At 33.6% G+C, this 57,671-nt stretch carries 52 protein-coding genes, 1 pseudogene and 1 other annotated feature; of the genes and pseudogenes, 41 read left to right on the top strand and 12 right to left on the bottom strand.

What is annotated here, in order from left to right:
• Positions 1–377: 377 nt before the first annotated feature.
• The gene (locus tag J5Y03_RS02610; protein ID WP_209402147.1) at positions 378–1,850 is read right to left on the bottom strand and encodes a DHA2 family efflux MFS transporter permease subunit; all 1,473 of its coding nucleotides are present in this window, start codon (positions 1,848–1,850) and stop codon (positions 378–380) included.
• Positions 1,846–2,130 (bottom strand): annotated as a pseudogene (locus J5Y03_RS19745) (amidase family protein); the annotation flags it as partial. The gene J5Y03_RS02610 and the pseudogene J5Y03_RS19745, both read right to left, overlap by 5 nt.
• A 1,283-nt stretch (positions 2,131–3,413) precedes the next feature.
• Here J5Y03_RS19745 and J5Y03_RS02600 point away from each other — a divergent pair.
• Positions 3,414–3,806: an Imm50 family immunity protein gene (locus J5Y03_RS02600; protein WP_209402146.1), complete on the top strand. Its 393-nt coding sequence runs from the start codon at positions 3,414–3,416 to the stop codon at positions 3,804–3,806.
• A gap of 556 nt (positions 3,807–4,362) precedes the next feature.
• On the top strand, positions 4,363–4,512 hold the full coding sequence (locus J5Y03_RS02595; protein WP_209402144.1) for a hypothetical protein: 150 nt from the start codon (positions 4,363–4,365) through the stop codon (positions 4,510–4,512).
• Between the two features lie 48 nt (positions 4,513–4,560).
• Here the strand turns inward: J5Y03_RS02595 and J5Y03_RS02590 are convergent, their stop codons facing one another.
• The 3 genes from J5Y03_RS02590 to proC form a co-directional block, all read right to left on the bottom strand.
• Positions 4,561–4,809 carry a hypothetical protein gene (locus tag J5Y03_RS02590; protein ID WP_209402142.1) on the bottom strand — a complete coding sequence of 83 codons (249 nt, stop codon included), beginning with the start codon at positions 4,807–4,809 and terminating at the stop codon, positions 4,561–4,563.
• Between the two features lie 920 nt (positions 4,810–5,729).
• Entirely contained in the window at positions 5,730–6,371 is a 642-nt protein-coding gene (locus tag J5Y03_RS02585; protein ID WP_209402140.1) for a DUF6944 family repetitive protein, read from the bottom strand.
• Positions 6,372–6,732: 361 nt separating this feature from the next.
• Complete coding sequence (gene proC / locus J5Y03_RS02580) at positions 6,733–7,536, bottom strand: pyrroline-5-carboxylate reductase (protein WP_209402138.1); 804 nt, start codon at positions 7,534–7,536, stop codon at positions 6,733–6,735.
• 291 nt (positions 7,537–7,827) lie between these two features.
• Here proC and J5Y03_RS02575 point away from each other — a divergent pair, with 291 nt between their 5' ends.
• From J5Y03_RS02575 to J5Y03_RS02565, 3 genes are all read left to right on the top strand, one after another.
• Positions 7,828–8,814, top strand: coding sequence for a class I SAM-dependent methyltransferase (locus J5Y03_RS02575; protein ID WP_209402136.1), 987 nt, complete (start codon positions 7,828–7,830; stop codon positions 8,812–8,814).
• A gap of 92 nt (positions 8,815–8,906) precedes the next feature.
• Positions 8,907–10,100 (top strand): acetate kinase, encoded by a 1,194-nt coding sequence (locus tag J5Y03_RS02570; protein ID WP_209402134.1) that lies wholly within the window; start codon positions 8,907–8,909, stop codon positions 10,098–10,100.
• A 110-nt stretch (positions 10,101–10,210) separates the two neighbouring features.
• A complete protein-coding gene (locus J5Y03_RS02565; RefSeq protein ID WP_209402132.1) occupies positions 10,211–11,050 on the top strand; it encodes an EcsC family protein in 840 nt (279 codons plus the stop codon).
• 135 nt (positions 11,051–11,185) lie between these two features.
• Here the strand turns inward: J5Y03_RS02565 and J5Y03_RS02560 are convergent, their stop codons facing one another.
• Together J5Y03_RS02560 and J5Y03_RS02555 are read right to left on the bottom strand one after the other, a co-directional pair.
• Positions 11,186–11,506: a hypothetical protein gene (locus tag J5Y03_RS02560; RefSeq protein ID WP_209402130.1), complete on the bottom strand. Its 321-nt coding sequence runs from the start codon at positions 11,504–11,506 to the stop codon at positions 11,186–11,188.
• Positions 11,507–11,580: 74 nt separating this feature from the next.
• Positions 11,581–12,033 (bottom strand): universal stress protein, encoded by a 453-nt coding sequence (locus J5Y03_RS02555; protein ID WP_209402127.1) that lies wholly within the window; start codon positions 12,031–12,033, stop codon positions 11,581–11,583.
• A gap of 182 nt (positions 12,034–12,215) precedes the next feature.
• Here J5Y03_RS02555 and J5Y03_RS02550 point away from each other — a divergent pair, with 182 nt between their 5' ends.
• The 3 genes from J5Y03_RS02550 (at position 12,216) to J5Y03_RS02540 (ending at position 14,935) form a co-directional block, all read left to right on the top strand.
• Positions 12,216–13,001: an SDR family oxidoreductase gene (locus tag J5Y03_RS02550; protein WP_209402125.1), complete on the top strand. Its 786-nt coding sequence runs from the start codon at positions 12,216–12,218 to the stop codon at positions 12,999–13,001.
• A 214-nt stretch (positions 13,002–13,215) separates the two neighbouring features.
• Complete coding sequence (gene ald, locus J5Y03_RS02545; RefSeq protein ID WP_209402123.1) at positions 13,216–14,346, top strand: alanine dehydrogenase; 1,131 nt, start codon at positions 13,216–13,218, stop codon at positions 14,344–14,346.
• 163 nt (positions 14,347–14,509) lie between these two features.
• Entirely contained in the window at positions 14,510–14,935 is a 426-nt protein-coding gene (locus tag J5Y03_RS02540; protein WP_322099536.1) for an NUDIX hydrolase, read from the top strand.
• Positions 14,936–15,325: 390 nt separating this feature from the next.
• On the opposite strand, the gene J5Y03_RS02535 is transcribed toward J5Y03_RS02540, so the two are convergent.
• The gene (locus tag J5Y03_RS02535) at positions 15,326–16,420 is read right to left on the bottom strand and encodes a M24 family metallopeptidase (protein WP_209402121.1); all 1,095 of its coding nucleotides are present in this window, start codon (positions 16,418–16,420) and stop codon (positions 15,326–15,328) included.
• 170 nt (positions 16,421–16,590) lie between these two features.
• Here J5Y03_RS02535 and J5Y03_RS02530 point away from each other — a divergent pair, with 170 nt between their 5' ends.
• The 3 genes from J5Y03_RS02530 to J5Y03_RS02520 all read left to right on the top strand — a co-directional run bounded on the left by J5Y03_RS02530 (position 16,591) and on the right by J5Y03_RS02520 (position 18,966).
• Positions 16,591–17,277, top strand: a complete 687-nt coding sequence (locus J5Y03_RS02530) for a metal-dependent hydrolase (RefSeq protein WP_209402119.1) — start codon at positions 16,591–16,593, stop codon at positions 17,275–17,277.
• Between the two features lie 67 nt (positions 17,278–17,344).
• Positions 17,345–17,584, top strand: a complete 240-nt coding sequence (locus J5Y03_RS02525; protein WP_209402117.1) for a hypothetical protein — start codon at positions 17,345–17,347, stop codon at positions 17,582–17,584.
• A gap of 56 nt (positions 17,585–17,640) precedes the next feature.
• On the top strand, positions 17,641–18,966 hold the full coding sequence (locus tag J5Y03_RS02520) for a DRTGG domain-containing protein (RefSeq protein ID WP_209402115.1): 1,326 nt from the start codon (positions 17,641–17,643) through the stop codon (positions 18,964–18,966).
• Positions 18,967–19,033: 67 nt separating this feature from the next.
• Here the strand turns inward: J5Y03_RS02520 and J5Y03_RS02515 are convergent, their stop codons facing one another.
• Positions 19,034–19,324 (bottom strand): YtpI family protein, encoded by a 291-nt coding sequence (locus tag J5Y03_RS02515; RefSeq protein WP_209402106.1) that lies wholly within the window; start codon positions 19,322–19,324, stop codon positions 19,034–19,036.
• Positions 19,325–19,419: 95 nt separating this feature from the next.
• On the opposite strand from J5Y03_RS02515, the gene J5Y03_RS02510 reads away from it, so the two are divergent.
• Positions 19,420–20,355, top strand: a complete 936-nt coding sequence (locus J5Y03_RS02510; protein WP_209402105.1) for a DHH family phosphoesterase — start codon at positions 19,420–19,422, stop codon at positions 20,353–20,355.
• 73 nt (positions 20,356–20,428) lie between these two features.
• Here J5Y03_RS02510 and ytrI read toward each other — a convergent pair whose 3' ends face one another.
• A complete protein-coding gene (gene ytrI, locus J5Y03_RS02505; protein ID WP_209402102.1) occupies positions 20,429–20,932 on the bottom strand; it encodes a sporulation membrane protein YtrI in 504 nt (167 codons plus the stop codon).
• Positions 20,933–20,934: 2 nt separating this feature from the next.
• On the bottom strand, positions 20,935–21,276 hold the full coding sequence (locus J5Y03_RS02500) for a YtrH family sporulation protein (RefSeq protein ID WP_209402100.1): 342 nt from the start codon (positions 21,274–21,276) through the stop codon (positions 20,935–20,937).
• A gap of 358 nt (positions 21,277–21,634) precedes the next feature.
• Between J5Y03_RS02500 and J5Y03_RS02495 the strand changes: the two genes are divergently transcribed.
• From J5Y03_RS02495 to J5Y03_RS02465, 7 genes are all read left to right on the top strand, one after another.
• Positions 21,635–24,988 carry a DNA polymerase III subunit alpha gene (locus tag J5Y03_RS02495; RefSeq protein ID WP_209402098.1) on the top strand — a complete coding sequence of 1,118 codons (3,354 nt, stop codon included), beginning with the start codon at positions 21,635–21,637 and terminating at the stop codon, positions 24,986–24,988.
• Between the two features lie 153 nt (positions 24,989–25,141).
• Complete coding sequence (locus tag J5Y03_RS02490; RefSeq protein ID WP_280849229.1) at positions 25,142–26,374, top strand: NAD(P)-dependent malic enzyme; 1,233 nt, start codon at positions 25,142–25,144, stop codon at positions 26,372–26,374.
• 184 nt (positions 26,375–26,558) lie between these two features.
• The gene (accD, locus tag J5Y03_RS02485) at positions 26,559–27,416 is read left to right on the top strand and encodes an acetyl-CoA carboxylase, carboxyltransferase subunit beta (RefSeq protein WP_209402096.1); all 858 of its coding nucleotides are present in this window, start codon (positions 26,559–26,561) and stop codon (positions 27,414–27,416) included.
• Positions 27,416–28,369 carry an acetyl-CoA carboxylase carboxyl transferase subunit alpha gene (gene accA, locus J5Y03_RS02480; RefSeq protein ID WP_245208690.1) on the top strand — a complete coding sequence of 318 codons (954 nt, stop codon included), beginning with the start codon at positions 27,416–27,418 and terminating at the stop codon, positions 28,367–28,369. The genes accD and accA overlap by 1 nt, the downstream gene beginning before the upstream one ends.
• Positions 28,370–29,020: 651 nt before the next feature.
• Entirely contained in the window at positions 29,021–29,980 is a 960-nt protein-coding gene (gene pfkA / locus J5Y03_RS02475; protein ID WP_209402094.1) for a 6-phosphofructokinase, read from the top strand.
• Positions 29,981–30,117: 137 nt separating this feature from the next.
• Positions 30,118–31,872: a pyruvate kinase gene (gene pyk / locus J5Y03_RS02470; protein WP_209402093.1), complete on the top strand. Its 1,755-nt coding sequence runs from the start codon at positions 30,118–30,120 to the stop codon at positions 31,870–31,872.
• 75 nt (positions 31,873–31,947) lie between these two features.
• Complete coding sequence (locus J5Y03_RS02465) at positions 31,948–32,337, top strand: FxsA family protein (protein ID WP_209402091.1); 390 nt, start codon at positions 31,948–31,950, stop codon at positions 32,335–32,337.
• Between the two features lie 331 nt (positions 32,338–32,668).
• Here J5Y03_RS02465 and ytvI read toward each other — a convergent pair whose 3' ends face one another.
• Positions 32,669–33,784 carry a sporulation integral membrane protein YtvI gene (gene ytvI, locus J5Y03_RS02460; protein WP_209402089.1) on the bottom strand — a complete coding sequence of 372 codons (1,116 nt, stop codon included), beginning with the start codon at positions 33,782–33,784 and terminating at the stop codon, positions 32,669–32,671.
• A gap of 141 nt (positions 33,785–33,925) precedes the next feature.
• Here ytvI and J5Y03_RS02455 point away from each other — a divergent pair, with 141 nt between their 5' ends.
• The 22 genes from J5Y03_RS02455 to J5Y03_RS02350 all read left to right on the top strand — a co-directional run bounded on the left by J5Y03_RS02455 (position 33,926) and on the right by J5Y03_RS02350 (position 57,570).
• Positions 33,926–34,372 carry a DUF441 domain-containing protein gene (locus J5Y03_RS02455; RefSeq protein ID WP_209402216.1) on the top strand — a complete coding sequence of 149 codons (447 nt, stop codon included), beginning with the start codon at positions 33,926–33,928 and terminating at the stop codon, positions 34,370–34,372.
• 178 nt (positions 34,373–34,550) lie between these two features.
• The gene (gene citZ / locus J5Y03_RS02450; RefSeq protein ID WP_209402087.1) at positions 34,551–35,669 is read left to right on the top strand and encodes a citrate synthase; all 1,119 of its coding nucleotides are present in this window, start codon (positions 34,551–34,553) and stop codon (positions 35,667–35,669) included.
• Positions 35,670–35,809: 140 nt separating this feature from the next.
• Entirely contained in the window at positions 35,810–37,090 is a 1,281-nt protein-coding gene (gene icd / locus J5Y03_RS02445; RefSeq protein ID WP_209402084.1) for an NADP-dependent isocitrate dehydrogenase, read from the top strand.
• Positions 37,091–37,151: 61 nt separating this feature from the next.
• Complete coding sequence (mdh, locus tag J5Y03_RS02440; protein WP_209402082.1) at positions 37,152–38,090, top strand: malate dehydrogenase; 939 nt, start codon at positions 37,152–37,154, stop codon at positions 38,088–38,090.
• 217 nt (positions 38,091–38,307) lie between these two features.
• A complete protein-coding gene (locus tag J5Y03_RS02435; RefSeq protein ID WP_209402080.1) occupies positions 38,308–38,778 on the top strand; it encodes a MaoC/PaaZ C-terminal domain-containing protein in 471 nt (156 codons plus the stop codon).
• Positions 38,779–38,939: 161 nt separating this feature from the next.
• Positions 38,940–39,656, top strand: a complete 717-nt coding sequence (locus J5Y03_RS02430; RefSeq protein ID WP_209402078.1) for a response regulator transcription factor — start codon at positions 38,940–38,942, stop codon at positions 39,654–39,656.
• On the top strand, positions 39,649–41,418 hold the full coding sequence (pnpS, locus tag J5Y03_RS02425) for a two-component system histidine kinase PnpS (RefSeq protein WP_209402076.1): 1,770 nt from the start codon (positions 39,649–39,651) through the stop codon (positions 41,416–41,418). Before J5Y03_RS02430 ends, pnpS begins: the two co-directional genes overlap by 8 nt.
• 242 nt (positions 41,419–41,660) lie before the next feature.
• A complete protein-coding gene (locus J5Y03_RS02420; protein WP_209402067.1) occupies positions 41,661–41,837 on the top strand; it encodes a DUF4177 domain-containing protein in 177 nt (58 codons plus the stop codon).
• Positions 41,838–42,565: 728 nt separating this feature from the next.
• Positions 42,566–42,706, top strand: coding sequence for a hypothetical protein (locus J5Y03_RS02415; protein ID WP_209402065.1), 141 nt, complete (start codon positions 42,566–42,568; stop codon positions 42,704–42,706).
• A 612-nt stretch (positions 42,707–43,318) separates the two neighbouring features.
• Positions 43,319–45,952, top strand: coding sequence for a DNA polymerase I (polA, locus tag J5Y03_RS02410; RefSeq protein ID WP_209402063.1), 2,634 nt, complete (start codon positions 43,319–43,321; stop codon positions 45,950–45,952).
• A gap of 22 nt (positions 45,953–45,974) precedes the next feature.
• The gene (gene mutM / locus J5Y03_RS02405) at positions 45,975–46,811 is read left to right on the top strand and encodes a DNA-formamidopyrimidine glycosylase (protein ID WP_209402061.1); all 837 of its coding nucleotides are present in this window, start codon (positions 45,975–45,977) and stop codon (positions 46,809–46,811) included.
• 110 nt (positions 46,812–46,921) lie between these two features.
• Entirely contained in the window at positions 46,922–47,524 is a 603-nt protein-coding gene (coaE, locus tag J5Y03_RS02400) for a dephospho-CoA kinase (protein ID WP_209402059.1), read from the top strand.
• An 87-nt stretch (positions 47,525–47,611) separates the two neighbouring features.
• Positions 47,612–48,634 (top strand): glyceraldehyde-3-phosphate dehydrogenase, encoded by a 1,023-nt coding sequence (locus J5Y03_RS02395; RefSeq protein ID WP_322099535.1) that lies wholly within the window; start codon positions 47,612–47,614, stop codon positions 48,632–48,634.
• Between the two features lie 820 nt (positions 48,635–49,454).
• Entirely contained in the window at positions 49,455–49,841 is a 387-nt protein-coding gene (gene speD / locus J5Y03_RS02390) for an adenosylmethionine decarboxylase (RefSeq protein WP_209402057.1), read from the top strand.
• 452 nt (positions 49,842–50,293) lie between these two features.
• Entirely contained in the window at positions 50,294–50,761 is a 468-nt protein-coding gene (gene nrdR / locus J5Y03_RS02385) for a transcriptional regulator NrdR (protein WP_209402049.1), read from the top strand.
• A gap of 215 nt (positions 50,762–50,976) precedes the next feature.
• Entirely contained in the window at positions 50,977–52,416 is a 1,440-nt protein-coding gene (locus tag J5Y03_RS02380; protein WP_209402046.1) for a replication initiation and membrane attachment family protein, read from the top strand.
• A 15-nt stretch (positions 52,417–52,431) separates the two neighbouring features.
• Positions 52,432–53,364, top strand: a complete 933-nt coding sequence (gene dnaI / locus J5Y03_RS02375; protein WP_209402044.1) for a primosomal protein DnaI — start codon at positions 52,432–52,434, stop codon at positions 53,362–53,364.
• 256 nt (positions 53,365–53,620) lie between these two features.
• On the top strand, positions 53,621–54,454 hold the full coding sequence (ytxC, locus tag J5Y03_RS02370; RefSeq protein WP_209402042.1) for a sporulation protein YtxC: 834 nt from the start codon (positions 53,621–53,623) through the stop codon (positions 54,452–54,454).
• Between the two features lie 168 nt (positions 54,455–54,622).
• Positions 54,623–54,748, top strand: a sequence feature (ribosomal protein L20 leader region).
• Positions 54,749–54,826: 78 nt separating this feature from the next.
• The gene (gene infC, locus J5Y03_RS02365) at positions 54,827–55,330 is read left to right on the top strand and encodes a translation initiation factor IF-3 (protein ID WP_209402040.1); all 504 of its coding nucleotides are present in this window, start codon (positions 54,827–54,829) and stop codon (positions 55,328–55,330) included.
• A gap of 25 nt (positions 55,331–55,355) precedes the next feature.
• Complete coding sequence (gene rpmI / locus J5Y03_RS02360; protein ID WP_209402038.1) at positions 55,356–55,556, top strand: 50S ribosomal protein L35; 201 nt, start codon at positions 55,356–55,358, stop codon at positions 55,554–55,556.
• Between the two features lie 40 nt (positions 55,557–55,596).
• A complete protein-coding gene (gene rplT / locus J5Y03_RS02355) occupies positions 55,597–55,953 on the top strand; it encodes a 50S ribosomal protein L20 (protein ID WP_088042980.1) in 357 nt (118 codons plus the stop codon).
• A gap of 402 nt (positions 55,954–56,355) precedes the next feature.
• On the top strand, positions 56,356–57,570 hold the full coding sequence (locus tag J5Y03_RS02350) for an argininosuccinate synthase (protein ID WP_209402036.1): 1,215 nt from the start codon (positions 56,356–56,358) through the stop codon (positions 57,568–57,570).
• Positions 57,571–57,671: the final 101 nt, after the last annotated feature.

The following is a 57,671-nucleotide window of genomic DNA, read 5'->3' as shown; positions in this document are numbered from 1 at the left end:
CTTTACTACTTGTTTAAAAAAATCTGCATCCCCAATATTTTTCTCCAAAAAATCACCCCTTATTTCTAACTTTTTCACTTATATTCTATCTTAATCCAAATATTCCCTTATTCAACTATCCTGCCAAATAGTTAAATAGGAGCTGCATGATCATCAGCCCCTATTTCTTGTTAAACTAAAGCAAATGTTAATTACATAAGTAAGTAATAATTCTTATCCTTTATATAATTTTTTTAAAATTAAAATCAAAATTAATATCATTTTATTAAAGATTGGCATTGGTATTTTTTCTTCTGATTCATTAGTCTTTAAAAACATTTTTTTACGAGTAAATTTAACCTTGCCTATTCCTGTAAAAAATTGATAAAGTAAAACAATTAATGACCAGCCATCATCGCTTCACTTGCCCGATTATTTTCATCATCAGCTGCCGATTGAATTTTAGGCCTCTTTAATGTCCATGCAATTAACCAACCTAGAACAGCAATTCCTGCAGCAAGTAGGAACGTATCTCCAAAGGAATTTACTGTAGCTTCTAATCTAGCTTGTATATCTGCTGGATTATTAATTGTACCCATGTAATGCTTTGCTCTAGAAGTTAAGAAACTCACCATCCCTGCCGTAGCAAATGAAACCATTACTTGTTGTGCGGCAGAAGTAAGTGGCGTCACACGATTCATTAATTCTCGCGGTGCAGACTGTAGTACATGAGTGTTTAATCCCATCATTGAAGTCCCCATACCAATCCCCATTGAAATTTGGCATAAGATGAAAAAGACTTTACTACTATCCACACTGATGTTTGATAGTGTGACGAGTGTACCAGTCACAATTGCAAGACCAACAATACTTAAAGGACGAGCCCCGAATTTGTCATAAAGTCTGCCACTAATCGGCATCATGATACCAGATGCTATTGCTTGCGGGAAGATCACGAGACCTGTTTCTAGTGGTGTATAGTGCTTAATTGTCTGCAAATACAACGGAATAATTAAAAACATACCGAAAAGAGCAATTTGCATTAGCCATGTTGTGATTGTACCGAGCGTAAAGCCTTTTGACTTAAATACTTTTAACTCCATGATTGGATGTGGATGACGTAACTCGACAATAATGAATAATATCAAGCTAACACCGCCTACAATAAGGCCAATTATCGTGTTGCTATTATCCCAACCATTTGAACTTTCACTGACCCCATAGGCTAGCATCGAGAAAGCAATAGGAGCTAAAATTATGCCTAAAATATCTAGTTTTGGAACAGGTTTTGTATCAAATTTTGGAAGGAATTTAAAGGCTAATAAAACACCAAGTATACCTACCGGAACATTAATTAAGAAAATCCAGTGCCAAGTTTGATATTCAACAAAGTATCCAGCAACTAAAGGTCCAAGCGCTGGTCCAAGTAGCATAGGAATACCAAGCATCCCCATTAACGCTCCCATTTTATTTGGTGGTGCAATGCGGAAAACCATTGCCATTCCAATTGGTGCAACCATTCCACCACCTAAACCCTGTATGACACGATATAAAATCAATTGATTAGGTGTGGCCGCAAAAGAACAAAGAAGAGACCCTAATGTAAATAAAACGATGGTTATGATGAAAACTTGCTTCGCCCCAAAATGATCCATCAGCCAACCTGCTAAAGGAATTACCGCAGCTACGGCAAGTGTGTAACCAGTAATAGTCCACGACATAGTTGTAATCGTACTATGCATGTCTTTTGTTAATGAATTCATCGCAACATTTACAACCGTACTGTCCAAAATAACCATAAACATACCCGCTATCACGGCTGTCAGTTGTAATAATGCTTTTTTCATTGAAAATTCTTGTACATTGTTCATAAACCCGTGCTCCTTCATTTTTAAGAGTTTGAATTACGTTTCTAAATAAATCTTCGCTATATTCTTCTGACACCTAAAAATCTTTAGTAGCATTATTAAAACCACCTAATTTAGCACCTTTCAAGCCATTCGAATCTAAAAAATTCAAATAATCTTGTTGTAATCTTCTTTTACTTTTGTGAGTTGCAGGATCTTCTTTATCTACACTGGCTAGAGCTTCTAATAATATCGCTGCGTCTGTAACTGTTCTGGCGATTGGACCAGCTGTATCCTGAGAGTGTACTAACGCATGCGTTAGTTAACTGATAAACTCTTGTGTTAATTTCTTTCCTTCCTCTAATCTTTCGGTAAAATGTCCACCTGTGTATTCTTCTATTACGTTTCTCCAAAATAATTATGATGGTTCATTTTTTTTATTTGGAATACCTCCCAATTTCCTCTATGTAACCGAAGTATATCTTTAGCTACTAATGTGCCTATACCTGCTCTGCGATACTTTTTCATAATAAAAAATTCTGCAATTGATAAGTATGATTTTATATCTGTTTTTATTCATCTAACTAAGACAAAGCCAACGTATTTTCCGTTGAGCCTAACTAAATAACGGAATTAATTATCTTCTGTTCAATAATTGTTTAAAGGGTAATCACTAAACCTCCCATTTTCTTCAACGTGTGCATCAATAAACTCTGAAAAGTCATAAATATAGAATTGAAATAAGTTTGTTAGTGTTTCTAAATCTTCCTTAGTCGCTTTAATTATTTGGTTATTCATTAATAGCAACTGCCTTATATTTATTAAACTATTTATTATTCTTTATCTATCTTTATAAATCCTTCAAAAAATTATAATTGAGCTAAACTGCCCTTATGTTGAATAAGAACTCACTCAAAACTGTAAAATTATGATACTGTTTATTATAAAAAATCAAAAAAGCCGACTTCCAAATTTGGAAACCGACCTTAAGATTTCTTATGTAACTAACGCATGCTTTAGTTAAAGATCATGATGGGCAACGGTTACACCAAACGGAAAAATTTCACACTTACAAATTTGGGTTCGGGGGGTACTATGTTCCAACTTAGCTTATTCGTAGAATGTAAAAAAGAAGAAGAGGCTTTAGCAATATTGAAGACTTAATCCCATCAATTGACAAATTTATTACTTCCTATGAAACACTCTCAAACGAACCTTATTGGAAAATTGATGGTTGGTTTAGAATTACATGTGATTTAGAAACCTCAAGTACTATTGATATTACGAAAGCGGAGAATATACTCTATAAGATTTCGAATAAATGATATTGGGATAAAGGAAGAATTTCTGCTCATTCGAATAGTAGTGATAGTACTACAATTTTTTTCGATGATAAAGTTCGATTTTTCACGTCTTGGTTTGAAGACTTTGAATAATTTTACATATAATTCAACTAACGCATGCTTTAGTTGAACATGAACACGAGTCGCAAATGCGACTTTTTTTATTGAACAACCTGCCAGTTTGGTTTTACAAGAAATGTTACTATAGAGTATAAATAGGTAATTAAAATGGGGGAATAAAAAATTGTGGTATTTAAATTTGGAAAATAATTTATTTCTTACTAATTTATATAATGAAGTTCCTGAATTAAAAAATATAAAAATAGAAAAAATCAATATTGCTGATGGAGGACGTAAGGTAACATTATGTTTCGATATGCCATCTTACGCTGAAAATCCTCCTCAAAAGTGGGTTGATTTGGGAAATAACACAGTTTGGGTTGAGATAGATTTTTATGAAATAATTGAATTAGAAATAAAATCTATGAAAACGATGGTGAATTGTGATCTTGATATAAAGTATGTTGAAAATAGTTTTATTATCAATATCACAGGAACGGTTAATGCAAGTATAAAAGCTGAATATGGCTATTTTCAAAAAGTTGAGGGTTACATAAATTCCTTAAATATCGACTAACTCTTATGAAACTAACGTATGTGATAGTTGAATAACAAATAGCGGTAATATTTGGATTAAGATAGATATAAGTAGAAAAGTTAATATCAAGGGGTGATTTTTTGGAGAAAAATATTGGGGATGTAGATTTTTTAAAACAAGTAGTAAAAAGACTATGCAAAATAAACAATATTTCCCCTCAGAAACCTAAATTTGAAATCATCGAGAACGTAATAGTTATTAGCATTAAGAACCATTTAAAAGATGGAGTAGACTTAGATTGTTTTAATATTTAAAACCTTATTTACCGAACAATTGGCCCTTTAGAAGAGAGCTGAACAAACAAGAAATAGAATTATTGAGGCTTATGCAGAGTGTCAAGGCATTTTATTTTGATTATAGCAATGAAATGAATACCATTTGGCGATGATTTATTTTACTAAGTTTTTAATGTTTTTACTGATATATGCAAGGTTAGCAGTACACTACTAAAGTAATAAGGTTTACTTTAGTAAATAAGGTATATTATATTTGTTGAATAGATTCTCTTTAAAGACAAGAAAAGTAGGTGAACAAAGTGGGAAAATATCAATTGGATACCAAAGGTCAGGTAGCTGTGACAAAGTTTCATGAAAAACAGACGCCTGCCAAATTTGATAAAAAGCAGCAACTTGAAAAAATGCGTGCGGAGTATTTGAAAAAGAAGCAAAAACAAACAGATAAATAATATGAATGAAAACATAGGAAGACTAAAATCTCCCTATGTTTTTCTTATTCAAAGTTCTTTTTTCAATTGATGATAGAGTTTATTATTCCCATAAATTTCAGATTCGGTGACAAAAAACTCGTCATCAGATATCCATTCCTCACTAAAAATTTCAGTAGCACAATCAATAGACCAGCCGTTATTTTGGATACAACAGTAATCTCTAGCAGATATTTTTAAAACATTTGGATACTTACTTGGCTTAGGTAGCTGAATAAAAAGATAAGTCTCGATCTTTTCAGCAAGATACTTTCTCAACACCCCACACTCAAAGAATGCCTTTTAGAATACAATGAGGAACATGAAGACCTTCCTGAATTTATTTCTGAATTTATATTTAATTAATCAAAATGAGCTAAGTTTCAATTAAACTAACGCATACGATAGCTTAACAACATGAACGACTATATAGTCGATTTTTTTTTATTGTGCTAAAGGGCAGATAGTTCTATTGTTATACTAAAGGTTAAGACTCTAATATTGGAAGGATTGGTGAATTAAATGAACTTATTATATTGGATTGTACTTATCATTTTCTTTATATATTTTCGTAAAAAACAATCTGAACTTGATAGAGAGACGATGCGTTTATATCTGGCAGTTAAATCGCTTGAAAATGAAATAAGCGGATTGAAAGAAAAAAATAAGTAAACATCTAATTCAACTAAACGCATGCTTTAGTTGAAAATCATGAGTCACAGTTGTGGCTCTATTTTTATTGAAGTAAATGGCAGTTTAGTTGAATTAGAAATAATATAATCTGATTAATACTAAGCTCATTTGCAATAGTTGAATATATTCAGAAGGTAGGTTTATTGTGAATGTTATTATTTGGCAAATTTTTATTATTTTTTAGCATTGTAATCAATATACTTGCTATTCCAATGGCTCTATTTATAGGAGGAATGGGAACAGATTCGGCTACAAATAGAGCCATTGGAAATGTGGCAAGGATTAGTATTTGGATTTTTATTTATATAAGGAATCCCTACAACATGAGGATGCACTACACGAAGAATTTTTTGGTTTTTTAATTGATAATGAAGTGGAGTAATCTAATTTCCTTGTACAACTATCTATTTATATTTTCAGGATAGTTGTAAATATTTTTTAAGTTCAAATGATACCTATGATCTTTAGATGATTTGGAGGTTTAGGTAAATTTAGAAGCGTAAGTACTACTTTCTTTCCACTTTATTGTCCTGGGTTAATTCTTTTATTGCTCCAATCACTGAAATGACAGAACCAATTGCTTGGATCCAACTACCTGTTGCTACCAATGATTCGGATTGTCCATTATTTTTTAAAAAATAGTCCTCATAATAATATCCAATCTTTTTTTGTTTATTTTTATTATCAATTTCATCTTTTCTAATATTTTCTAGTGCCTCTGACCATCCTATTGCCTGTAATGAGTTTCCTATAAATTGTGTTATGCTTCCTACAATGTTTTCGGATTGGCCTGGGAAGGGAGGGAGATCAATTGCATCTCCAGTATTAACCGCTAAACCTAAAGCTTGAATCAAGTTCCCTGCAATGAATAATTTATAGGATGCTTCTTTTCTGATGTCAAAAACCAGTCCGGTAATGACAGTAAGATTCCCACTTGCTGTAATTTCCTTTCCAACTGATCTAATGACAGTCCCTTTTGCCCCCGCATCAATAGCATTTCCTTCAGCCTGTAAAACGTTTCCCAACAGAGTTAAGTCATCACGGACGTTACTTTTTATATAGTTAGACGGCGTAGCACCAATTGCAGCTGTTATTGTTCCTACAGATACTATCACAGAACCTACTATTGCTTTAGATCCGCTTCCCATTTCAACCACCAACCTGCCACAAGCTTTAAGTATGTATAGGGAAAAACCTTTATCGTAGTATTATGAGTTAAGGTCCGAATGTGTGCTTAATTATTAAAACTAGCTTTCTTCATTGGAAAAAACCACAAGTATTAAGGGGCTGCGTTAACTGAAGATCATGGGTTGCCAATGGCAGATCTTTTTCGTATTAAAGTAACTGGCAGTTTAGTTGTATTAGACCAACGGGTGCTTCTGTTCAATTAAGTTATATTATGTTAAATAAATTGAAAAAGACATTGGTATCTTGGTATCCAATGCCATTTTCATTTAGTTCATATTACAGATTAAATCTTTTTGTTTTTAAATTGGACTTTATTTATGGTTATTTCGCTAGAGCTTTTGATTTCGCTGTACAGCGTTCCATCGCTGAAAGTACAGCTGATCTAAAGTTGTTTTTTTCGAGTTCTGCAACTGCTTCAATTGTAGCTCCACCAGGTGTACAAACTTGGTCCTTTAGTTCTCCAGGATGCATGCCAGTTTCTAAGACCATTTTGGCAGCTCCGAGTACTGATTGAGCGGCTAGTTGGTATGCTTTTTCTCGTGAAATTCCTTGAAGAACAGCACCGTCAGCTAATGCTTCGATAAACATATAAACGTATGCTGGTGATGAGCCACTTACCGCAGGAATTGCATCCATTAATTGCTCATCAATCACTTCAGCTTTTCCGAAACTAGAAAAGATCTCTTTAACTTCTTCTAATTCTTCTGCTGTTACAAATTCATTTGAACAAAGAGCACTCATTCCTTCGCCAACTAAAGAAGGCGTGTTCGGCATAGTTCGGACAACTTTTACTTCTTTACCAAATGAATCTTCAATTCCTTTTAAGGTCACGCCAGCTGCAATTGTCACGATAACGGTATTTTCTTTAATTGAGTCTTTAATTTCATTAATAACGATTGGATAAATATTTGGTTTAACAGCTAAAAATAAATAATCTACAGTTGAAGCAATATGTAAACTTGAAGCTGTTTGAATTTCATATTTGTCTTTTATGAATTGAATGGTTTCTTCTGAACGGGCACTAGCATAGATTTGTGTAGGAGAAACTAGCCCAGAATTAATAATTCCTCCAATCATCGCTTGTGCCATCTTTCCGCATCCAATAAAACCTATTTGTTTTTTCATATCGTCACACCCTGATCTCAAAATTAATGTCCTAATTGTAGTATTATACTAAAAGTTCTTTCTGAACAAAAAAGATATGTTTTATATAGCTTTGAAATATTGTAGGAGACTGGCTGTTCGTCTGCGGAAAAGGTGTGGATTCTCAAGAGGATCGACAATGTAGCTTAACTAATAGTATGTTTTTTATAAACTTAGTGGTCTCTTACGCCCTTTAGTGGACATGCCTTCAACTCAACTTTATAATTAAAAACAGTGAATATAGTACTATTTGAACGGAGAGGAAGTTTTAGAATGAATGCGAAAACAGTTGAAACGTTATTCGGCTTGATTGATGAGTCTACAGAAAGTATTAAAAATGCTTTAGATATTTCTTATTTAGAAGCATTAATTGAAACAGGAGACGACTTGTTTGAATCACAAGTTTTACAAGATGAGCTGGATGATCAATTAAAAACAAAATTAATGAATAATATTGCTGCATTCCAAGAGAATGAATATGAAAAGGAAAGTATCAGGCGTGCTTTTCAGTTAGCAATCCTAAAAGGGATGAAAGAAGGAATTCAACCAAATCACGAAATGACACCAGATGGAATTGGGTTCATTATGTCTTATTTAGTAAGTAAGTTTACAAAAGGTAAAAATGAATTAAAGATTCTTGATCCAGCAGTTGGGACAGGTAACCTACTTCATTCTGTATTAATTCAAACTGGAGATCAATTTTCAGCAGCATATGGTGTGGATGTAGATGATATTTTAGTTCGTTTAGCGTATGTTGTAGGTAACTTACTAGGTCATGAAATTGAATTGTTTAATCAGGATGCACTTGGACCATTATTAATTGATCCAGTAGATCTTGTTGTATGTGATTTACCAGTAGGTTATTTTCCAAATGAAGAAAGAGCTAAAAACTACAAGTTGAAAGCAAAAGAAGGTATGTCTTATTCTCATCATTTGTTTATTGAGCAAAGTATGAATTACTTAAAAAATGGTGGATATTTCATCGGCTTAATTCCAAACCATTTATTTACAAGTGAGCAGACTGCACAGCTACATGAGTATATTAAAGAAACTTGTATGATTCAAGGGTTAATTCAATTGCCAGCTTCTTCCTTTAAAGATGAACGCCATCAAAAAAGTATATTAATCTTACGTAAAAATGCAGAAGATAATAAAAAGCTTAAACAAGCTTTGTTAGTTGATTTTCCAAAATTAACAAATACTCAAGCTGTAGAAGAAATGATGTATCGAATCAATAAATGGTTCGAGGAAAATTTATAATTATCCGATTTCTTTAAGCGAAACTTTTTTGTGTTATAATAATTCTATTAAAAATATTATAACAGTTTTTTGTCTGAAGGGAATGTAGAAACATGTCGAATATTCTTGCGATTAACGCTGGTTCATCTTCTTTAAAATTCCAGTTAATTGAAATGCCTAGTGAAAAAGTGCTTACAATTGGCCAAGTTGAAAGAATTGGCTTAAAAGAAAGTATCTTTACAATTTCAGCTAATGGTGAAAAAAATACTGAAGTAACAGATATTATTGATCATGCTGTTGCAGTAAAAATGCTTTTAGAAAAGCTAACAGGTTTAGGGATTATTTCTTCACTTGAAGAAATCCATGGAGTTGGTCACCGTATCGTTCATGGTGGCGAACTATTTAATGATTCTGCTTTAATTACTGATGAAGTTGAAAAACAAATTGAAGATCTTTGTGCATTAGCACCTCTTCATAATCCTGCTCACCTTGTTGGAATTCGTGCATTTAAGAAAGTTTTACCGAATGTACCATCTGTAGCAGTTTTTGATACAGCGTTTCATCAAACAATGCCTAAAGAATCGTTTTTATATAGCTTACCTTATGAATACTATAAAGAATATGGTATTCGTAAATATGGTTTCCATGGAACATCACACAAGTATGTAACACAACGTGCTGCAGATTTATTAGGTAAACCAATTGAAGAATTAAGTTTAATTTCTTGTCATTTAGGAAATGGTGCAAGTATTACTGCTGTTAAAGGTGGTAAATCAATTGATACTTCAATGGGCTTTACTCCACTTGCTGGTGTAACAATGGGAACTCGCTCAGGTAACGTTGACCCTGCAATAATTCCTTATATCATGGAAAAAACAGGTAAAACAGCTGAGGAAGTATTAGAAGTATTAAATAAAGAAAGTGGTATGCTTGGTATTTCTGGATTCTCAAGTGACCTTCGTGACATTGAAACTGCTGCAAGTGAAGGTAACGAACGTGCTAAAATTGCTGAAGACGTTTTTGTTAATAGAATTCACAAATATCTTGGTTCGTATGCCGCTCGTATGAAAGGCGTAGACGCAATTGTTTTTACAGCTGGTATCGGTGAGAACGGTATCGAAATCCGTCAAGGTATCTTAGAAGGATTAGAATTTATGGGTGTTTACTTCGACCCGAGTAAAAACAATGTTCGTGGAAAAGAAGCATTTATTAGCTTCGACCACTCTCCAGTAAAAGTAATAGTTATTCCTACAAATGAGGAAGTAGTTATTGCTAGAGACGTTGTTCGTATCGGAATGAATAAATAATTTACAATTGAGACATAGAGCATAGAAAAGGGAATGAACTCATAATTTATATGAGGAAAGCTTTTCGTGTTCTATGTTTTTTTATTTTTTCCTTAAAAGGGGGTGAGTACATGCTGACTACTGCTGAGGAAATGGTGATGAATCAAATTGATGATTGGTTAATTAGCTTACAATCAAAAGAACCAAATAAGTTTAGTATCATATTCCAAAGAAATTATAGACGGTTAATTAAAAAGATTCCTTCAAGTTATAAGGAAGATTTATTAAACGTAACATCTTCAGCCTTTTTCTATTCACAGGTGCTACTCCAAAGCTCAAAAAACTTTTTAAATAAGAAACAAGAAATTGTACAAAGAGCAAAATTCTTTAACAAAAATATAGCGATGATAAAAGATTTACAACAGTTATCTTTATCAGAATTAGATTTTTTAGTTCAACAAGAAATTTCGAAAATGAAAGTGTACTCCACCTTTCAAGGAGGTTTAACAGGAACAGGAAATTTATCAACTATAATTGCTGATTTACCTACATTATTCCTATTAAATTTAAATTGTGTACAGGTAATTGCAATGCATTATGGTTTTGATGTAAGTATTCCACTTGAAATGGAAACTGCATTGAAAGTTTTTCAGGCCTCCTTACTGCCTTTTTCTTATCAGTACACTTCATTCAAATTTTTAATTGAAGAGCTCTCAATGAAGAATGAGGATCAGTTATTTTATGACAAAGAGTATACCATTTTAAATGAAGATTTTTATCAGACAATCATTTTACATTTATTTAAATTAGCCTTAATCGCTTACCTAAGAAATAAAAGTAGTAAAAAAATTCCCATCCTAGGAATCATTGTGGGTGCAAAATGGAATGATTCCACATCAAATCACATTTTACAGTTTACTCAACGATTTTATCAGTATCGTTTGTTACTAAAAAAAGAAAAGGGTAGCTAGAAAAAATTCTAGTTACCCTTTTCTTCTAGGATCCAGGATACAGGCTTCCAGGCTCTAGTCCTTAGGATTTAGGTTTTAGTTCCTAGATCCTATTCCCTAGTTCCTGATCTTGTTCCCTGTTCTTGTTTCCTGCTCTTAGCTATGCATTTTTGCTTCTGTTACTGTTTGGTTACTTCTGAACCAGATCCATAGGTCATTAATTATTGAGGCTAGAGAAGCTATTTGACTGTTTAGGTGACAGCTTTTTAAAAAATCATTTTCATTGTTTAATTCTTCTTGTTTAGCATTAATATTTTTTTCTAAGTATTGAATTCGATCTGGGATATTTCCTCTTATTGTTTCCCAGTGTGTTAGAATTCTTTGTTGTTCCATAAATGGATAGTCTTCCCAGTCGCTTTGTAAGCTAGGAAGGTTTATTCCAAGGCGCTCATCATAAGTAAAATATTGTTTAACCACATTCCTACCCCCTCTAAATATATTTTATACTGAATTTAGAGGAGAGGGAATAAATTAGTACAGCTTTGTAAAAATTAGTCGTTATTGTTTCGAATGACTAATACGTCACAAGATGCATAACGAATAATATGTTCAGACACGCTACCAATTAGTAAACGTTCAATTGTATTTAATCCAGTAGCCCCACAAATAATTAAATCGATATTATGTTTAGGTGCTATTATTTTTGAGATGATCGTTTTAGGATTCCCTTGTTCGATTAATCCACTAACATTTGTTACACCTTGCTCTTTTGCTAAATCGACATAATTACTTACTAATTTTTTTCCATAATCTAACATAGATTCAGACACTGTAAGACTAATGCTGTCAAATGTAGTAGTTGTCATAATGCTCGTATCAATTACGTTACATATTTTTAAATGGGCATTGTTTTGTAAAGAAAGTGTTATTGCTTTTTTGAAAGCATATTCTGCTTCCTTAGATCCATCTACAGCTAGTAAGATATTTTGATATTGAGTATTCATATCCATTCCCCCTAGGTAATAATCTATTATCTATTTTTTATTTTACGACTTTTTTTAATTATTTGTTAAAGGGTTTTTGACAATAATGTGAATTAAATTTGAAGCTTGAGGGACCACTTTATTGGAAAAATTGTGTAAAATAAAATAAACCAAAATCACATTAAAGTGAAAGGGAGAAGAAAATGAGACATGCTGTTATAACAGCAGGCACAAAGGGCTTAGGTAAGAAAGTGACAGAAGCATTTTTACAAAATGGGTATTCTGTTTCAATAACTTACTTTAAAGACGAGCATGCAGTTGAAAAATTGAAAGAAGAATGGAAAGAGAGTTTACATAAAATTGCGTTTTTCCAAGGAGATATCACAGATAAATCGTTTATTAAGCAGGTCGTTACAAAAACAATGGAACGTTTTGGGCGAATTGATTGTTTGATTAATAATGCAGGACCTTATATTTTTGAACGAAAGAAACTGGTTGAGTATACAGATGAGGAATGGGAATACATAATAAATGGTAACTTGAATAGTGTGTTTTATTTTTTAAAGGAAGTCATTCCGATTATGAGAAATCAGCACTTCGGTAGAATTGTGAATTATGGATTTCAAGGAGCGAATTCTTCATCTGGATGGATTTATCGTTCAGCTTTTAGTGCAGCAAAAGTAGGGCTTGCTTCATTAACTAAAACGATTGCATATGAAGAAGCGGAGTATGGTATTACATCGAATATGATTTGCCCAGGAGATATTGCTGGTGAAATGAAAGAAGCATCAATTGCTGAATCGAAAGGTAGGGAGGATACTCGGAAAACGCCTATTGGTCGGTCAGGAACAGGTGAAGATATTGCTCGATTAATTTTATTTCTCTGTAATGAAAATTCAGATTTACTTACAGGAGATGTAATTGAGATTACTGGTGGCCTGGACGTTATTCATAAGCATCGTCATTTGCCAATAAATGATGCGAAATAAACTGAGGTAATTTACATATAATAAAACGAAAAGTTTTTTAGAATAATATCCAACAAAAAATTCTATTTATTTTTAAAATTAAGCGTTTTCATATAGGACTTTAATAGTAAAAATAAATATGTTATTATGAAATTGTTCAAAACAAAGGTAAATTAAAAACTTTTCAATAATTTTTCAAAATTAACTTTTGAAAAGCATTTCGGGGGGAAATGACATGCGTATTGGTGTACCTAAAGAAGTAAAAAATAATGAAAATCGTGTAGCAATGACACCAGCTGGAGTTGTTAGCTTAATATCTAATGGTCATGAAGTATTTATTGAAACAGGTGCTGGTCTTGGATCAGGTTTTGCAGATACAGAATATGTAAACGCTGGAGCAAAAATTGTTGCAACAGCTGAAGAAGCTTGGAACATGGACATGGTAATGAAAGTAAAAGAGCCAATTCCAAGTGAATATGGATTCTTTAAAGAAGGATTAATTCTTTTTACTTACTTACACTTAGCTCCAGAGCCAGAGTTAACACAAGCTTTAACTGAGAAGAAAGTAGTAGGAATTGCCTACGAAACAGTTCAAGTAGGAAATACTTTACCTCTACTTACTCCAATGAGTGAAGTTGCTGGTAGAATGTCTGCACAAATTGGTGCACAATTCCTTGAGAAAAACAAAGGCGGAAAAGGTATCTTATTAGGTGGCGTACCTGGTCTTCGTCGTGGAAAAGTAACAATCATTGGTGGTGGAGTTGCTGGAACAAATGCTGCTAAAGTAGCTATTGGTCTTGGTGCTCACGTTACAATCATTGATTTAAACCCAGATCGTCTACGTCAATTAGATGATATTTTTGGTAATGATATTACGACTTTAATGTCAAATCCATTTAACATTGCAGAAGCAGTAAAAGAATCTGATTTAGTAATTGGTGCAGTATTAATTCCAGGTGCTAAAGCTCCAAAACTTGTATCAAAAGAAATGATTGAGTCAATGGAAGACGGTTCAGTTGTTGTTGATATTGCGATCGACCAAGGTGGTATTTTCGAAACAACAGACCGCATCACAACTCATGACTTCCCAACTTATGAGAAGCACGGAGTAGTACACTATGCAGTAGCAAATATGCCAGGAGCAGTTCCTCGTACATCTACTATTGCATTAACAAACGTAACAGTACCATACGCAGTTCAAATTGCAAACAAAGGTTACCAAAAAGCTTGCTTAGATAACGCAGCTCTAATAAAAGGTATTAACACACTAGATGGTTATGTAACTTATGAAGCAGTTGCAGAAGCTCATGGTTTAGAATTCAAAGATGCTACAACTCTTTTACAAGGAACTTCTGTAGCTAAATAATAATTAAGAAAAAACATCTTTCAGAAATGAAGGATGTTTTTTTATTTTGTTTCATAAAATTTTTCCCTCTTAATTTACAAATTTCATGAAATACCATTGAAGGAAAAATTTAAACTTTATAGAAATAAAAAATGGTATCAAAATTAGTGGGGGAAAATTATTAATGAATTACATTAAAACGATGAGAAAACTGATTGGTAATGAGACACTTTTTACAGTTGGTTGTGGGGTGATTATTGTAGATAATGACAAGATATTGCTACAACATCGCACAGATGAAGATAATTGGTGTATACCAGGTGGGATAATGGAGATAGGAGAGTCATTTGAACAAACTGCGAAAAGAGAAACTTTAGAAGAAACTGGTTTTGAAATTAGTAATCTAGAGTTATTTGAAATTTATTCTGGAGAAAAGTGTTTTGTTGAATATCCGAATAAAGATAAAACTTTTAGTATTCAAATAATATTTAGGACTAACTATTTTGGCGGTCATTTAAAGCAAGAGGGACATGAAAGTAGAGAACATAAATTTTTTAAGAAGTCGGAGCTACCAGTTAACTTAAATCCACGCCAAAAAGCTTTATTTTAGACTGGACAGAAAAGAAAGAAACACCGATCATCAGTTAATCTGATATAAATTAATGAATGTTAGTTATATTTATAGGCTCTCTTTTATGAGGATTGTTGTTGTTTTTTAAAGGCTCTTTTTTAAAGATTGTTGATATAAGGTTCTGTAACTATAAAGACAGAAGTTGATTACAAAGGAAGGTGCGAGACTCCTGTGGGATTAGCGGGAAGGCTGAGACCCCGCAGGCTTGCCGAGGAGGCTCAGCTCACGCCCCACGGAAAGGGAGCGACCTGGAGTTGTAATCAACTAACGCATTCTAAAAAAGTAACAATGTATACGAAAACAGCCTTTTTTAAAAGCATAAATAAAAAACGACTATCCAACAATTATAGTGGACAGTCGTTTTAAAAATTAAAGAATAATCAATTCTTTAGGGAATTTTGTTAAGATTTTTGCACCATCTTCAGTGATGACGATATCGTCTTCAATACGTACACCGCCAACATTTGGTAAATAAATACCTGGTTCAATTGTGTATGACATACCTGGTTTAATAATACCTGTGTTTTGGTCATTTAATGATGGATAGTCATGGATTCCGATCCCTAAGCCATGTCCAATGCGGTGTAAGAAGTATTCACCATATCCAGCATCTGTAATGATTTGACGTGCTGCACGATCAACGTTTCCAAGCATTTCACCTGGTTTACTTGCTTCGATGGCAGCTAATTGTCCTTTTAATACTGTTTCATAAACTTCTCGTTGTTGCTCGCTTGGTTCACCAAACATAACAGTACGAGTGATATCAGAGCAATATCCATCAACAATGAATCCTAAATCCATTAGTACATAGTTCCCTTTTTTAATTGGGTTTGTACCAGGATTTCCGTGTGGTAGTGCAGAATTAGCACCAGTTAATACTAATGTGCTGAATGAAGTTTTTGAAAAACCCTTTTTCTTCATTTCAAATTCCATTTCAGCAATTAAATCCATTTCAGTTTTGCCTTCTGCAATGCGGTCAACAATCATGCTAACAGCCATGTCTGCTGCTTCTGCTGCAACTTGCATGCGGCGTACTTCTTCTTGATCTTTTATTAAGCGAAGGTCATGTAATTTTTCTTCAGCTGCAACAAATTGTACTCCTGGGAAAAGGTTAGTTAACACTTCGTAACGTTGAACTAATAAATGTTCTTTTTCAATAGCTAAACGATTAATAGAAATATTTCGTTTTGCTAGTGCTTCTTTAATCATTGCCCAAGGATCTTGGCTATCATTAAATGAAATAATTCCATATTTCCATCCGCTATTTTTAGCGTTTTCTTCTTCCATTTGTGGACAAACAAGAATTGGTTCTTCATTTGGAAATGCAAGACAAGCAAGTAATCTTTCATGAGGATGACAATTGAAATTAGTTAAATAAAAAACATTTTCACTTGAAGTAATGAAACCTAATTGAATGTCTTGTTCCTTTAACCATGCTGATAATTTCTGAATTCGGTGTTCCATGAAAAACATCCCCCCAGTTAAACGATTTACTCGTTCTAATATAGTTTACCTATATATTTTACCATTTGTTTATAAAAATAGTAAAATAGTGTGATTATTTTTAAGGGATTTAAATAGAATTGTAAAATCCGTCAGTATATTGGAAAATATAGTAAAAAGGAGTGTTATTTATGAAAATTACTTATTTAGGACATAGTGTAGTGCTATTAGAAAATGAAAATCATTCTATCATTATTGATCCATTTATTAATGGGAACCCCCATACATCGATTAAAGTAGAAGATATAAAAGTGGATACAATTCTAGTCACGCATGGTCATGCTGATCATATAGGAGATGCAGTGGAACTTTCAAAGCAAAATGATGCTGTTATAATTGCCCCTGTTGAATTAGCAGCTTGGCTAGAGTGGCAAGGTGCTAAAGTAATGCCAATGCATGTTGGTGGATCAACTAAATTACCGTTTGGAAAAGTAAAACTTGTTGAAGCGATACATGGATCAAGTATTATTGATGATGAAAAACAAGTAATTATTAACGTTGGACCACCTGTCGGATATTTAGTGACTATGGATGAAAAAGTCATTTATCATGCTGGTGATACAGCTCTATATAGAGGGATGAAAACACTTGGTGAATTAGAAAATATTGATGTAGCATTTTTACCAATCGGTGATCATTTTACAATGGGAATTGATGATGCTGTTGTTGCAGCAAAATGGATAAATGCAAAACAAGTCATTCCGATGCATTACAATACTTTCCCACCAATTCAAAATGATCCAAATGAATTTATTTCAAAATTAGAAAATAAGAACGGACTTGTAATGGAGGCAAATAGTACGATTACCTTAAAGTAACGGACGTGTCTACAATTTTCTTCACCGTCATATATATAGTTAAAACGTATATGAAGGGTGATGAACAATGAAGATATTTGCACTCGTTAAGCTATTACTTGGCTGTTTGTTACTATTACAATTCACTAAGTTGCTTCCTTTTGAAATATATTCACTTCAAGGATTATTTGGTGCGGTATGGCTATTTATTTTAGGGTGTTTTTTAGTTAGCAATCTTTTCATTCTCTTCGATAAGCAATCTGTAAGAAAGAAAAATGCTGAAAATCAACTTAAAAAGCATAATAAAGTGATGAAAAGGTCTTATTAAGCACGTTATTGCGTGCTTTTTTTTGTTATAATAAGAAGAAAAGTACGATTGAAAGTATGGTGAAAGAAGTGACAAAACACGACCAAATACTTGATCATATTGCACAATTACCTGTCGGACATAAAATTTCAGTTAGACAAATTGCAAAAGATTTAAGTGTAAGTGAAGGGACTGCTTACAGGGCAATTAAAGATGCGGAAAATAAAGGTTATGTAAGTACAATCGAACGTGTTGGAACAATCCGTATCGAAACAAAAAGAAAAGAAAATATTGAAAAACTTACATTTGCTGAAGTTGTAAATATTGTGGATGGACAAGTATTAGGGGGAAAAGAAGGTTTACATAAAACACTTAATAAATTTGTTATTGGCGCAATGGAATTAGATGCTATGATGCGTTATATTAATGCAGATAATTTGTTAATTGTAGGTAACCGTGTAAAAGCACATGAACTAGCATTAAAAGAAGGGTCAGCGGTTTTAATTACTGGTGGTTTTGATACAGATGAAAGTGTTAAGCGCTTAGCTGACGAAATGAAGATGCCAATCATTTCTTCTGGTTATGACACATTTACCGTTGCCACACTGATTAATAGGGCCATCTACGATCAATTAATCAAAAAAGACATCGTTCTAGTAGAAGATATTTTAATTCCTTTTGAAAAAACTGCCACGCTGTCAAAAGATGACACCGTAGAAAAATGGTATGATTACCATGATCAGACTGGACATGGTCGTTATCCTGTCGTCGATGAAAAAGGTAAGTTGATTGGGATTGTTACCTCAAAGGATATCATGCAAGAACAACGAACTCAAAAAATTGAAAAAGTAATGACACGTCATCCAATTTGTGCAAATGAAAAAATGTCTGTTGCCGCAGCAGCAAGAATGATGGTATGGGAAGGTATTGAACTTCTACCAGTTATTAATTCATCTAACATTCTACTAGGAATTATTAGTCGAATGGATGTTTTAGAAGCACTGCAACAGCTTCAAAGACAGCCGCAAGTTGGGGAAACTATTGATGATATTATTACGAGTCAATTTCATAATGAAAAAGAACAAAAAGCAGACGATTTTGTAATCAGATGTAATGTGACTCCACAAATGACGAATGTGATCGGAACTTTATCACATGGTGTTTTCACTACCATAGTGACAGAAGCAGGAAATCGAGCGGTTCGTGCAATTAAAAAAGGCGATTTAATCGTTGAAAACATTACAATTTATTTTGTTCAACCTGTTCAAATTGACGAAGTAATTGAAATAAAACCAAAGGTTCTTGAAGTCGGTAGGAAGTTTGGAAAAGTAGATGTAGAAGTATTTCAACAAGGCTCTCTAGTAGGAAAAGCACTTATGATGGTGCAGCTACTAGACCGATAATAAATAAACACTATATAAAACAAAGAAGGCTTTCTAAAAATTTTGATAAGAAAGCCTCTTTATTTTATTATGCTGTTTGCTTTGCTTCGATAGCTTTATAATGCTTGAGCTGTTGGAATCCTCTATAAGTATTTGCAATTCCAAATAGACCGAAAAGAACGCCAACCATTACGGTCACTAATTCAACTTTTACAAAAAGCTGATTGATTCCATATAGTGTCATAAAAATACCAAAAACTAATCTTATTTTAGAACCAACAATTCTTTTTTGAAGTAGTTCGCTTGTAAAGAAATATTTTGTAACATAAAATATAAAAAAGATAAATGAAACTAGTATGATCATAGCAATACTATCCATGAAAGTTTTCAACCCCTTGAAATGAACTTTTATCTCTATTCTATCGTTTTGTTTACTATATTTCAAAAATTTTTATTTTTAAGGAGATTTGTTTTATGAAAGATCAAATAGTAAAAGATATTCATGAATTTGAAACGATTATTATTCATCGTCATGTTCGTCCAGACCCTGATGCAATTGGATCACAATGCGGATTAGCTGAAGCGATTAAAGCTGGATATCCTGAGAAAAAAGTGTATGTAGTGGGTGAGATTCCTGAGTCATTAGAATATTTACATAAAATGGATCAAATAAAAGATGAAATCTATCAAGAAGCTTTAGTCATTGTATGTGATACTGCAAATACTGAGAGAGTAGATGATGTACGCTACAATACAGGGAAAAAGGTTATAAAAATTGATCATCATCCAAATATCGAACCATATGGGGATGTTCTATGGGTTGATACGACAGCTAGTTCAACAAGTGAACTAATCTATGAACTTGTTGATACAAGTAATGGAAAACTTATCATAACTGATGAAGTAGCTCGTTTACTTTACTCAGGGATTATAGGAGATACAGGACGATTTTTATTTCCTAGCACAACTGAACGTACATTTGCAGCGGCAAGTGCTTTAGTGAAGAAGAATTTTTCCTTTACAGAACTATTTGATAAAATGTACGAAACATCAATTGATATGGCGCACTTAAACGGTTACGTCCTTCAAAATTTCTCGTTAACAGAGGAAGGTGTTGGACATATCAATATTACGAAAGAATTAATGAAAGAATATGGAGTTACTTCAGAACAAGCATCTTTAGCTGTTAGTTCGTTAGGGAACATCAAAGGAATTAAAGCTTGGGTCATCTTCTTAGAAGAAGAGAATGTGATTAGAGTACGTTTACGTTCAAAAGGACCTGCAATTAATGATGTTGCTGCAAAATTTAATGGTGGAGGACATCCACTTGCTTCAGGAGCTCGTGTAAGCTCATGGGAAGAAGCTGAAGAGGTAGTTAAAGAGCTTAAAAGAGTGTGCCAACAATTCTAAAATCTATAAAATAGAAAAGCCAATCAAACGAAAAATAAAGTTTGATTGGCTTTTTTACAAATAGGAATTTACTCTATGAAACAGTCCGGATTTTTAACGTAATCTCTAGGACCGTATCAAAATAAATCGTCTGTATTTCCAACTTATATCGCTTGTCATCCTTTTCATAGACTTTATTTTCAATGGCTCTACGTAAAAGCTCTTTGTTCATTGCGACGCTTCGAATGTCCTGTGTTATCAGATGGCTTAAATCATTTTTAACGTCATTTTCAAGCAATAAGGCAGTGAATTTATTAAGTTTATATTGATATGTATTTGTTATTTGGATTTTAATCTCTTGTATCGTTAAATTTTTTTTATTTTCCTTATTTAATCTTTCTTGGTTTTCGCTTAATAAAGCGTGATGTCGATTAAGATCATCTATTTCCTTTTGCATTTTTACAATGTTACGAACCTGTTGTTCTTCTGTAATCCCATAATTATATATGAAAAATAACCAACTAATAACCGCACCAAAAAAAACACCTACAAAGAAAATTGCCCAGCGGGGAGAAATATTTTCAGGAGGTGCTTTCATAATTAAACATGCTCCCCTGTTAACCATTGAATAATAACAGTACCAGTATGAGTCCCCCCCATTGCAGCAACGATAAAAAAGATTTGTTTAATAAAATCAATGATTTCCCCTTGGAACAGCCCTTTTTCAAAGCTATAAAAAGTATCAAAAGTACCACCTACTGCACCGACAATTGCCCATATACGTAGCTTTTGAGATAGATCGAACATACTGCTCAATGGAGGTTGACCAACCATATAGTATCCAATTGCTCCAATAATAGAGCCACCTATCAAAATGCCAAGTGCCATAAAATATGTTGTAATCAATGTAGGGATAAAGGGCAGTTTCAATTCCACACACATCACTCCTTCTTCTACATTTATATGGACAAAGTGTATACTGTATGATGAGCGAATTATTAAAATTAACTTTTTTCTAAATGCTCTATTCTAAAAGATTGTTGCTTTTGAAATTTTTAAATTTAAAGACAGAAGTTGATTTCAATGGAAGGTGTGAGACTCCTGTGGGAATAGCGGGAAGGATGAGACCCCGCAGGCTTGCCGAGGAGGCTTAGCTCACGCCCCACGGAAAGCGAGCAACCTGGAGTTGTAATCAACTAATCCATTCTAAATAGCAACAAAGTTTAAAAACAGAATGTAAGTTCGCTTTTTGTGATAAAATAGATATATATAAAATAAACATAAGGTGGGAGGGAAGTATATGAGTTTCGTTCATTTGCAGGTGCAAAGTTCGTTTAGTTTATTAAAAAGTGCATGCAGAATTGAAGAGTTAGTTCAATCAGCAGTTAATCAAAAGCAAACTGCGTTAGCAATTGTAGATGAAAATGTCATGTACGGTGCAATTCCTTTTTACCATGCCTGTAAAAGACAAGGAATTAAGCCAATCATTGGTGTTAAGCTTTCAATCATAGAGAACGAAGAAACATATGAAAACAGCCATCCATTATTGTTACTAGCAAAAAATTTAAATGGATACAGAAATTTGGTGAAATTAACGAGTATTATTGGAACGAAGTCACCTAGTGGTGTTCCAAAAAAATGGTTATCGCCATATAGTGACGGTATCATCGCAGTTACACCTGGACTCGAAGGGGAAATTGAACAAGCATTAATCGAGGACAAAGAAGATAAAGCGATGGAGCTTCTTTCTTTTTATAGAGGTATATTTAAAGATTTCTTTGTTAGTATTCAAGATCACGGAATCCCTGAAGAGAAAAAACTTTATTCATCAATCAAAAATTTACAGGATCAACTAAATTTGTCACTTGTTGTTACAAATGACGTTCGATATATTCAGCGTGAAGATGCCTTGTTACAAGATTGTTTGTTTTCCATTAAAAATGGAACGAAGCTTTCAGATGAAGGGCGTCCGAAGCTAAGAACACATGAATATTTCTTTAAATCAAAAGAAGAACTTCAAGCTTTATTTTCTGGTGAGGAGACTGCTATTCAAAATACAGTGAATATAGCAAACATGTGTGAACTAGAACTACCTTTTCATCAATCATTACTTCCGAAATATACTGTTCCCGAAGGTTATACAACTGAAGAGTATTTAAAAAATCTTTGTGAAAAAGGACTAACCGGGAGATACGAAACAATCACTGAGCAGCATAAAGATCGATTAGAAAAAGAACTGAGCATCATACATAAAATGGGATTTGATGATTACTTTTTAATTGTTTGGGATTTCATTAAGTATGCTCATGAGCAAGGAATACTTGTTGGACCAGGACGTGGATCTGCAGCAGGTTCATTAGTTGCTTATTTGTTACGTATAACAGATGTTGATCCAATTCAATATAATTTGTTGTTTGAACGCTTTTTAAACGAAGAACGTATTTCAATGCCTGATATTGATATCGATTTTCCAGATCATAGTCGTGATGAAATGATTGAGTATGTCGCTACGAAATATGGTGATGTTCATGTTGCCCAAATTATTACATTTGGTACACTCGGAGCAAAAGCAGCTATTCGTGATATTGCAAGGGTTATGGGGCTTACCCCGAGTGAAATTGATCGGTTCTCAAAGTTAATCCCTTCAACCGTTGGGATTTCATTAAAGGAAGTATATGAAAGTTCTAACGCATTTAAACATCATGTCGAGCAGTCTAGCCTTCATCAAAAAATCTATGAAATTGCAAGTCGAATTGAAGGGCTACCAAGGCATACATCAATACATGCAGCAGGAGTTATTATTTGTGAGCAACCACTTACAAATTATGTACCACTGGAAGAAGGAAATAATGGCATTTATATAACTCAATATCCGGCCGAGGTTCTTGAAGAATTAGGAATGGTAAAAATGGATTTTCTAGGACTTCGAAATCTTTCGCTAATTGAGCAGGTCTGTTCATTAATTGAACAAACGACGAAAGAAAAAATATCCATACAGAAAATACCATTAACGGATGAAAAAACGTTTAAACTTCTTAGCAAAGGTGATACATCCGGTGTTTTCCAATTAGAATCTCAAGGGATGCGTCGTGTCTTACAGCAACTTAGGCCAAATCAATTAGAAGATATTGTGGCAGTTAATGCTTTGTATCGTCCAGGTCCAATGGAACAAATCCCTAAGTTCATTCAATATAAGCATGGACTAGAGGAAGTAAATTATGTACATGAAGATTTAAAACCGATTCTTGAGACAACATATGGTGTAATTGTTTATCAGGAACAGATCATGCAAATTGCTTATCAATTAGCAGGATTTTCTTTAAGTGAGGCTGATTTATTACGAAGAGCTGTTAGTAAAAAGAAAAAAGAAGTCTTAGATGAAGAACGTGTTCATTTTGTAAACGGCTCGCTAAAAAAGGGATATAATGAAGAATTGGCAAATAAGGTATATGATTTAATTGTTCAATTTGCTAACTATGGATTTAACCGAAGCCATGCGGTAGCATACAGTATGATTGCTTATCAATTAGCATACTTAAAAGCCAATTATCCAGTTCAATTTTACGCAGCATTACTTTCAAGTGTAATAGGTAGCGACAGTAAAATAGGTAGTTATGTTGGGGAGGCTAAAATGAAGGGGATTCATATCCTTCCTCCTTCAATCAATAAAAGTGATTTTAACTTTACAGTAGAAAACGATTCGATACGATTTAGTTTATTAGCAATCAAAAATATTGGTATGGCGACAGTAAGAGAAATTGTTCAAAAGAGACCTTATATTGATTTTACTGATGTGTGTATTAAAGTATCTTCGAAAGCGATAAATAGAAAAAATATTGAAAACTTAATATTTGCTGGATGTTTCGATGAATTTCATTTCGATCGAGCAATCTTTTTAGCAAACATTGATACGATTTTTGATTATGTTGAAATTGTCAGGCCAGAGAATGAAGATCAAATGGATTTCTTTTTAGATGAAGATTTTGTTCCTAAACCATCATTCATACTAGTTGATCCTCTGAATACAGTCGTGAAACTTGAAATGGAAAAACAAGTTTTAGGTACTTATTTATCAGGTCATCCAGTAAGCCAATATGATAAGTTAATAAAGGAATTAAATGGAGTTCCTTTGGCTAAGCTTATGATAGATTCATCTCAAAAAGGGTATTGTTTTGTCTATATTAAGAATGTTCGAGTTAGCAAAACAAAAAAACAACAACAAATGGCTTTTTTAGAAATTGAAGATCAGAGCACTGCTGTAGATGCGATTATTTTTCCACGTTCATACGAAAAATATAGCCAGTTATTACATGCAAAAGAAGTTGTAGCGATTCGTGGGAAGTTTGATCAAAAAGATGAAAGAAAACAATTAATTATAGATGAAGTGTTTTCGATTGAAAAACTTGAAGATCAAGTACGCCAATTGGAATATACATTGTTTATTAAAATTCCTTCAGATTTCGAAAAATCGATTTCCTATACAATACAAAAAGCCTTAACACAATTTAAAGGTCATACGAAGGTAATATTGTATTACGAGAAAGAAAAAAGAGCGGTCCAATTGTCTAGTCAATACTGCGTAAATCCTACAATTTCTTGCTTAGAACACTTAAAACAATTAGTCGGACAAGAAAATGTCGTATTAAAGCCATAGACTTTTTTTGGTAAAATCATTTATTATTAAACTAAATGAGGGTTGTCCAACAATAAATGATAGGTACAACCATCTAATTCATCAACATTGTAAAGACAACTTTATTTAGGTTGAATGCATTTCAACTGTTAGATAATAGGGAGAGTGGAAAGTTTGTCATTATTAAGTGAAGAAGCATTGCACATGCATAGAGTTCATCAAGGAAAGCTAGAAACAGTTTCAAAGGTACCTGTTACAAATGCAAAGGAATTAAGTCTTGCATACTCACCAGGTGTAGCTGAGCCTTGTAAGGAAATATATGAAGAAAAAAATCGTGTGTACGAATATACAATGAAAGGTAATATGGTTGGTGTAGTTTCTGATGGATCAGCCGTTCTTGGATTAGGGAATATTGGTCCAGAAGCTGCATTACCTGTTATGGAAGGAAAAGCAGCGTTATTTAAAAGCTTCGCAGGGGTAGACGCATTTCCAATTTGTTTAAATACACAAGATGTAGAGCAAATTATTCAAACAGTAAAACTTTTAGAGCCTACTTTTGGTGGCATTAATTTAGAGGATATTGCTGCACCAAATTGTTTTATCATTGAAGAACGTTTGAAAAAAGAAACAAATATTCCTGTATTTCATGACGATCAACATGGTACAGCGATTGTAACACTAGCTGGTTTAGTAAACGCTTTAAAAATTGTTAATAAAAAGATGGCGGATATTAAAGTAGTTATCAATGGAGCAGGTGCTGCAGGTATCGCAATCATTAAACTTCTTTATCATTTTGGTGTTCGTACAATTATTATGTGTGATACAAAAGGTGCAATTTACGAAGGAAGACCTGAAGGAATGAATCCTGTTAAAGATGAAGTTGCGAAATACACGAATAAAGAAAAAATTGCGGGTACTCTTAGTGACATCATGAATGGTGCTGATGTATTCGTTGGCGTATCTGTAAAAGGTGCATTGACAAGTGCAATGGTTGAGTCAATGAATGAAAATCCAATTATTTTTGCGATGGCAAATCCAGATCCTGAAATTATGCCAGAAGATGCGAAAAAAGCAGGTGCTTTAATTATTGGAACGGGTCGAAGTGATTATCCTAATCAAATAAATAACGTGTTAGCATTCCCAGGAATATTCCGCGGAGCACTTGATGTGAGAGCAACACATATTAACGAGGAAATGAAAGTTGCAGCAGTAAAGGCGATTGCTAGTTTAGTGAGCGAAGAGGATTTAAGACCAGACTATATTATTCCAGCTCCTTTTGATCCTAGAGTAGCGCCAAAAGTTGCAGCAAGCGTTGCAAAAGCAGCAATGGAAACAGGCGTTGCACGCATTAAAGTAGACCCTCAAGAAATTGAAGAAAAAACAAAAAAACTTGCATTGATTAAATAGACAATAAAATATATTGAAATAGTAATTCTCTGTACGGGTTGTATTAGAGAATTACTATTTTTCTTTACAATTCAGTAATTGTCGAAATTTGTATGTTAAAAAATAACAACTGTTGACAAAAAACGTATAATTTTTATAGTATTCTAGAAGACAACTATTGTTTAAAATGTGAGGAGGAAAGAGGTTGCTTAAAGATCTGTTTATTAAAAAGAAGAAATATGCAGCTGTACCTTCAGAAGTAATGAAGTCTGATTTGCCTGATGGCGTTATGACTAAATGTCCTAAATGTAAAAAAATTTCAATCACAAAAGAATTACAAAAAAATTTAAAGGTTTGTAATGGTTGTGGTTTTCATCATCAAATGTCTGCATTTGAAAGAATTGAATCACTTATTGACGAAGATACATTTGTTGAATTTGATAAAGATATGATTTCAGCTAATCCACTGAAATTTCCTGACTATATAGAAAAGCTAGAAAGTGATCGTAAAAAAACTGATTTGAATGAAGCGATTGTGACTGGAAAAGGTACTATTGATGGTTTGCCAGTTGTTATTGCTATTATGGATTCAAGATTTCGTATGGGAAGTATGGGATCAGTTGTGGGTGAAAAAATAACACGTGCGATTGAACGTGCAACTGAAGAATTTTTACCTTTTATTATTTTTACAGCTTCTGGTGGAGCAAGAATGCAAGAAGGTATACTTAGCCTAATGCAAATGGCGAAAACTAGTGCGGCATTAAAACGACATAGTGAGAATGGATGCCTAATTATTTCAATAATGACGAATCCAACAACTGGAGGAGTTTCTGCAAGTTTTGCATCACTAGGAGATTTTAACTTTGCAGAGCCAGGCGCTTTAATTGGATTTGCAGGACGCCGAATTATTGAACAAACGATACGTGAAGAATTACCAGAAGATTTTCAAACAGCAGAATTTCTGTTAGACCATGGTCAATTAGATGCAGTTCTACCAAGAAATGAAATGAAATCTAAATTATATACAATCTTAACCTTACACGAGGGAGGTGTCTTACAATAATGGTGATGCTAGAATTTGAAAAGCCAATTCTAGAGCTTAAATCAAAAATAGATGAATTAAAAGAATATACTCATCAACACGACGTTGATTTTAGTGAAGAAATAAATCGTTTAGAAGAACGTTTAAAAGCACTAGAAACTGAAGTTTACGGTAATATGGGTGTTTGGGATCGTGTGCAAGTAGCACGTCATCCAGAACGTCCAACAACACTAGACTATATTAGTCGTTTATTTACAGATTTCTTTGAGTGTCATGGTGACAGATTATATGGTGATGATGCTGCGATTGTATCAGGTATAGGAATGTTTCATGGTCTACCTGTCACGATTGTTGGACACCAACGTGGAAAAGATACAAAAGAGAATATTCGTAGAAATTTTGGTATGCCACATCCAGAAGGGTATCGTAAAGCTCTCCGTTTGATGAAGCAGGCTGAAAAATTTAATCGTCCAATTATTACGTTTATTGACACGAAAGGTGCTTATCCAGGTAAAGCAGCTGAAGAACGTGGTCAAAGCGAGGCTATTGCACGAAACTTGTTTGAAATGGCAGGTTTAAGAGTACCAATTATTTGTATCGTAATTGGTGAAGGTGGAAGCGGTGGAGCTTTAGGAATTGGTATCGGTAATAAATTATTAATGCTTGAAAACTCCACATACTCTGTAATTTCACCTGAAGGAGCTGCAGCTTTACTTTGGAAAGATGCTTCACTTGCTAGAAAAGCAGCTGAAACAATGAAGATTACAGCACCAGATTTATATGAACTTGGTGTAGTTGATCAAATTATTCCTGAGGTAAAAGGCGGCGCGCAAAACGATGTAGGCCAACAAGCTGAGAATATTGATCGTTACTTATATGAGTCGCTAAAGGAGATTTTACATCTTTCTCAAGAAGAATTAGTTGAGCAACGATATGAAAAATTTTCAAAAATAGGTCAAATTTCGTACGAGTAATAGGTAAATATAGGGAATAATAAGAGCGTGGAAACAGGACTTGTAACTGTGCTCTTATTTTTTATTTTGTATGCATTTATTTAATTGGGATAAAAATATACAGAAATGACAATTTCAATGAAAGATTTTTTTAAAGGGCTACGCTGAATATAACATCTTAAAAGACAATCATTATAGGATGAATTCCTAATTTTCATGGGCTACGGTACGAATTTTATTAGTATGGATGTTTTTTTTCTAAAAGATTGTTGCTTTTGATAGTTTTATTTTAAAGACAGAAGTTGATTACAATGGAAGGTGCGAGACTCCTGTGGGAATAGCGGGAAGGCTGAGACCCCGCAGGAGCGATAGCGACGAGGAGGCTCAGCTCACGCCCCACGGAAAGGGAGCATCCTGGAGTTGTAATCAACTAACGCATTAATGTATACGAAAACAGCCTTTTAAAGAGAATATAACTTATGAAATGAAATTATGTGTTTAACTGAATAGTGTGTTTATTTTACTTGATTGTTAAAATAAGGAAATCCTTAAATTTGTAAATAAAAGTTTAAGAAAATGTTCACAAGATCACTATTGTTTAAAATCTCAGTTCATGGTAACTTATTTAAATGATTAAGTTATTTATGTAAATACATACCGAGGTGATACATAATGAAAAAAATAGGAGTATTAACCAGTGGTGGAGATTCACCAGGGATGAATGCTGCTGTTCGAGCTGTTGTACGTAAAGCAATCTTTAATGGTCTAGAAGTCTACGGTATTTATGGTGGTTATACAGGACTAATTAATGGACATATTGAGAAACTAGAGATTGGTTCAGTTGGAGATATTATTCATCGTGGTGGTACAAATCTTTTTACAGCTCGTTGCCCAGAATTTAAAACATTAGAGGGACAACAAAAAGGGATTGAACAATTAAAAAAATTCGGTATCGAAGGTTTAGTCGTTATTGGTGGGGACGGATCTTACCAAGGGGCAAAAAAATTAACTGAGCATGGTTTCCCTTGTGTTGGAGTACCAGGAACAATAGATAATGATATCCCTGGAACTGATTTTACAATAGGCTTTGACACGGCTTTAAATACAATTATTAATGCGATTGATAAAATTCGTGATACTGCTACTTCTCATGGATTTACATATGTGATCGAAGTAATGGGAAGAAATGCAGGAGACTTGGCTTTATGGGCTGGATTAGCTGATGGAGCTGAAACGATTCTAATTCCAGAAGTGAATTATGATATGGATGAAGTAATTTCTAAATTAAATCGTGGAGCTGAACGAGGCAAGAAGCACAGTATTATTATTGTTGCTGAAGGTGTTGGCAGTGCGATTGAAATAGGGAAAATTGTTAAGGAAAGAACAAACTTTGATACACGTGTTACAGTTTTAGGACATGTACAACGTGGTGGTTCTCCAAGTGCGTTTGATCGTGTATTAGCTAGTCGTCTTGGAGCGTATGCAGTCGAGTTATTGATGGAAGGAAAAGGTGGACGCTGCGTAGGTATCCAAAATAATCAATTAGTTGATCATGATATTATTGAAGCGTTAGCTAAAAAACATACAATTGATAAAGGGATGTATACATTATCTCAAGAACTTTCAATATAATAATATGTGATTTTTTAGACAAACGTTTTCATCAAGTTTCTATAGTTAATAAAACTAATGCAAAAAGATAAAAATATAGTAAAATAAATTTCTTCATACAAACAGGTATGGGCTTTATATAATTTTGGAGGTATGACATGCGTAAAACAAAAATAGTATGTACAATTGGTCCAGCAAGTGAAACAATTGAAAAATTAGTAGAATTAATGAATGCAGGGATGAACGTTGCTCGATTAAATTTCTCTCATGGTAGTCATGAAGAGCACGCTGCAAGAATTGTAAATATCCGTGAAGCATCAAAGCAAGTAGGTAAAACTGTTGCGATTCTTTTAGATACAAAAGGTCCTGAAATTCGAACAAATGACTTTGAAAACGGTCAGGCTGAATTAAAAACTGGTGAACAAGTTATTATTACAACTGAAGAAGTACTAGGAACAGCTGAAAAATTTTCTGTTACATATAAGGGATTAGTAAATGACGTTAGCGTTGGATCACATATTCTAATTGATGACGGATTAATTGGTCTTGAAGTAACAAAAATTGATGGTAATGAAATTTATACAAAAGTACTTAACAGCGGACTTGTAAAAAACAAAAAAGGTGTTAACGTACCAAATGTTAGTGTAAATCTACCTGGTATTACTGAAAAAGACGTTAGCGATATCATTTTCGGTATTGGACAAGACGTTGATTTTATTGCAGCTTCGTTTGTTCGTAAAGCAGCCGATGTACTTGAAATTCGTGAATTACTTGGTCAAAATAATGCAGGCCACATTCATATTATTTCTAAGATCGAAAATCACGAAGGTATTGATAACATTGATGAAATCCTTGAAGTTTCTGATGGTTTAATGGTTGCTCGTGGTGACATGGGTGTTGAAATTCCACCAGAAGAAGTACCATTAGTTCAAAAATCATTAATTAAAAAATGTAATGTATTAGGAAAACCTGTTATTACAGCTACTCAAATGTTAGATTCAATGCAACGTAATCCACGTCCTACTCGTGCTGAGGCAAGTGACGTTGCAAATGCAATTTTAGATGGAACGGATGCAATCATGCTTTCTGGTGAAACAGCAGCAGGAACTTATCCAGTGGAATCAGTAGCAATGATGAATTCAATTGCACTTCGTATGGAAAAAAGCCTTCAATATGACGAGCTATATGCTAAACGTCAAAAAGAAAATAAAGGTACAATAACTGATGCGATTGGTCAATCAGTTGCTGCAACTGCTCTAAACTTAGAAGTAGCAGCAATTATTACACCAACAGAAAGTGGCTACACTGCTAAAATGATTTCGAAATATCGTCCAAAAGCACCAATTTTAGCAATTACGCATGATGAGCGTATTAACCGTCGTTTAGCGCTAGTATGGGGTGTTGAAACATCAATGACTGAGAAAGCAAATTCAACTGATGAAATGCTTGAAAGTGCTATGAATTCAGCTCAAAATGCAAACTTTGTTCATAATGGTGATACAGTCATTATAACTGCAGGTATTCCAGTTGGTGAAACAGGTATGACAAACTTAATGAAAATTCACGTTGTAGGTGCTGTTCTTGTACAAGGTCAAGGAATTGGTCGTAAATCATCTACTGGTAAAGTGGTTGTAGCAAGAACTGCTGAAGAAGCGTTAGCAAAAATGTCTGATGGAGACATTTTAGTGACTCATGCTACTGATAAAGAAATGATGCCAGCAATTGAAAAAGCAAGTGCAATTATTACTGAAGAAGGTGGCTTAACTAGTCATGCTGCAGTAGTAGGAGTTAGCTTAGGAATTCCAGTTGTTGTTGGAGTTGCAAATGCAACAAACGTATTAGTAAATGGTCAAGTTATTACTGTTGAGGCTGCTCGCGGAGTGATTTGTACAGGACATAAAGGGATACTATAAGTTATACTATTAAGAGAAGGATTGTTTGATCTCCTTCTCTTTTTTACATTTAATTAGACCTGAGAGGTGAGCAGTTTGAAAAAAATAGTAGCTTGTCTTTTATTAATACCAATTATTGATTTTATGCTTTTACTGTTTATAGCAAAATTTATAGGTGGACTGACAACATTTTTATGGATAACTGGGACCATCTTTTTAGGAGCCTATATGATAAAAAAAGTTGGAGGATATATGATACCCCAAATTAAAAGTCAATTACAGGCGGGGAAGTTACCTGATGCAATGATTGTGGATGGCTTTTATTTTTTTCTAGCAGGGGTTTTATTAATCATTCCGGGTCCGTTGACTGATATAGCAGCATTGTTGCTTTTTGTACCTTTTATTCGAAAAAAAGTAATTCAGATAACGTTGTTTTACGTAAGCAAAAAATTGACTGGAAAAGTCATTTGGACTAACTTCAAATAAATAAAAGGCTCTTTTCTAAAAGATTGTTGCTTTTGAGATTTTTAATTTTAAAGATAAAAGTTTATTACAACGGAAGGTGCGAGACTCCTGTGGGAATAGCGGGAAGGCTGAGACCCCGCAGGCTTGCCGAGGAGGCTCAGCTCACGCCCCACGGAAAGGGAGCAATCTGGAGTTGTAATAAACTAAGACATTCTAAATTAGCAACAACGTATACAAAAACAGCCAAATTTAAAAAAGCAACTATACCATTATGAAAACTAATTTCTTAATGGATAGTTGCTTTTTTTTGCTGTAGAAGCAGTGTGAATTTAAGGATTCTTCGTGTTGACCATTACTCTTTCTTTCCAACAACATAATTCCAAATTTCATGAAATACATTAGCTCGATAAAGTGTCGAAAAAATGACAAGAGTTACAGGACCTAAAATTAGTCCTAAAAAACCTAAGAGCTTAAATCCGACAAATAAAGCGATTAGCGTCGGTAAGGGATTTAGTCCAATATTTGATGAAATAATTTTTGGTTCCATCACTTGTCTTGAAATAATAACTACTGCAAAAAGAATTGAAAGACCAATCGTTAATGAGAAGTCACTTGTTAAGAAAGTGTATAAAATCCATGGGACAAAAATTGTACCTGTACCTAGATAAGGTAGTAAATCTGCAAAACCAATGATTAGAGCAATTGTTACTGCAAAAGGTATTCGTAGAATTAATAATCCAATTAGTACAATAACGGTTGTAATTGAAATTAATGTTAAATGAGCACGGATATACCCAAAAAAAGCTTTTCGTAAATCGGCAAAAATGAAAATAGCATAGCCTTTTATCCGTTCTGGTGTTTTATTTTCTATTCTTTCTTTTAGTTTAAACCAATCTTTGCTTATAAAGAATGTGGAAAGTAATGAAATCACTAAAACTGTTGCGGTATTTGGTAATAGCGTAATAAAAACTGTTATGCCATTTAACACACCAGTTAAAATTGTTTTACCAAAATCAATAATAGAATTTCCGATCGACTGAATATTTGATCGAATGGTATCTTGTTGTCCGATACCTAATTGACTGTATTTATGAGATAAAACATCATACAAAGGCAGGAGTTTTCCAGTTACCATGTCTTGAACAAAGGAAATAATTTTTTCGAAGTTGTCTGGTACAACTTGAATTAAATAATTTGAACCGGCAATGATTTCTGTTACTAGTAAAGTTAGGATGCCAACTAAGCCAGCAATGACTATGACAATCGAAATAAAAACGGCAATTCCCCTATGTATTTTAAATCGAAAATTTAACAAATTGACCAAAGGGTTTAATAAAAATGCAATTAAGAAGGCAATAATAAATGGATACGTTAACTTTGCTATAAATAGGATTATGAATATTCCGCCAATAGTACTTAAAATAATGAATAGTAACCTAGCAATACTCCAAAGCAACTGTTTATTCATTTGATATCTCCCTTTATTTTTTGGAAAATATGGTATTATGTACATTATATTCTAATAAGAAATATTTTTCTATAATAGTAATTATACTTGGAAATTTATGCATTTAGTATAGTGAGAGGAAGTAGAAAATTGAGTGAATCTATGATGTTTTTATTACTACTATTATTAATTGGATTTGTTGCAAAAAATAACTCATTAATAATCGCCATTGTCATATTAATTATTATAAAGCTTACTCCTATTAGTGTTAAAGCATTCCCTTATCTACAAAGTAAAGGGATCAATTTGGGAGTTACTGTCATTACGATAGCAGTATTAGTACCGATTGCAACGGGTGAAATAGGATTTAAACATCTTTTTGATGCGCTGAAGACACCAGTAGCATGGATTGCATTGATTTCAGGAATTCTAGTTGCCCTATTAGCAAAAAATGGTGTGCAATTACTAGCTTCTGATCCTCAAATTACTGCAGCTCTTGTTTTAGGTACTGTTCTGTCTGTTGCTGTTTTTAAAGGGGTTGCTGTAGGCCCGTTAATTGGTGCAGGAATTGCATATGTATTCATAAAATTAGTGGATTTTATCAAGTAATATAAAAGTTAAATATATTTTAATAAATTGTTTTCATTCACAAAAGTCAGATTATTGTTTATAATATCAGATAGTAGGATACCTTTCTACATACATCTGATATTTTTTATGGGGTAAATATCAGATTATATAAACAACTAGGGTTTGGGGAATTTTTCACGCAAAGGAGAGGGAAAACATGACAGTTAAAAGTGGTTTAGAGGGAGTAGTAGCTGCTACAACTTCAATTAGTTCAATTATTGATGATACATTAACTTATGTTGGAATTGGGATTGACGAGCTTGCGGAATTTGCTAGCTTTGAAGAAGTTGTCTATTTATTATGGCACCGTAAATTACCAACTAAACAACAATTAGAAGAGTTAACAGCTCAATTAGCAGAGAATGCTGAATTACCAGAAGGGATAATTACATTCTTAAAAAATACAAATTTAAAAGATAATCATCCAATGTCAGTATTACGTACGGGTATGTCTATGTTGGGTCTATATGATCCAAATGCTGAAAAAATGGATACACAATCAAACTATCAAAAAGCAATTGAATTACAAGCAAAAATTTCAACTTTTGTGACAGCGTTTTCTCGAATTCGTAAAGGGCAAGAACCTGTCGCTCCTCGAAAAGATCTATCTTATGCTTCAAACTTCCTATATATGCTAAATGGAGAAGTTCCAAATGAACTTGCAGAAGAAGCTTTTAATAAGGCACTAGTTCTTCATGCAGACCATGAGTTAAATGCATCTACATTTACAGCACGTGTTTGTGTAGCTACTTTATCTGATATGTATTCAGGTATGGCTGCAGCTATAGGTGCCCTAAAAGGGCCATTACACGGTGGCGCGAATGAAGGTGTTATGAAAATGCTAATGGAAATTGGCGAACTTGAAAATGTAGAAGCTTACGTTCAAGAGAAAATGGATAATAAGAAAAAAATTATGGGATTTGGTCACCGCGTATACCGTGGTGGAGATCCACGTGCAAAACATTTAAGAGAAATGTCTCGTCAATTATGTCAAATTACTGGCGAACCTAAATGGTACGCGATGTCTGAAAAAATTGAAAATATCGTTACTAAACAAAAAAATATTCCACCTAATGTAGATTTCTACTCTGCATCTGTTTACCATTGTTTAGGAATTGAGCATGATTTATTTACACCAATCTTTGCTGTAAGTCGTACTTCTGGATGGGTTGCTCATATTCTAGAACAATATGAAAACAATCGTATTATCCGTCCACGCGCAGATTATGTAGGACCAGATAAAAATTCATATATTCCAATTGAGCAAAGAGGATAATACTAGTTTTTTCTTCTGAATGTTAAAATAGTATTTAATCTTCAATTAATAGTGTTAAAATATAAGAGGGGGAAATTTCTCCCTCTTAAATATGGGTACGTGTTTAAATTATTTTTTAATTTTAATGGGGGGTCACTTATATGCAAGGAGAAAAAATAACTTTACAAAATGGGAAATTACAAGTTCCAAATAATCCAATTGTGCCATTTATTGAAGGCGATGGAACTGGACCAGACATTTGGGCATCAGCTTCACGTGTTTTAGATGCTGCGGTTGAAAAAGCTTATAATGGTTCTCGTAAAATTGTTTGGAAAGAAGTTTTAGCTGGTGAAAAAGCATTTAAACAAACTGGTGAGTGGCTTCCACAAGAAACTTTAGATACTATTAGTGAATATATGATGGCAATTAAAGGGCCATTAACAACTCCAGTTGGCGGAGGTATTCGTTCATTAAACGTTGCTTTACGTCAAGAGTTAGATTTATTTGTTTGCTTACGTCCTGTACGTTATTTTGAAGGAGTACCTTCTCCAGTTAAACGTCCAGAAGATACAGATATGGTTATTTTCCGTGAGAATACAGAAGATATCTATGCTGGTATTGAGTATGAAAATGGTACAGATGCTGTTAAGAAAGTAATTGCTTTCCTTCAAGAAGAAATGGGTGTTAAAAAAATCCGTTTCCCTGAAACTTCTGGTATCGGTATTAAACCAATATCTGAAGAAGGAACAAAACGTCTTGTACGTGCTGCATTAAACTATGCAATTCAAGAAAATCGTAAGTCTTTAACAATTGTTCATAAAGGTAACATTATGAAGTTTACTGAAGGTGCATTCAAAAACTGGGGATACGAAGTTGCTGAAAAAGAATTTGGCGATAAAGTATTTACATGGGCTGAGTATGATCGCATCGTAGAAGCACAAGGTAAAGATGCTGCGAATAAAGCAATGGAAGAAGCTGAAAAAGCTGGTAAAATTTTAGTAAAAGATAGCATTGCTGATATCTTCTTACAACAAATCTTAACTAGACCACGTGAGTTTGATGTTGTTGCAACAATGAATTTAAATGGAGATTATATCTCTGATGCACTAGCTGCACAAGTTGGTGGAATCGGTATCGCTCCTGGTGCTAACATTAACTATGAAACTGGACATGCTATTTTCGAAGCAACTCATGGAACTGCTCCAAAATATGCTGGCCTAGATAAAGTAAATCCATCTTCAGTTATTCTTTCAGGTGTATTAATGCTTGAACATATGGGATGGAATGAAGCTGCAACTATGATCATTAAATCAATGGAAAATACAATTGAATCAAAAGTTGTAACATACGATTTTGCTCGTTTAATGGATGGAGCAACTGAAGTGAAATGTTCAGAGTTTGGCGACGAATTAATTAAGAATATGGAATCGGTACTTGTTTAAGTTTATACAATAGAGTGTAAACAGAAGCATATTTTATGCTACAAAAAGGAGAGGAATTTTCATGTCGATTCGTCGTCGTAAAATCTCAGTTGTCGGTGCTGGTTTTACAGGAGCAACAACAGCGTTTTTACTTGCTCAGAAAGAACTAGGTGATGTTGTAATCGTTGATATTCCACAATTAGAAAATCCTACTAAGGGAAAAGCGTTGGATATGCTTGAAGCAAGCCCTGTTCAAGGGTTCGATGCAAACATCATTGGTACTAGTGACTATGCTGAGACTGCAAACTCAGATGTAGTAGTAATTACAGCTGGTATAGCTCGTAAACCTGGAATGAGTCGTGATGATTTAGTATCAACAAACTCAAAAATTATGAAATCAGTAACACAAGAGATTGTTAAATATTCACCTAATTGTACAATTGTTGTATTAACAAATCCTGTTGATGCTATGACATATTCAGTATACAAAGAGTCTGGTTTCCCTAAACATCGCGTAATCGGACAATCTGGTGTACTTGATACTGCTCGCTTCAGAACTTTCATTGCACAAGAATTAAATTTATCAGTGAAAGATATTACTGGATTTGTATTAGGTGGACATGGCGACGAAATGGTACCATTAGTGCGTTATTCATACGCTGGTGGTATTCCGTTAGAAAATCTAATTCCAAAAGCTCGATTAGATGAGATTGTTGAACGTACACGTAAAGGTGGCGGGGAAATTGTAAATCTATTAGGAAACGGTAGTGCATATTATGCGCCAGCTGCTTCATTAGTAGAAATGGTAGAAGCGATCTTAAAAGACCAACGTCGCGTACTACCTACAATTGCGTACTTAGAAGGTGAATATGGATATACTGGTATTTACCTTGGAGTTCCAACAATTATTGGTGGAAACGGTATCGAACAAATTATTGAATTAGAGTTGACGGAGAGTGAAAAAGAGGCTCTTGACCGTTCTGTTGTAGCAGTAAAAAATGTAATGAACGTTTTAGCGTAAATTATAATAAGAAATAGAAAATTCGGGGAGTATTCCCCGAATTTTTTTAAAATAGGCTCTGCTAAATTTTAATATTTTTTTCTACATAGTTTGTTCAGAAGGATAATCCCATGCACTTCTTCGAAAAAACGAGGAGATCATTCTGATGAATATCAAAATTAATTTAACAGAGACTTAAAATAAGTGTATCAATCTATCAATTGAATGGAGGGTTCATATGTTAACAAAGAAAATAAAAAATGGTCGTAAACTTGAGGACTTATCGGTTGGAGAAAAGTTGATTATTACTGAGCATTTTGAAGAAAAACATATCTACTTATACCTAGCAATGACAGGAGATACAAATCCATTATATACACAATATAATTACGCATCTCAAACGAAATACAAAAAACCAATTGTACCAAGTATGTTAGTAACAAATGTTATCTCATCTGCAGTAACAAAGCATTTACCTGGACCAGGATCACATATAGTGAATATGGAGATACAGTTTAGTGGACATATCCATCATAATGAAACAGTCTCAATTCATTTTGTGATTGATTCAATTGATAATGAAAACAAGTTAGTTACGATCAATGTAAGCGTTTTAAACAAAGCGCAAAATCAAATTGCTTCAGGGAAACTGATCGTTGTACCACCGACGCTAGAGGTTTCAAATAGTTTATTATATGATAATTTTTAAAAACGGGAGAGTGTATAAACTCTCTTATTTTTATGGAAAATATTTTATAAGTCATGAGGATTTCTTTACGGTATTATTTAATTCTAGTATGATAGTACTGAGTCGTGCTATAGAAAAAGATACTTGGATGAGGTTTTCAAACGATAATCTGGGGGGAAATAATGAGCAACAAAATTTTAGTAGTTGATGATGAGGAACATATCTTAACGCTTATTAAATTTAATTTAGAGCAGGCAGGATTTGAAGTCGTGTCGGCAAATGATGGAGAAGAGGCACTGGCAAAGGTTGAAATTGAACGTCCTGATCTAATTGTGTTAGATCTAATGCTACCAAAAAAAGATGGTATGGAGGTTTGCAAAGAATTAAGATTGCAAAGAAATGTCACGCCAATTTTAATGGTAACAGCTAAGGATGATGAATTTGACAAAGTTTTAGGGCTTGAATTAGGTGCCGATGATTATATGACGAAGCCTTTTAGTCCAAGAGAAGTTGTTGCTAGGGTTAAAGCTATTTTAAGAAGAAGTAAAATTGTAGAAACTCCTGTACAACAAGTAGAAGAAACAGATGCCATTCGCATTGCTGATTTGAAAGTTTTACCTGAATATTATGAGGCATATGTTGCAGATGAAAAGCTAGAACTTACTCCAAAGGAATTTGAGCTGTTATATTATTTAGTTAAAAATAAAGGAAGAGTTCTAACTAGAGATCAATTGCTAAGTGCAGTTTGGAACTATGATTTTGCTGGAGATACTCGAATTGTTGATGTTCATATTAGTCATTTACGTGAAAAAATTGAACGTGATACTAAGAAACCAGTTTATATAAAAACGATTCGTGGATTAGGTTATAAATTAGAGGAACCAAGATTAGATGAGTAAATTAAATCGGAAGCTTTTAATTGGACTATGTACTATAGTAATTGTTGTATTAATCGGATTAGGGATTGTACTTGGCCAAACATTTAAAGGCTTTTATTTAAAAAGCTACGATTTAAGGGTAGAAAATGAGATTAACTTACTATCTACTTTAATTGAGAAAGATTCTTTGTCTGATACAGTAGGATTTAATGAGACAATAAAAGATATTTCACGTAATTTGAAAATGTCTATATCTGTTTTTGACGAACACAAAAAATTAATTGTTTCGTCATCCAATAAGAATGGAAAAGAAATAAACGTAAGTGATTCACAACGTAATAAATTTTTTAAAGAATTAGGGAATAAAAATAATTCAATTTTAATTAAAGATAGTACATCAGGTCAGAGAACATATGGCAAACAGATAGAAGATCCACAAGGAAACAAGAAATATATTTTTGTGAATTATTCAATTGCTTCAATTAAGGACGTATATAAAAGTCTCTGGATGTATCTTTTTTCTCTCCTTGGTATAACGATATTTACAATGATTATTTTAATTATTCGTTATTCAAATCAGTTTTCTAGACCAATTGATGAAATTACTCAAGTAGCATTGGAGTTAGCAAAAGGGAACTATAAAGCGAGAATCTATTCAAGAGAAGATGCCACAACAAGTACGTTAAGTGAGGCTATGAATGTCCTTGCTAAAAACCTTCAAAAGATGACTTTAGAGCAAGAAATGCAACAAGATCGTTTAAACACATTAATTCAAAATATTGGTAGTGGTGTGGTTTTGATTAATAGTAGAGGTACTGTTAATTTAGTGAATCGCACATATGAAGAAATTTTTAATGTGTCTGCACGCTTTATTGAAGGTGAATTGTATCATGATGCATTTCAACATCACGAAATTATAGAAATTGTTGAGCAAATCTTTCTCAAAGAAATTAAAATTCGAAAACAAATTGTGTTACCTTTAAAAATTGTACGAAAACACTTTGAAGTATATGGAGCTCCAATTATAGGGATCAACCATGAATGGAAAGGAATTGTCCTAGTATTTCATGATATAACGGAATTAAAGAAACTTGAACAAGTAAGAAAAGATTTCTTTGCCAATGTATCCCATGAGTTAAAAACTCCTATTACATCAATAAAAGGTTTCACAGAAACGCTTCTTGATGGAGCGATGAAAGACCAAGCTTTATGTGAAAACTTCTTATCGATTATCTTATCTGAGAGCGATCGAATGCAGTCGTTAATACAAGATTTATTAGATCTATCAAAAATTGAACAGCAAGGATTTAAACTAGAGATTTCAAAAGTGAATTTACAGACTGTAATAGATGAGATTTTTCAAATGCTATCTCAAAAAGCACAAGAGAAAAATATTGAATTTAAAAATTATATAAAAAATCCACTAATCGTTGCTGGAGATGCACTTCGCTTAAAGCAAGTATTTATTAATCTAATTGATAATGCACTTTTATATACTCAGTCTGGTGGCAAAGTATTTATTACAGCTTCAGAAAATGAAAACTCTGTTTCCATTCGTGTAAGTGATACTGGTGTTGGTATTGGAAAAGAAGAGATCCCTCGAATTTTCGAAAGGTTTTATCGTGTGGATAAAGCTAGAAGTCGAAATTCAGGAGGAACTGGATTAGGATTAGCCATTGTAAAGCATTTAGTTGAAGCCCACAAAGGAAACATTGAAGTGGAAAGCAAACTTGGACAAGGAACAACTTTCATCGTGACATTAAATAAGAAAAATATCCAATAATTTACATTCCTTTTACAGTGTATTTATTCGATGTTAACAAAAGCTTGTTACAATAATAGATGAAAACCCCTTCATCCAAGGTGTTGAATTTTAAACCGGGAATATTAATTTATTCCCGGGATTTTTTTTGCCTAAAATATATTTTATTTAATTAATTTAAAATTCATGACTAATTATGAAGTTATCTTCCTGTAATTTAGGGTAGATTATAGAAAGGATGCTCATGTAAGGGAGGTATTTCATTGTTTGAATATGAATCTGTAAAAGTGAACACAAACAATACAAATCGTCATTACTATGATGTTGTAGGAACGTATGCTAAGAGTGGATGGAGATTACACCAAGTAATGAAATCAAGTGTAAGGCAATCTGGTCATGATTATGTTGAGCTAGTATTTGAGAGAGAGTTGAGTGAATAAACTTTGTTAGTATTTTAGAATGCGATAAGTTGATTTCCGCTCCAGGATGCTCGCTTTCAGTGGGGCATGAGCTGAGCCTCCTCGGCAAGCCTGCGGGGTCTCAGCCTTCCCGCTATTCCCACAGGAGTCTCCCACCTTCCGCTCCAATCAACTTCTGTCATTAAAATTAAAAATCTTAAAAGAACAATCTTTGAGTAAAGAGTTAAAACCAAAGTTAACCTTTCATTCCTACTCTCACTTTATTATTTAGAAAATAGCCTCTTTTTTTTAAAGTGTGTTGTGTCGGTTATTGTTAGCTGTTGATATTTCAAAATTAAAACGACTGTCCGAAATATAGGATAGTCGTAGTGTTTGCTAATTCAACTAAAGTATAAATTATTTTTTATTAATCCATTTCTGATACGAATCCCCTATTAGATAAAATAAACCAATAATTAAAGTGATGACAGGAAAATAAAAAACACAAGACTCTTGTGAATATCTAACAAGAAAAATACTGAAGAACATTATAAGTGAAATACAGATATAAATAGTAGCAAATATTTGTTTCATTATACCTCCACTATTTTATGACTTATTTATTACTATTCAATATAGTAAGTGCATTTCCTTTCCTTGTTTAACACGCTCCCAGTTTTTTTATAACAAACATCTTTCCACTTTTTGTTAACAATACATCCGAAAAAATCTTCGAAATGTGGCAAATACTATTCATGGAGGTGATAAAGATGGGTCACAATCAAAATCCGCATGTAAAAAAGAAAAAACAAAGCAAGTTTGAAGAAGAAATTGCTGTTGTAAATACTGAAGGGTATTTTGCCCCTCGAAAATCTAATACAGAAGCTCTTAATGAAGTGAAAAAGCAATAGATTGAAACTTCAATTGGAGGCCTCATTCCTTTTCTAATTTTGGGGTGGTATTTTTACTGCACATTAATGAAGAGTTTCGGTTATCCCAAAAACATCTAAATAAAGGTACTAATTAGCTGACCAAATCACTTTTGATTTGGTCTTTTATTTATGGCTTATTTCAAAAAGGTTGTTGCTCTTGAGAGATTAATTTTAAAGACAAAAGTTGATTGGAACGGAAGGGTGAAGGGCTTCTGTGGGAGATGCGGGAAGGCTGAGACCCCGCAGGAGCGTATGCGACGAGGAGGCTCAGCTCACGCCCCTAGGAAAGCGAGCATCCTGGAGTGGAAATCAACTTACACATACTGAAATAATGACAATGTATACGAAAACAACCAAAATAAAATAACGCTGAGGCTATAATTTCTCTAAGCGTAGATTTATGTTAATTGAATTTATATTGAGAAATAAGTAGTATATCCTTTAATAACTTATGTATTTTTCAATCAAAATATATTTTTTAAGAGATTCTCTTTTTCAGATAAATTCTTTTCGAAAAAATTAGTGGTCATGGTAAGATAAAGGATAGATTTACCTATAATAGAAATGAATGAGAGTAAGGGAGGTCTTACCTTGAAAAATAAACTTGTTTTAATTGATGGGAATAGTATTACGTATCGTGCGTTTTTTGCATTACCACTATTGAATAATGACAAAGGTATACATACGAATGCAATTTACGGATTTGCAATGATGTTGATGAAAATATTAGAGGATGAGAAACCTACACATATGTTAGTAGCTTTTGATGCTGGGAAAACAACTTTCCGTCATCAAACATTTGAAGAGTATAAGGGCGGACGTCAAAAAACGCCACCTGAATTAAGTGAGCAGTTTCCTCTAGTACGTCAATTGTTAGATTCATATGGAATTGCTAGATATGAATTAGATAATTATGAGGCAGACGATATTATCGGAACGCTTGCAGGGCAAGCTTCTAAAGAGGGACTAGAAGTAAAAGTTATCTCAGGAGACCGTGACTTACTCCAGTTAGTAGATGAGAATGTTACTGTTAGTATGACGAAAAAAGGGATTACTGAAGTTGAGGAATTTACACCTTCAGCTATTTTTGAAAAATATGAACTAACTCCATTGCAAATTGTAGATATGAAAGGCTTAATGGGAGATAAATCGGATAATATTCCAGGAGTGCCTGGTGTCGGTGAAAAAACTGCGATCAAATTATTAAAGCAATTTGAGACAGTGGAAGGAGTTTACGAGCACATTGATGAGGTCAGTGGTGCAAAACTTCTTCAGAACCTTACAGAAAATCAAGATAAAGCCTTAATGAGTAAGCAGCTTGCTAAGATTAAAATTGATTCGCCAATTGAAATAGGTATTCAAGATACTGTGCGTACAGAAGTGGAAATGGATCGAGTGGTAGATTTATTTCAATCATTAGGCTTTACTTCCTTGTTATCAAAATTAAATGTGTCACCAAAAGAAGAGCCACAAAAAGAATTAGATGAAATTAATTTTGATATTTTATCATCAGTTGAAGAAAGCCACTTAGCTGATAACGCATGCTTATTTGTTGAAATGGTAGGGGAAAACTATCATACTGAACCAATTATCGGATTGGGATTAAGTCATGAAAAAGGTAATTACTTTATCCCAACAGATGTTGCTTTATCTTCTACGGTATTTAAAGAATGGTTGGAAAATAAACAGACGAACAAAACTGTTTATGATGCGAAAGCAAGCTACGTAGCTTTAAAATGGAAGGGTATTTCTCTTGAGGGGATAAACTTTGATCCATTACTAGCTTCTTATGTATTAGATCCATCTCAGTCAAATAAAGATTTTGCAGACTTGGTGAATGGTAAGGTAGCAACTACTGTAAATACTTCAGAAGAAATATACGGAAAAGGTGCAAAACAGTCAGTTCCTGAACAAGAAATCGTAGCAGATTATATCGTTCGTAAAACAATTGCGCTAAATGAATTAAAAGAGAAGTTAAAATCTGAGTTAGAAAAAAACGAACAACTAGATCTATTATTAGATTTAGAGCTTCCATTATGTTTTATTTTAGGACAAATGGAATTTGATGGAGTTTCGGTAAATGAAGAAACATTACAAAATATGGGGACTGAACTAACAGCTACGTTAAAAGATTTAGAGCAAAAAATTTATGAACTAGCTGGAGAGTCCTTTAACATCAATTCTCCAAAACAACTTGGTGTGATTTTATTTGAAAAATTAAATCTGCCTGCAGCCAAAAAAACAAAAACTGGTTATTCAACATCAGCAGATGTGTTAGAAAAATTAGAATCAGCACATGAAATCATTCCTCAAATTCTTCATTACAGACAAGTTGGTAAGTTAAACTCAACGTATGTAGAAGGTTTGTTGAAAGTGATTAATAAAGAAGACAACAAGATTCATACACGTTTTAACCAAGTATTAGCACAAACAGGACGCTTAAGCTCTGTTGATCCAAATTTACAAAACATTCCAATCCGTTTAGAAGAAGGAAGAAAGATTCGTAAAGCATTTGTTCCATCAGAAAAAGATTGGGTTATTTTCGCAGCTGATTATTCACAAATTGAGCTTCGTGTACTTGCGCATATTGCTCAAGATGAAAATTTAATGGATGCGTTTATACATGATTTTGATGTTCACACAAAAACTGCAATGGATGTTTTTCATGTGGAAAAAGATGACGTTACAAGTAATATGCGTCGTCAAGCAAAGGCAGTAAATTTTGGGATTGTCTATGGAATTAGTGACTACGGATTATCACAAAGCTTAGGGATTACGAGAAAAGAGGCTGCTACATTTATAGAGAATTATTTAAAGAGCTTCCCTAAAGTAAAAGAATACATGACAGACATTGTTCAAAAAACAAAGCTAGATGGATATGTTAGCACGATCTTAAATAGACGTCGTTATATTCCTGAGATTACGAGCAAGAATTTTAATATTCGTGGATTTGCAGAAAGAACTGCTATGAACACACCTATTCAAGGAAGTGCTGCAGATATTATTAAGAAGGCAATGATCTTAATGGCAGAGCGATTAAAAGAAGAAAAGCTTCAAGCTAATCTATTACTTCAAGTACACGATGAATTAATCTTTGAGGCGCCAAAAGAAGAAATACCAATTCTTGAAAAAATCGTACCTGAAGTAATGGAAAACGCAGTGAAATTAAGTGTTCCATTAAAGGTTGATTATAACTATGGAAATTCATGGTTTGAAGCAAAATAAGTTGATTGGGTGAAAAATAAGTATGCCAGAATTACCTGAAGTAGAAACAGTCAGAAGGACATTGGTTGATTTAGTTAGTGGAAAAAAGATTTCATCCGTTATTGTTACTTGGGAAAACATCATAAAACATCCTAAAGAAGTAGAGGAATTTCAATTGCTTCTTCAAGGACAAACAATACAAGATATAAAACGCCGTGGAAAATTTTTATTATTTATATTGGATGAATTTGTACTCGTTTCTCATTTAAGGATGGAAGGTAAATTTCGAGTTTTTCATTCAGATGAAGAAGTAGCTCCACATACTCATGTTTGTTTTGCATTTACAGATCATACGGTGCTTAGATATCAGGATGTACGAAAATTCGGGACCATGCACCTTTTTACTAAAGGGGAGGAATTAAAACAACCTCCTTTAGTGAAATTAGGTCCAGAACCTTTATCAGATGAATTAACACCTGATTACTTAAAAGAAAAGCTAAGAAAAACGAATCGTAAAATTAAGATTGCTTTATTAGATCAAGAGATTCTAGTTGGACTCGGTAATATTTATGTGGATGAAGTTTTGTTTAAGGCAGGAATTTATCCGGAAATACCAGCTTCCTCTTTAACTGATAAAGAAATTAATAAATTAGTATCCTGTATTATCGAAACATTGCAGGAAGCAGTCGATCAAGGTGGAAGCACAATTCGTTCGTATGTAAACTCTCAGGGGAAGATTGGAACATTTCAAGAAACTCTTAAAGTCTACGGTAGGAAAGGCTTACCTTGTGTCAAATGTGGCCACGAGATTGAAAAAATAGTTGTTGGTGGACGAGGAACATCCTATTGTCCAATTTGCCAGAAAAAAAATAATGATTAATAGGGATTAAAAATTCCTTTTAAATATGGGATTAATAGAATTATTAAAAATGTGGACAATAGACGTGAATCATTTCACGTCTATTTCCTTATAGAAGAGGTGTGAGTGTGATGGGGATGGTATTAGGATTAACAGGTAGTATAGCAAGTGGAAAAAGTACAGTTTCAAAAATGATTAGTGAGATTGGAATACCGATTGTTGATGCAGATGTTATTGCGAAACAAGTTGTTGAAGTTGGGCAAGTTGCTTATCAAAATATAATTGATACGTTTGGTACAGAAATTTTATTGGAAAATGGTGAAATTAATCGACCAGCGCTTGGAGCAATTATATTCCATGATCCGGGCCGTCGCGAGGAATTAAATAAAATTGTTCATCCTGAGGTAAGGAAAGTTATGCTTCAACAATCGAAAGCGTTATTGGATGAGGGGCATCGAATTGTTATTTTAGATATTCCATTATTATTTGAAAGTAAGTTAACGAGTTTAGTTGAAAAAACAATTGTCGTATATGTTGATGAAGAAAATCAAATCAAACGACTAATGGAACGGAATAAACTTTCAGAGGAAGAGGCGATGGCAAGGATAAAATCACAAATTCCAGTTAGTGAAAAAGTGAAATTAGCTGACTATGTAATTGATAATAATGGCACAATTGAACACACAAATAAGCAAGTAATCACATTAATGACAAAAATTATAGGAAATAAGTAAAATTAATTAACCAAAATCCGATTTATGTGATATACTAATTGAGGGGATAAAGTATAATTAGTATAACTTAATTGGGGGTTGTTTTCAGTGAAAGTAGCAATTAATGGTTTTGGACGTATTGGTCGAATGGTGTTTAGACAAGCAATTAAGAGTGATAAATATGATGTTGTAGCGATCAATGCTAGCTATCCAGCAGAAACTTTAGCACACTTAATTAAATATGATACAACTCACGGGAAATTTGATGGTGAAGTTATCGCAAATAATGACCATTTACTTGTTGATGGTAAACGTGTAGATCTTGTTAGTGAACGTAATCCTGAATTATTACCATGGTCTCAATTACAAGTTGATATTGTTATTGAAGCAACGGGGAAATTTAATGATGCTGAAAAAGCAAAAATGCATATCACAGCAGGTGCGAAAAAAGTAGTTATTACAGCTCCTGGTAAAAACGAAGACTTAACAGTTGTTTTAGGTGTTAACCATGATCAATTAGACTTAACGAAACAAGATGTTATTTCAAATGCTTCATGTACTACAAACTGTTTAGCTCCAGTTGTTAAAGTATTAGATGATCAATTCGGTATCGAAAACGGTTTAATGACAACTGTTCATTCATATACAAATGACCAAAATAATATTGATAATCCACATAAAGATTTAAGAAGAGCTCGTGCTTGTGCTCAATCTATTATTCCAACAACTACAGGTGCAGCTAAAGCGCTTTCAAAAGTTTTGCCTCACTTAGAAGGAAAGCTTCATGGAATGGCTTTACGTGTACCAACTCCGAACGTTTCTTTAGTAGATTTAGTTGTTGATTTAAAGAGAGATGTTACAGTTCAAGAAATTAACGATGCGTTCTTCACAGCTTCAAAAGGATCAATGGCAGGAATCGTTGAATTCTGTGATGAGCCACTTGTTTCAATCGACTTTAATAGTAACCCACATTCAGCAATTATCGATTCTCTTTCTACAATGGTAATTGGTTCAAGAAAAGTAAAAGTACTTGCTTGGTATGACAATGAGTGGGGGTATTCAAGACGAGTTGTTGACTTAGTTGCAGCAGTTGCTGAGCAAATGAAAAAACTTCAAACAGTAGAAGCTTAATAGAATAAAATAACAATCAGCGGAATATGACTAAATATTCCGCTATTTCTCGTTTCTCTATATGGCTTTTTAGATAAATCTACGTGAAAATCGTCAATATAGTTCAATTAAGTTTTACAAAAAGGCTCTTTTTTAAAAGAATGTTGCTTTTAGGTTATGTAATTTATAAGACAGAAGTTGATTGGAACGGAAGGGTGCCCAGGCTCCTGTGGGAGATGCGGGAAGGCTGAGACCCCACAGGAGCGTATGCGACGAGGAGGCTCAGCTCACGCCCCTAGGAAAGCGAGCATCCCTACGTTCCAATCAACTTACACATACTGAAATAGCAACAATGTATAATAAAATACCCTACAAATAAATAGTTTTAGTTTTTTACATAAAAACTCATTAAAGTGAAAATATATTTCTATTCTTTTATGATCTAATTTGTTCTGGAGATAAATAATTTTTTTGTAAATTGATTTAAACGGACTGATTTTGTAAGTCAAATCCCTTAAATTTACTGGAAAAATTAGGTGGGTGATCCAAAGGGTTTAATAATCTTAATAATAAATTAATGTTTAATTTGAAGTTTTTATGTAGTCAAATTTTATACAATAGAATATAATGAATACTGTTTTATGAGTGATTAATTACGGAAAAAAAGGAAATTTTTATCTTGCAATTCAAAAAAAAAGCAAGTATACTAACTTTCGTGAACTTCTGAAAGTATAACTAACTACTTAAAGGGTTAGGACCTCTTTGGACTAACTTTCCCCCGTGGTAGTTGATCATACTTTTGCATTAGAGTTTACGTAAATAATAAAAGGGGGAAATGAATATGGATACTATGGGTCGTCACGTTATATCCGAGTTATGGGGATGTAATACTGAAAAATTAAATGATATGAAATTTATTGAGGAAACGTTCGTGGATGCTGCACTTCGTTCAGGTGCTGAGGTACGAGAAGTTGCATTTCACAAGTTTGCTCCTCATGGCGTTAGTGGTGTCGTAATCATTTCAGAGTCACATTTAACTATTCACAGTTTTCCTGAACATGGTTATGCAAGTATTGATGTATATACTTGTGGTGATCGAATTGATCCGAACGTAGCTGCGAATTACATTGCTGAAGCTTTAGAAGCTGAAACGCGTGAAAATGTAGAGTTACCTCGTGGAATGGGTCCAATTCAATTAAATAAGGTCAAAGTTGTTAACGGAAACTAAAAAGCTAAGAGAGGCGTGTTTATGCCTCTCTTTTTTAATATATTAAAAAGGCTCTTTTCTAAAAGAGTGTTGCATTTGAGATTATAAATTATAAAGACAGAAGTTGATTACAATGGAAGGTGCGATACTCCTGTGGGAATAGCGGGAAGGCTGAGACCCCGCAGGCTTGCTGAGGAGGCTCAGCTGACGCCACGCGGAAAGGGAGCATCCTGGAGTTGTAATCAACTAACCCATTCTAAAATAGCGACAATGTATACGAAAACAGCAATAAAAAAAGATTCTGTTATGTTTCTCGTGAATATAAACAATATAGACTCTTTAAAAATAAATAATTTGAAAACTTTATACTGTTATATCTTCCTGTACTTTCGTTTCAAGCTGTTATGGTATAGTATAGAGTTAGGATGAATCTGAAGATATTATTATTTTAAAAATGGAGTTGAATGAGAGAAATGAGATGTCCATCTTGTAATTATAATGGGACAAAAGTATTGGATAGTCGTCCGATTGACGAGGGACGTTCGATAAGAAGAAGACGTGAGTGTGAGTTATGTCAACATCGCTTTACTACCTTTGAACGTGTAGAAGACAATCCAATTCTTGTTGTCAAAAAAGAAGGTATCCGTGAAGAATTTAGTAAAGAAAAAATACTTAGAGGACTCATTAAAGCTTGCGAAAAACGTCCAGTCTCACTATCTCAACTAGAAGAAATTACGACTAGCATTGAAAAAGAAATTAAAAATAGTGGTACGTCAGAAGTACCGAGTGAAGTTATTGGCGAGTTGGTAATGGAAAATCTATCAAAAATAGATGAGGTAGCATATGTACGTTTTGCCTCAGTATATCGACAATTTAAAGATATTAATGTATTTATAGATGAATTAAAAGACTTAATAAATCGTGGAAAAACGAATGAATAAAGTGAAACTTCCATCAGTGAGTGCATAATCCCCACTGATGGTTAATTGAACCAATCGGGCTTTTATGGACAGTTATCAAAGAGAGATCTTCTTCGTATCTATAAATCTTGAGGTGGGGCCTTACTGTCTGTTAATGCGGAATGATTTAGTTGTTTTAGAACGTTTCATTCGGTAGAAACAAAGCCTAATTAATAGAAAGGATTTTAACAGTGTCTATGGATAAGCAACATTGGATGGACGTATTACCTTCAGACCCGTATACTATTTTAACTACTAGTACGTTACACACAATACACAGACAGACTTTAACAATGCTTTATCAACCAATTATTGGTAGTTTAGCGTTTAGCTTATATATGACACTTTGGGGAGATTGTGAGCAAAATCAGTTAAATCCAGCCGAGCATACTCATCATTCTTTAATGCTGGGGATGAAAAGCAATATGCGCACTGTTTATGAACAACGTTTAGTGCTAGAAGGTATGGGGTTATTAAAAGTTTTTGAACAGAACAATGAAAATGGAAAACATTTGATATATGATTTACAGTCTCCACTTAGTCCTTATGACTTTTTTGAAGAACCAATCTTAAATATTTTCTTATACAAAACAGTAGGAAAAAGCCAGTATAGTCGGTTGAAAAGCTTTTTTATGAGAGATGAAATAGAGAGAAAAGGCTATACAGAAATTACGAGATCATTTGATTCAGTTTTTAAACCGATGACTAGCCAGCAAGTTGCAGAAATTCAACGTTCTTCACAAAGTGAAGATTTAATGACCCCCCAGGATAAAAGAATTCTAAAAAGTAGTGTAAATACAAAAATTACTGTTAAGAATGAAGAGTTTGACTATCAATTATTCCTTGATGGTCTGTCCGATACCTTTGTTCCAAAACGTGCTTTTACACCTGAAGTAAAAGAAACAATTTGTAAATTAGCTTTTTTATATGGGATTAATCCAATTCAAATGAAATCTATAACAATGAGAGCTGTTACGGATGAGAATAGAATTAATGTAGAGAAGCTTCGTATAGAGGCACGAGAATGGTATCAATTTGAACACCATGATCAATTTCCACATTTAGTAGAAAAAGTACAACCGATGAAACATAGACAAGCTACGAAAAAGGAACCAACAACTCAAGAGGAACAATTGATTCAAGCGTTTGAAACGATTTCACCTAGACAATACTTAAAAGAAATTGCAGGAGGAGCAGAACCTACTGCTGCTGATTTGAAAATTATCGAAGAAGTTATGTTTGAGCAAAAGTTATTACCAGGCGTAGTAAATGTATTGATCGATTACGTTATGATTCGCCTTGATAAAAAACTTTCAAGAAATTATGTCATGAAAATTGCTAGCCATTGGGCACGAAAAGGCGTAAAAACAGTAAAGGATGCAATGGAATTAGCACGAAAAGAATACATTGAATCTCAACAGACTGTTCAAAATGCTGCAAAAACAAGAACGGGAAGTCGTCGTAATAAACCAATTCGAACTGAGATTGTTCCGGATTGGTTAAATCGAAATGATGACGTTCAATCTAACGATAGGCCTAATCAAGAGCAAAATGGTAATCAAGAAATTGATATTGAAGAAGAAAGAAAACGATTAGAGCAAGAATTACAGATGTTTAAAAGAAATAAAAAGAAATAGAGAGGAGAGACTGAAATGGAACCAATTCAAAATGCATTCTCATCACTAATGAAGAATAAACAATTTCAGGATACTTTCCAAAAAATGAGAATTGAAGTTCGAAATCATAGTAAAGTACAAGCTTTCTTACAGGAGCATAGACAAGAAATTACTGACGATATGATCGATCTTAGTTTAAATAAACTGTACGAATATATTGGCCAAAGTGTGAATTGTGAAGATTGTCCAAGTGTTGAACGCTGTAAAAATATGGTTCAAGGATATCATCCTTATTTAACAATTCAAGGAAAACGTATTGATTTACAATATGAACGTTGTCCTAATGGAGAAAAATATGATAAACGAAAAAAACATGAGGCTTTAATTAAATGTTTATACATGCCAAAAGATATTCTCCAAGCATCAATGTCAAATTTATCACTAGAAGATAGTGGGCGATTTGAAGCAATTTCTGCTGCAAAACAATTTTTAGTGGAATATGAAAAAGGAACCTTTACACAAGGATTATATTTTTATGGTCCATTTGGCGTTGGTAAAACCTATGTCCTAGGTTCCATTGCTAATGAATTAGCAGAAGAAGGCATATCAACAATGCTTGTGTATTTACCTGAGTTTTTACGTGAACTAAAAAGTTCAATTAGTGATGGAACACTTGAGGAGAAAATACAAGCAGTCAAAAAGGTTGATGTGTTAATGTTAGATGATATTGGTGCAGAACAAATGTCTAGTTGGGCGAGGGATGAAATTTTAGGAACGATTCTTCAATATCGTATGCTTGAAAAGCTTCCTACACTTTTTACATCAAACGCTGATCTATCACAACTAGAGCACCATTTAACTTATTCACAACGCGGTGAAGAAGAAAAAGTAAAAGCAGCACGTGTTGTAGATCGAATTCGTTATTTAGCGAAACCAATTCAAATGGTTGGCCAAAATAGAAGATACTAAGAATAATGCTCTTTTCTAAAAGAGTTGATATAAAAAAATTGTTAAAGCAAACTGTTTATAAAGAAGTTGATTGGAGCGGAAATCAACTTCTCTCATCATCAAATAGAGTAAAGTTTTTTAAAGAAAGTATAAATCAAATATTAGTTAGAATGACGCAAAGATTGCCACTTTTTATGAATGGTTGTCTTTGCGTCATTTTTTATGGATTTCTTTAATATATATAGGACTAGGTAGTGGTTTGAAAGGGGGGGAACGGGTGATTGAAATTTCTTTCAATGAACCTATTGATGCAGCTTATGTATTTGAACATTTACAAAAAAGATTAAAAAAACAATTACAGCCATTTTTCTTAAGGAAACATAAGACACATTCAATTTTAATTAATTTTCCTCAAAATACAAATGAGTGTATTAAACAAATATTAATTCCTGTATTAATCCATTTTATTATTTCTCAAAAGGAGCATAAATGGATTCGGTCCATTTTACATACATCTTTTTACTATGAAGAGGACGAAATTCAACAGATTCTCCCGATTGCACAATCTTTATTAAGAGGTAGAAGAAAAAGCGTACCAAATCAAAAAAGGATTCGAAAAAGTAAACACTTACTATCTAAAGCTCTAATAAATTATTTACAAAATAGTGTCCGGTTTAATTTTGAATCATTCGTTACGTTTCGTTTAAGAGAATATTATAAACAGCTACTTTATGTTAGTGAAATTGCAATTGATGAATATAAGCTTGAAAATGAATATCAAAATTTCATTGAAAGTCTTCGTCAACAGGTTCTAAAAAAAGAATCCGTTATTCCTTATGTTCATATTGTTTATAATGGCAAATTTGTTGTATATGACGAATTTATGATGCCAATTTCATATGAAACCTTAAAGGGATACGGCGAAAGTATCAGAGATTTTGAATATATGGATCGAGAACTAATAGCTCCTTTAACAGCCCTAGCACCTCAAAAAATCTATTTATATACAACAACTGTCGACTTAGCTATTATTGTTACTTTACAAAATATTTTTCAAGAGAGAGTGAGTATACATACACTTCAAGAGTTTACACATGGCCAATTAAACTAAAGTAAAACCTTTGCACGTTAATGTAGTATAAAACTTTATGAATAAATTTTAAAAAAAGATTGTCATAATATTAATTATTTGTTACAATTATTTTTGTTGCGAACAAAGTAAGCCATCTTGACAGCAACATGTAACTATGTTATAGTGACGTAAGAAAAGAATACTTGTTTGTTGAAGTAGAAGCACCCGCTTCTCACCTGAATGACGCAGAGGCTGTTAACAGGTAACATAATCAAATTTTAAATTGATGATGTTAGTGTGGGTGTATTTATATGCTCACACTTTTTTGTTGGGTTTGAGGATGTCTTCAACAAAACAAACGAGGTAAATTCTTACAGAGTACCCTGGAGGTGTTTTACTATTAGCAAGGACATGATGGTTAACGATGGAATTCGTGCTCGTGAAGTTCGCTTAATTGGACAAAATGGAGATCAACTTGGTATCAAGACACGTCAAGAAGCTTTAGAATTAGCTGCTAACGTAAACTTAGATCTAGTTATGGTTGCGCCAACTGCAAAACCACCAGTATGTCGTATTATGGACTACGGTAAATTCCGTTTTGAACAACAGAAGAAAGACAAAGAAAATCGTAAGAACCAAAAAATTATTAGCATGAAAGAAGTTCGTTTAAGTCCAACGATTGAAGAACATGACTTCAACACAAAACTTCGTAATGCAATTAAGTTCTTAGAGAATGGCGATAAAGTAAAAGCGTCAATCCGATTCAAAGGTCGCGCTATTACACATAAGGAAATTGGACAACGAGTACTTGATCGTTTCTCAGCAGCTTGTAATGAAGTTGCAACTGTTGAGTCACATCCAAAAATGGACGGTCGTAGTATGTTCTTAGTCTTAGCACCAAAAAACGAAAAGTAAGTTTAATTAGAGGAGGAAACTCGACATGCCTAAAATGAAAACTCACCGTGGTTCAGCAAAACGTTTTAAAAGAACTGGTTCTGGTAAATTAAAACGTAACCGCGCTTATACAAGCCATTTATTTGCTAACAAATCTACTAAAGCAAAACGTAAATTACGTAAAGCTTCATTAGTAAGTAAAGGCGATTTCAAACGCATTCGCTTTATGCTTACAAACATGAAATAAGAACGATAACGGATTTAGATATATCTAGGAGGGAATCAATATGCCAAGAGTTAAAGGCGGTACAGTTACACGCGCTCGTCGTAAAAAGGTTATTAAATTAGCAAAAGGTTATTACGGTTCAAAACATACATTATTCAAAGTTGCAAACCAACAAGTAATGAAATCATTAATGTATGCTTACCGTGACCGTCGTCAGAAAAAACGTGATTTCCGTAAATTATGGATCACTCGTATCAACGCGGCTGCTCGTATGAACGGTCTTTCTTATAGCCGTTTAATGCACGGTTTAAAATTAGCTGGTATCGAAGTTAACCGTAAAATGTTAGCTGATCTAGCTGTAACTGATGCTAACGCATTTGCTGAATTAGCAAACGCTGCAAAAGCTAACTTAAAATAAGTTCGGATAAAAGCCTTAACAGATGAGATCTGTTAAGGCTTTTTTTATGTACTTGGATACTATAAGAGGAAAAATAATTTAGCGATGTGAAAGCCTGGATATTTGAAAGGGATTGATGCCTTAAAAGTCCAGTCTTTTTTGCTTCTAAGAATAACAGACTTTCTTAGAAAGAGATAGTTTCAAAAAAATAATTGCATAATTATATATTAATAAGTATAATAATTCATAAGTAGAATATGTGACAGATAATCGATTTAGGCTGAAATCACTTTTAATTAAGGTTAAATACCGTGAATATGAAATTTTTTTAAAAGTGATTCAAGTTTAGAATATAATATTTATTTGATATAAATGTATAAAAATACATTTGATGTAATTATTTCTTATAGGGGGATGTTCAAAATGACGAAAGAAAAAATTGTCTTAGCTTATTCAGGTGGATTAGATACATCCGTTTCAGTGAAATGGATTCAAGAAAAATACGGATACGATGTAATCGCAGTTAGTCTTGATGTTGGAGAAGGAAAAGACTTAGAAGCGATTAAGCAAAAAGCGTTAAACGTTGGTGCAATCAAATGTTATATGATCGATGCGAAAGAGATGTTTGCAAAAGAGTATATTTTACCTGCTCTTAAAGCGAACTGTTTATACGAAGGGAAGTACCCAATTTCATCTGCACTATCACGTCCTTTTATTTCTAAAATACTTGTAGATATAGCTGAAAAGGAAGGTGCTACAGCAGTTGCTCATGGCTGTACCGGAAAAGGAAATGACCAAGTTCGTTTCGAAGTTTCAATACAGGCATTAAATCCGAATTTAAAGGTTGTTGCACCTGTTCGTGAATGGGGAATGACTCGTGATGAGGAAATTGCATATGCAAGTGAAAAAGGAATTCCGATTCCTGTTGACTTAGATAATCCATTTTCAATTGATGCAAATATATGGGGACGCGCTTGTGAGGCTGGTGTATTAGAAGATCCATGGGCAGAAGCTCCAGAAGCGGCATTTGATTGGACGAACCCAATTCAATTGGCGCCAGATGAGGCTGAATATATTGAAATTGAATTTGAAAAAGGTGTTCCTGTAGGATTAAATGGCGAGAAAATGGAATTAGTTCAATTGATTGAAGAACTTAATGCCCTTGGTGGAAAGCACGGGGTTGGAAGAATTGACCATATTGAAAATCGTTTAGTTGGTATTAAGTCCCGTGAGGTCTATGAAAATCCAGCGGCACTAATTTTAATTAATGCTCATAAAGAGTTGGAGTTTTTAACACTTCCACGTGAAGTGACTCAATTTAAAACGAACGTTGATCAACAAATGACACAGGTGATTTATAACGGACTTTGGTTCTCGCCACTAAAACCTGCACTTGATGCATTTGTGGATGAAACTCAAAAGGTTGTTTCTGGTACAATTCGCGTTAAATTGCATAAAGGGAACTATATGGTAGTTGGCCGAAAGTCTGCACATAGTTTATATAATGAAGAATTGGCAACTTATTCGAAAGGTGATGCGTTCGATCATAATGCAGCTGTTGGTTTTATTAAAATTTGGGGATTATCCACAAAGGTTTACTCAGAGGTAAATCAAAAAGAGGCAACAGAAGTAAAATAGTAAGAATTTAAAAGTGCTGGTTTAAAATGAGAGCTTTCAATGGATTGGTTGGAGGCTCTCTAAACGTTATAAGTCGTAAGGAAAGATTTAAAAGTTTAGGA

Source organism: Gottfriedia endophytica (assembly GCF_017814275.1).
Classification (GTDB): domain Bacteria; phylum Bacillota; class Bacilli; order Bacillales; family Bacillaceae_G; genus Gottfriedia; species Gottfriedia endophytica.
Note: the sequence above shows the minus strand (reverse complement) of the source record. Positions and strands in the feature narration are given on the sequence as shown.

Coding starts and splice junctions, on each gene's coding strand:
- J5Y03_RS02610 (WP_209402147.1), bottom strand. CDS start 1,850: ATGAACAATGTACAAGAATTTTCAATGAAAAAAGCATTATTACAACTG.
- J5Y03_RS02585 (WP_209402140.1), bottom strand. CDS start 6,371: ATGGGAAGCGGATCTAAAGCAATAGTAGGTTCTGTGATAGTATCTGTA.
- proC (WP_209402138.1), bottom strand. CDS start 7,536: ATGAAAAAACAAATAGGTTTTATTGGATGCGGAAAGATGGCACAAGCG.
- J5Y03_RS02575 (WP_209402136.1), top strand. CDS start 7,828: ATGAATGCGAAAACAGTTGAAACGTTATTCGGCTTGATTGATGAGTCT.
- J5Y03_RS02570 (WP_209402134.1), top strand. CDS start 8,907: ATGTCGAATATTCTTGCGATTAACGCTGGTTCATCTTCTTTAAAATTC.
- J5Y03_RS02565 (WP_209402132.1), top strand. CDS start 10,211: ATGCTGACTACTGCTGAGGAAATGGTGATGAATCAAATTGATGATTGG.
- J5Y03_RS02555 (WP_209402127.1), bottom strand. CDS start 12,033: ATGAATACTCAATATCAAAATATCTTACTAGCTGTAGATGGATCTAAG.
- J5Y03_RS02550 (WP_209402125.1), top strand. CDS start 12,216: ATGAGACATGCTGTTATAACAGCAGGCACAAAGGGCTTAGGTAAGAAA.
- ald (WP_209402123.1), top strand. CDS start 13,216: ATGCGTATTGGTGTACCTAAAGAAGTAAAAAATAATGAAAATCGTGTA.
- J5Y03_RS02540 (WP_322099536.1), top strand. CDS start 14,510: ATGAATTACATTAAAACGATGAGAAAACTGATTGGTAATGAGACACTT.
- J5Y03_RS02535 (WP_209402121.1), bottom strand. CDS start 16,420: ATGGAACACCGAATTCAGAAATTATCAGCATGGTTAAAGGAACAAGAC.
- J5Y03_RS02530 (WP_209402119.1), top strand. CDS start 16,591: ATGAAAATTACTTATTTAGGACATAGTGTAGTGCTATTAGAAAATGAA.
- J5Y03_RS02525 (WP_209402117.1), top strand. CDS start 17,345: ATGAAGATATTTGCACTCGTTAAGCTATTACTTGGCTGTTTGTTACTA.
- J5Y03_RS02520 (WP_209402115.1), top strand. CDS start 17,641: ATGGTGAAAGAAGTGACAAAACACGACCAAATACTTGATCATATTGCA.
- J5Y03_RS02515 (WP_209402106.1), bottom strand. CDS start 19,324: ATGGATAGTATTGCTATGATCATACTAGTTTCATTTATCTTTTTTATA.
- J5Y03_RS02510 (WP_209402105.1), top strand. CDS start 19,420: ATGAAAGATCAAATAGTAAAAGATATTCATGAATTTGAAACGATTATT.
- ytrI (WP_209402102.1), bottom strand. CDS start 20,932: ATGAAAGCACCTCCTGAAAATATTTCTCCCCGCTGGGCAATTTTCTTT.
- J5Y03_RS02500 (WP_209402100.1), bottom strand. CDS start 21,276: ATGTGTGTGGAATTGAAACTGCCCTTTATCCCTACATTGATTACAACA.
- J5Y03_RS02495 (WP_209402098.1), top strand. CDS start 21,635: ATGAGTTTCGTTCATTTGCAGGTGCAAAGTTCGTTTAGTTTATTAAAA.
- accA (WP_245208690.1), top strand. CDS start 27,416: ATGGTGATGCTAGAATTTGAAAAGCCAATTCTAGAGCTTAAATCAAAA.
- pfkA (WP_209402094.1), top strand. CDS start 29,021: ATGAAAAAAATAGGAGTATTAACCAGTGGTGGAGATTCACCAGGGATG.
- pyk (WP_209402093.1), top strand. CDS start 30,118: ATGCGTAAAACAAAAATAGTATGTACAATTGGTCCAGCAAGTGAAACA.
- ytvI (WP_209402089.1), bottom strand. CDS start 33,784: ATGAATAAACAGTTGCTTTGGAGTATTGCTAGGTTACTATTCATTATT.
- J5Y03_RS02455 (WP_209402216.1), top strand. CDS start 33,926: ATGATGTTTTTATTACTACTATTATTAATTGGATTTGTTGCAAAAAAT.
- citZ (WP_209402087.1), top strand. CDS start 34,551: ATGACAGTTAAAAGTGGTTTAGAGGGAGTAGTAGCTGCTACAACTTCA.
- icd (WP_209402084.1), top strand. CDS start 35,810: ATGCAAGGAGAAAAAATAACTTTACAAAATGGGAAATTACAAGTTCCA.
- mdh (WP_209402082.1), top strand. CDS start 37,152: ATGTCGATTCGTCGTCGTAAAATCTCAGTTGTCGGTGCTGGTTTTACA.
- J5Y03_RS02435 (WP_209402080.1), top strand. CDS start 38,308: ATGTTAACAAAGAAAATAAAAAATGGTCGTAAACTTGAGGACTTATCG.
- J5Y03_RS02430 (WP_209402078.1), top strand. CDS start 38,940: ATGAGCAACAAAATTTTAGTAGTTGATGATGAGGAACATATCTTAACG.
- pnpS (WP_209402076.1), top strand. CDS start 39,649: ATGAGTAAATTAAATCGGAAGCTTTTAATTGGACTATGTACTATAGTA.
- J5Y03_RS02415 (WP_209402065.1), top strand. CDS start 42,566: ATGGGTCACAATCAAAATCCGCATGTAAAAAAGAAAAAACAAAGCAAG.
- mutM (WP_209402061.1), top strand. CDS start 45,975: ATGCCAGAATTACCTGAAGTAGAAACAGTCAGAAGGACATTGGTTGAT.
- coaE (WP_209402059.1), top strand. CDS start 46,922: ATGGGGATGGTATTAGGATTAACAGGTAGTATAGCAAGTGGAAAAAGT.
- speD (WP_209402057.1), top strand. CDS start 49,455: ATGGATACTATGGGTCGTCACGTTATATCCGAGTTATGGGGATGTAAT.
- nrdR (WP_209402049.1), top strand. CDS start 50,294: ATGAGATGTCCATCTTGTAATTATAATGGGACAAAAGTATTGGATAGT.
- J5Y03_RS02380 (WP_209402046.1), top strand. CDS start 50,977: ATGGATAAGCAACATTGGATGGACGTATTACCTTCAGACCCGTATACT.
- dnaI (WP_209402044.1), top strand. CDS start 52,432: ATGGAACCAATTCAAAATGCATTCTCATCACTAATGAAGAATAAACAA.
- infC (WP_209402040.1), top strand. CDS start 54,827: ATGATGGTTAACGATGGAATTCGTGCTCGTGAAGTTCGCTTAATTGGA.
- rpmI (WP_209402038.1), top strand. CDS start 55,356: ATGCCTAAAATGAAAACTCACCGTGGTTCAGCAAAACGTTTTAAAAGA.
- rplT (WP_088042980.1), top strand. CDS start 55,597: ATGCCAAGAGTTAAAGGCGGTACAGTTACACGCGCTCGTCGTAAAAAG.
- J5Y03_RS02350 (WP_209402036.1), top strand. CDS start 56,356: ATGACGAAAGAAAAAATTGTCTTAGCTTATTCAGGTGGATTAGATACA.